We start from the raw sequence: 54,670 nt of genomic DNA, 5'->3' as shown, positions 1-54,670 counted from the left end.
CGGACTACGTCAACGCCCTGTGGAACATCTTCAACTGGGCCGAGATCAGCAAGCGCTTCGACAACGCCGTCGCCGGCGGCAACGGCCTCCTGCTCAGCTGAGGCCAGCGGTGCCCCGGGGCCCGGCCTGGCGGATCAGGCCGGGCCCCGTTTTTCGCTTGACCTGGAGTGCACTGGAGGTGTGAGAGTGGAACCCATGGACGTCGACGCCTACCTCGCTCGCCTGGACCTGCCGGTGCCTTCCGCGGCCGACCTGGCCGCGCTGCGCCTGCTGCAGGAGCGGCACCTGATGCACGTCCCGTTCGAGAACCTCAGCGTGCACCTCGGAGAACCCATCGAACTCACCGAAGAAGCACTCTTCGACAAGCTCGTGCGCCGTCGCCGCGGCGGATTCTGCTACGAGCTGAACGGTCTTTTCGCCGCTCTGCTGCGAGAGCTGGGCTTCACCGCGACGCTGCACGCGGCTCGCGTCTTCAACGACGCCGGAGTGCCCGGACCGCCACTGGACCACGCCGCCATCCTCGTCCAACTCGACCAGGAGCAGTACCTGGTGGACGTCGGCTTCGGCAGGTTCAGCCGGCAGCCGCTCGCACTGTCCGCGGTCGAGCCGCAGAGCGATCCAGAGGGCGAATACCTCCTCCTGGACGCTCCGTACGGCGACGTGGACGTCCTGCGCGACGGCAAGCCCGAGTACCGCCTCGAACGCCGCCCGCGGCAGCTGGCGGACTTCGCGCCGATGGCGTGGTGGCAGTCGACGTCGCCGCAGTCGCACTTCACGCAGACTCTGACCTGCTCCCGCCCGACCGCCCAGGGCCGCGTGACACTGTCCGTCGACCGGCTGATCGAGACGGTCGACGGCGTGCGCCACGAGGTGCTGCTGCCGAACGACGATGCCGTGCGGATGGCGTACCACGTGTATTTCGGCCTGCGGCTGCCGCGGCTGCCCATGCGGCCCGTTCGGCATCCAGGCGATGCACTGACCGCCTCGTGACCCACTCGCTGAGCCCCCTTGCCGAATCCGCTCCGCCCCCCGACCATGAACAGAGCCCCGCATCCCGGGGTTCCCAGGTTGCGGGGCTCTGTCCGTTCCCGAACTGACTGCCGCTCCCACCACGAAGCGGACATGTATGAGGTTAGCCTAACCTCACCAACCGAGGCAAGACTGTCCCAGCGGAGACCTCGGTCTCACCCGCCCGAGTGACAACTTTCGGCGGTCTCCGCTACCCCCGGACAGTCATTTACGCAGGTCAGACCCGTTCCCGGGTCAGGATGCGCAGGCCGTTGCCGAGCCGTCGAGGCACCCGGACGCCGCCGCGCCGGATCAGCACCACCGCGCACACCACCGCCGCGATCGCCGAAACCGCGCCGCCGATGTAGAACGGCGACCGGCCGCCGAACGCGTCGGCCATCCAGCCGGTCATCGGCCCGCCGATCGGGTTGCCGCCGATCAGCACCAGCACGTAGATGCCCATCACGCGGCCGCGCATCTCCGGCGACACCGATGTCTGCACCAGCGCGTTCGCCGTGTTCAGGAAGGTGATCGTGGCGAACCCGAGCGGAATCAGCCCGATCCCGAACGCCAGATACGTCGGCATGAACGCGGTGATGAACTCGAACGCCCCGAGCAGCGCCGCCGACACCAGCATCAGCCGCACCCGCGGGCGGCTCTTCACGCCGCGCCGAGCGGACGCCAGCGCGCCGGTGAAGGTGCCGACCGCGACGAGCGTCGACAGCAGGCCGTATCCGTCGGCCTGGGTGTGGAAGACGTTCGCGGCGACGATCGGCAGCGATGTGAAGTAGGTGATGCCGAACGTGCTGACGAAGAACATCAGCACCATGACGGTCACCAGGTCCGGCCGTCCGCGCACGTAGCGCAGGCCCTCCATCAGCTGGCCCTTGGCCCGCGGGATCGCCGGGCCGCGGAACAGTTTCGCCGGGTTCATCAGCGCGACCCCGGTGATCACCGCGAGCGTGCTCGCCGCGTTCGCGATGAACAGCCAGCCGGTCCCGACCCAGGTGATCGCGAACCCGGCGATGGCCGGTCCGACGATGCGGGCCATGTTGAAGATCGACGAGTTGAGCGCGACCGCGTTCGCCACCTGGTCCCGGCCGACCATCTCGGCGACGAACGACTGCCGCGTCGGCACCTCGATCGCCGAGGTCGTCCCGAGCAGCACGCACAGCAGGTAGACGTGCCACAACTGGGCGACGCCGGCCAGGTCGAGCACGCCGAGCAGCACGGCCTGCAGACAGTTCGCCGCCTGGATGATCATCAGGAGCTTGCGCTTGTCGACGCGGTCGGCGAGCACGCCCGCCCACAGCGACAGCAGCAGCGTCGGGATGAACTGCAGCGCGACCGCGATGCCGAGCGCCACCGGGTCGTTGCCCGACAGCGTGAACACCAGCCAGTCCTGGGCGATGCGCTGCATCCAGGTGCCGATGTTCGAGATGACCTGGCCGCTGAAGAACAGCCGGTAGTTCCGCACACGCAGCGAGGAGAACATCGTGCGCCGGGTCTTGGTTTCCGGGGAGCTGCCAGGCTCCTCGCCGGAAGACGATTTCCCGGCCGACGCGGGAGCGGGGCCGGGTGGAGCGGAACTGGACGGCGGCGGTGCCGTGTCCCGGGTAGCAGTGGATTCGGCCGGACATCCTGTTTCGCTACCCGTGGTGGTCACCTGTGCTAGTTCCCCGCCATCCTGTCGATGATCTCCGCGGCTCGGGAGAGCACTTCGAGCTCTTCCTCGCCGAGTTCGGCCAGTTGCCGGTCCAGCCACGCCTCCCGCACCGAGATGGCCTTGCGCACGAACGTGCGCCCGTCATCGGACAGCTCGACGATGGCCTGGCGGCCGTCGGTCGGGTGCGGCCTGCGCTCGACGAACCCCATCTCCTCGAGCGCGGCGATGACCCTCGTCATCGAGGGCGGCTGGACGCCTTCCTTCGCGGCGAGCTGACCGGGGGTCAGCGGGCCGCACTTGTGCAGGGTGGACAACGCCGCGATCTGTGTGAGCGACACGTCGTCAGCCACCCGCTGTGCCCGGAGACGGCGGTTGAGCCGCACCACCGCGAGACGCAAGCGGCTCGCCAGTGAACGCTCGTGCGGGTCGCCGGACATATAGTTAGCATACCTCACGACCTGTGCCGCCGGTTTACTAGTCCGGCCAAAAGCAGGCCGGCCCCCGCTCGGCAACGTAACCGTTGCCACAAAAGCCATGAGGCCGTGACTGTGGTCGGACCAGTAACGATCGGCACAGTCCGCCGGTCAGCTGAGTGCGGCCTCGATCGGCCCGACGGCGAAGTAGGCGACGAACGCCACCGCGATCACCCACATCAGCGGGTGCACCTTCCTGACCTTGCCGGTGACCGCCTGGATCACGACGTAGCTCACGAATCCGGCGCCGATGCCGTTGGCGATCGAGTAGGTGAACGGCATGACCACAATGGTCAGGAACGCGGGCAGCGCGATCGTGAAATCGGTGAAGTCGATGTCGCGGACCTGCGCCATCATCAGCGCGCCGACCACGACCAGCGCCGGAGCGGCCGCCTCGACCGGCACGACCTGGTACAGCGGGGTCAGGAACATCGCGGCGATGAAGAGCAGACCGGTCACGACGTTCGCCAGACCGGTCCGCGCCCCCTCCGCGATACCGGACGCGGATTCCACGAATACCGTGTTCGAGCTGGCCGAGCCGAACCCGCCCGCCGCGCCCGCGAGGCCCTCGACGAACAGCGCCTTGCCGACGTTCGGCAGCTGCCCGTCCTTGCCGACCAGACCGGCTTCCTTGCCGAGGCCGGTCATCGTGCCCATGGCGTCGAAGAAGTCCGCGAGCACGAGGGTGAAGACGAGCAGCACCACGGTGATGATCGGCAGCCGGGTCCACGCGCCGAACGACACGTCGCCGACCAGCGACAGGTCCGGGAGCCCGACGACCTTGTCCGGCAGCGCCGGGTAGCCGAGGTTCCAGCCCTTCAGGTCGGTGCCGTTCGACTGTCCGGCCTTCACGATCGCCTCGACCACGATCGCGAGCACGGTCGAGCCGAGCACGCCGATCAGGATCGCGCCCTTGACGCGCTTGGCCACGAGAACCGCGGTGAGCAGCAGCCCGACGACGAAGACCGCGGTCGGCCACGAAGCGATGGAACCGTTGATGCCGAGCCCGACCGGCACCGTGGTGTGCGCGTCGTCCGGCAGCCGGCGCACGAACCCGGCGTCGACCAGGCCGATCAGGCAGATGAACAGCCCGATGCCGACCGCGATCGCGGATTTGAGCGCGGGCGGCACGGCGCGGAACACCGCGGTCCGGAAGCCGGTGAGGACGAGCAGGACGATGATCACGCCCTCGATGACCACCAGGCCCATCGCCTCCGGCCAGCTCATCTGCGGCGCGATGGTGACCGCGAGCAGGCTGTTGATGCCGAGCCCGGTGGCGATGCCGAACGGATAGTTCGCGACCAGGCCCATCAGGATCGTCAGCACGCCCGCGACGAGCGCGGTCACCGCCGCGACCTGCGGCACCGGGAGGATGTGGCCGAGCACGTCCTGGTGCGCGGACGGGGTGTCGGCCGCGAAACTGCCGATGATCAGCGGGTTGAGGACCACGATGTAGGCCATCGTCACGAACGTGACCACGCCGCCGCGGATCTCCCGCCCGGTGCTCGACCCGCGTTCGCTGATCCGGAAGAAGCGGTCCAGTGTGGACCCGGCCCGTTCGCGCTGCTCCGCCATTTCCCCGCCTGTCTCGCTGTTCCGTCCCGGGTAAGCTCGGCACCGTGGACGAACCGACCAGTGCACCGGACGCTCCGGCTGGCTTGCGGCACACGCCGGACCTGCCGAAGCGGCTCACCGACCTGACGCCGGTGGTGATCGTAGGTACTGCGCTCTGGCTTGTCGCGCTCGTGGTGCTCTTCTTCACCAGCGGGGGCGTGTGGGTGCAGACGTGTGCGGCGGGGATTGTGCTGGGAGGCATCGGGTTCGGGATTATTTTTTGGCAGCGGGCGGCGGCTCGGCGCGGGTCTAAGTCGGCGCAGCGGCTTTAGGGCTCGTGCGTGTTGATCACGGTTCTCACCGGGATCAACACGCACGAAGTCAGTTCAGCAGGGTCTGCGGCGCCGGGTCTTCCAGCAACGCCGTGATCCGATACCGCTCGCCCCAGCGATCGCTCGCCCAGGCGAACGCGCGCGCCAGCCCCTCGGACGTGTCCGCCGCGTGCAGCCGGTCGTCCGACCACCATGGGACCTCCACCGTTGCGCCCTCGACCGACACGGTGAGCGGATCGTGCAGCAGCACGCCACCGTCCGGCAGCACGATGCCGAGCTGGTCCGCGGCGAGCGCGAGGGCGGGCAGGCCGGCCCACGCGACGTACTCGCCGGTGCTCTCGACCTCGGCTTTCAGGCTGCTCGCGACCGGGACGTCGAGGAGTTCCGCCAGCCGCTCCGGTTCGGTGGGCGCGACGAGGATCTTCGCCGGATCGAGGGCCGCGGCGAGCCACGGGACGTCCAGCACCACGGCTTCCTCGACCACGCTCCCGTCCGCCGCGCGGACTCGTGCGGGCGCGTCGACGTCGGAGATGTCGATCGGCGCGGCCACCAACGCCGCGTGTGCGCGGGCCACCAGGCCCGGCGTCGGGGTGCGGCCTGGGTCGCCGAGCCGTTCGAGCAGATCGGTGACGTCTTCCGCGGTCTCCAGGTCCAGTCCGGTTCGGACGCCCACCGCGCGGAGCAGATCGTCGCTCAGCTCAAGGTCGGGAACCGGGTCGTACAGACCCGCCAGCGCGGTCGCCGAAGCAAGCCGCCACGCGCCGGGTGCTTCGCCGGCCAGCAGGGCGTACCGCGCGAGCCACCAGCCCGCGTGGCCGTCCGGGTTGTGCAGTGCCTGCCACGTTTCCGGACGGGACGCGATCAACCTGAGCGCGTCCGGCCAGGCGTCGTCCGCGACGAGGTCGAGGTCCCGAATGGACCCGACCGTCGTCGGCGGCTGCTCGAACGAATCCCACCACTGCTCCTCGTCCGGGAGGTGGTGGTCGGGTTCGTGCGGATCCTCGTCCAGCACGACCGCGAACCGGTCGAGCACCTTCGCCGCGACGAGGGTTCCGGTCGGCCAGTCCTCCGCGAACTCCTCCTCCAGCACGGAAAGCGCGCCGCCGGGCTCGAACACCTCGGGGTCGATCACGTCCAGCAACGGCGAGGTCGGGAGCACCAGCTCGTCCGCGCGTCGCCAGCCCTCCGCCGCGGGCAGCGCCAGCGCGCCGATCCACTCCGGTGCCTGATCGCCGCAATCGGTGACCAGCCGGAGAACCGCACCGGCGAGGTTCATTCCGTCCAAACCGGACTGAACATCGGCGACGCTGTGCTCGACCGCGTACTGCAGCTGTTCGGATTCGAGCAGCTGGCGCGCGTCGGCGTGCTTGGCTCCCAACAGTTCCAGCAACTGGTGTGCCGCACCCGGGTGCACCAGCCGGAGGCCCGGAACATCCACATCAGACAGCAGTTCGCGGAGTTCACTGCTGCCGTCGACCAGCAGCGCGCCCTTGACGCCCGGCAACGTCCGCCCGTCCGACAACGGGACCGGCAGTCCGTCGAGCTGATTCGCGCTGAGTGCGTGACTCTCGACCGCGACCGCCAGCTCCGCGTACAGCTTCTGCCACCAGTCGGGCTCGCGGTCGATGCCAGTCAGGACTTCGAGGACGTCGCCGATGCCGAGCAGGTGCGCGGAGACCGGTTTGAGCAGCCGCGGATTCGCCTGCACCAAGCCAGGAATGACGTCGGCCAGCAGCGGAGCCAGCCCATCGATGTCGAGTACCCGCGCCTGCTGTCCGGAGACTTCCTGACCGGCTACCGTGGCCAGCCAGGGTTCTTGCGCGAGCGAGGCGTAGACCAGGTCTTTCAGTTGCGCGTCCACAGTGGACTGCGGGAATCCCGCGGCGGGGACCAGGATCGGCCGATGCGCTGCTGGTACCGCCCGAACCAGATCGACGTATTCACTCGCCGCTTTCTCCAGCGCTCGGGTGAGCCCGGCACCGGGAAGCACCCGGCGGCGAGACGGCTCCAGCGGCACCTCGGCAATCAACCGAGCCGGGAGCGAAAGGCCTTCGTCGGTCGGCGTCGGCGCGTGCAGCAAATCGTCTTCGAGTGGCTGCGGCACGCCCTCAGCGTCAACCGGAACCGCCCAGACCCCGTGCTTCAACCAACGCCGTTGCCCGGTCGGCGAAGTGATCTCGACGATCCCTTCGCCGCTTCGCGTCCACTTGCGACCATCCACTTCGGCCTCAGCGAGCCACGGCAGGGCCAGCAGAAGGTCCTCGATCTCGTTCGCCAGGCCGTCGAGCAGACCCTGCCCGGATTCCTTCAGCGGCAACCGCACTTCGGTGGCGAATCCGGCAGTCGGCTGCTCCGTGACGGGAAACGGCAGCCGCAGCACCGGAACGTCACCGTCCCGGCCGGATTCCTCCCGGGTGCGCTGCGCGGAAAACGCGACCCCACCCGAGGTCGAGACCACCCGAGGCTCGTCGGTGACGGTCAGGACGGCCGCGAAGCCGACCCCGAACCGGCCGACGGTCCCTTCCTTGGCCGACGCGCGCAACGACGCCAGCGATTCGACCCCTCGGGTGTCCAGCGGCGCGCCGGTGTTGGCGAACCGCAGCTCACCGCCTGCAACGGACACCCGGATCCGGCCCGGTTCGCCCGCGAGCTGCGCGGCGTCGGCGGCGTTCTGTGCGAGTTCGACGAACAACCGGTCGCGATAAGCGCCGACGCGCAGGTCGCGTTCCGAGTTGGTGTCTTCGGTGAAGCGGGTGGGCGAATCGCGCCAGGCGCTCAGCACCGCTTCCCGCAGCCGGACTGTCCCGAAAGGATCAGCCGCTCCCCCGGCGACCTCGTTCACCGGAGGACATCGCTCCCGTCAGAGTCATCCTGCTGCGTGGAGTCGGCCGAACCCGCGGGGTCCGGAGCAACGGCCTCGATGACCACGTCAGCAGCAGTGCCCGCCTCCGAAGCCTCAGCAACCGGCTCGACAGCATCCGAGGGAACATCCGAAGCCACCTCGACGGCGGCCTCCTCGACCGCCACCTCCGCAGCCGCCTCCGGCTCCGCAGCCGGAACCGCAGCGGTCTCCTCGGCTGCCGCGGCCGCCGCCTCTTCCACCACCGCGGGGTCCGCGACGACGCTCGGTTCCGGAGCCGCCTCCGGAGCGGGCGTGAAGTCGATCAGCGAATCGTCGTAAACCAGTTCCGCGACCGGAACCGAGGACGTCACCTCGACCCGCACCTCCGAATGCGCCCCGCACCCGTAGGCCACGTCCACGACGTGCCCGTCCGCAGGCGCGATGTCGTTCGCGCACGCCCCGAAGGCACCGCGCAGCGACCCCGCCAGCGGCACGAAGAACCCGCAGGTCCCGCAGGTCGCGGGCGCGCTCCGGGCCATGTCCGAACGCGGGCCGAACTCGCCGCCGTGCCAGCGGGCGGCCGCGTCCAGCCTGCCGTAGCGCGAAAGCACCTGAACCCGGCCGAGGCCGACCTCGTGCGCCGCTTCCTCGACGGCCGGGTCGTCCGACTGGAGGTACGCGGGCGAGAGGCGCGGGTCGTCCTTGTCCGCGGGGAACAGGTCGCCGACGCCGAGGTCTCCGGCGCGCACCCGCTGCTCCCACGGCACCCAGACGGGCGCGACCAAGGCAGCCGGGCCCGGCTGCAGCACCAGCTCGCTCACCGTGACCGGCTCGTCCGGCCCGGCCACCGCGACGGTGACCGACCAGCGCCAGCCTCGGTACCCGGGCACCGAGGCTTCGAAGAGGTGGCTCGCGGAGACCGCGTCCTCGCGCTCTACTCCGACGTGCTGGCCGACCTGGTCAGCGGGTGCTTCCGCCAGCACGGCCTCCCGCGCCGCCTCGACGGCGTCCGCGAGCTTCCGGTGGAGAGAGCCGTCGTCCAGGGTCAACAGCAGCGTCATGCCCCCAATTGTGCCGCACGCATCCGCGCCGCCCGTGCCAGGCTGTTCCTCGTGCGAACCCGGATCGTCTGGCCCCTGGTGGCCGCCGCCCTGCTCGGCGGATGCGCGGGCACCCAAGCCACGCCCGCCCAGCCCGAACAGCTCACCGTTCAGGTGCTCGGGACGCTGCCGCACGACTCGACAGCCTTCACCGAAGGACTCGAATACTCCGGCAGCACGCTGTATGAGAGTCGCGGGCTCGAAGGGCAGTCCGCGCTCACCGCGGGACCGGCCGGTGGAACACCAGCCAAACAGGTGACGGTGCCGTCGCCGCTGTTCGCCGAGGGCATCACGGTGCTCGGACCGAAGCTGTGGCAGCTGACCTGGCGCGACGGCATCGCGATCGAGCGCGACTCCCAGACGCTCGCCGAACTTCGGCGCGTTCGCTACGACGGCGAGGGCTGGGGTCTCTGTCACCAGCCCAGTGGACGGCTGGTGATGAGCAACGGGTCGTCGATGCTCACCTTCCGTGATCCGCAAACGTTTGCGGTCACCGGGTCCGTCGAGGTCGGCCAGGACCAGCTGAACGAACTGGAGTGCGTCGGCGACATCGTTTACGCGAACGTCTGGCAGACCGGCACCATTCTGCGCATCGACGCCACCACCGGGCGGATCACCGCGAAGATCGACGCCGGCCGGCTCCGCACGCCGTCCCGGCCCGGCGAGGACGTGCTGAACGGCATCGCCGCGATCCCCGGGACCGATGAATTCCTCCTCACCGGGAAGCTGTGGCCGTCGTCGTTCCGCGTGAAGTTCGTCCCGGAAAATCAGCGAACCGGCACGTGAGCGGGCGGGGCGGGACCTCGATGAGGCAGGATTGAACCGTGGCCCTCTTCAGCTCGCGCTCCGGTTCCGACAGCCCCCTCGGCGGGCAGTCGGGCAAAGGCCGTGGGAAGAAGAAGCGCCGCTGGACTCCCGAGCCCGGCGCGGCGCAGGCCCGCTCGTGGCGCGACACCCCGCCGACCCGGGTCGATCAGGCCGTTGACCAGCGCATTCGCCAGACTCCGCCGGAGTACGCGCCGGAGCCGCCGCGGGCTCGTCCAGAACGCATCCAGCCCGAACCTCCCCGAGGCCGCCCGGCCGAACCGCGGACCGAGCACGTCGATCAGCGCCCTCCGCGCGGTTATCCCGGACGGCCGGAGCCGCGCAGCGCGTTCTACGACGACGCGCCGCCGTCCCCGCCGAACGCCGAGGAAGCACCCACCGGTGCCGTCCCGATGGGACACCGTCCGCCGCCACCCCCGCGCGGTGCCCGGCCGTACCCGCCGCGCGACCACCGCACCGAGCCCGTCCACCCGCGGCCGAACGAGGACCGTCCCGGCAGCGCTGGCTATGAGTACTACGACACCGGCGGCTACGCGGGCGAGCCACGCGTCGAAGACGAGCAGGACGAAGCCTTCAACACCACCGCTGTCCCCGGCGCGGGGTCGGTCCCGAAGCTGCCGAAGAAGCTCACCGTCACGCGAGTCGCCGCGCTGCGCAGCCGTCAGCTGAGCGGACAGGCGATCGGCGCGTTCCAGCGCGCGACCAAGGCAGACGGCGCGGACAAGTCCGGCCTCACCTCGCTGATGTACGCGGTGATGCTGAACTACGCCAGCGACGCCGCGATGGCGATCGCGCTGGCCAACACGCTGTTCTTCGCCGCGACCAGCGGCGAGAGCAAGGGCAAGGTCGCGCTGTACCTGCTGATCACGATCGCGCCGTTCGCGCTCGTCGCGCCGGTGATCGGCCCGGCGCTGGACCGGATCCAGCGCGGCCGCAGGCTCGCGATGTGCGTCGCGTCGATCGGCCAGGGCCTGATGGCCGTGGTGATGGCGCTGCACTTCGACGACTGGCTGCTGTACCCGGCGGCGCTCGGGATGATGGTGCTGTCGAAGTCGTTCACCGTGCTGAAGGCGGCGGTCACGCCGCGCGTGGTGCCGCCGGAGATCACGCTGTCGAAGACCAACGCGCGGATCACCGTGTTCGGCCTGATCGCGGGCGGCGTGTTCGGTGCGCTGGCCAGCGGCGTGAGCAGCCTCACCAACTCCTCCGGCGCGCTGTGGTTCACCGCGGTGATCTGCGTGGCCGCGGCCGTGCAGTCGATGCGGATCCCGTCGTGGGTCGAGGTGACCGAGGGCGAGGTCCCGACGTCGCTGTCCGCGCGGCCGGAGCCGAAGCAGAAGCGGCAGCGCCAGCCGATGGGACGGCACATCGTCGTTGCCTTGTGGGGCAACGGTTCCGTCCGCGTGCTGACCGGCTTCCTGATGATGTTCGCCGCCTTCGCGGTGAAGGCACAGACCGAACACGCCGGGCACAGCCCGTTCGTGCAGCTGCTGTTGCTGGGCATCATCGGCGCGGCGGCAGGCGTCGGCGGATTCGTCGGCAACGCACTGGGTTCGCGGCTGCACTTCGGTTCGGCGGACCAGGTGATCGTGGCCTGCGTGGCGGCATGTGTCGTGACGACGCTGATCGCGACGCTGCTGCCCGGCCTCGCCACGGCGGCGATCGTCGGTCTCATCGGCGCGACGGCCAGCGCGCTGGCGAAGATCAGCCTCGACGCGGTGATCCAGGAGGACCTGCCGGAGCAGTCGCGCGCCTCGGCGTTCGGGCGTTCGGAGACGGTGCTGCAGCTGTCGTGGTGCATGGGCGGCGCGGTCGGGCTGCTGCTGCCGCCGACGTACTGGGTCGGCTTCCTGGTCGTGACGCTCTTGCTGGCGGTCGGCCTGACGCAGACGTTCCTGGTGCAGCGCGGCGGTTCGCTGCTGCCCGGACTCGGCGGCAATCGCCCATTGCGCCCAGAGCCGACCGGCAGCTTCCCCGCTCCGGGGCCCGCGCGAGGCCGCCGGTAATCTCGGGCCATGCGACGTTCCCGGGTGGTGGCCGTGCTCGCGGCCGGTGGTTTCGCGGTGGCCGGCTGTTCCGCGCCGGGCCCGGCCGAGGTGACTTTCTACGCCGACGGGCACACGATCAACGTCGCCCCGATCGGCAACTGCGACATCAAATCCGGCGTCTGCGCGGCCAACCCCGGCGCGACCGGCAAGCTCAAGGTGCGGCCGGGCCGGTCGGTGCAGATCTCGGTGCCGAAGGAGATCGCCGACACGCCGTGGAAGGTCACCGTGCAGTACGTGAACGGCAAGGGCGAGCCCCAGCCGCTCAAGGAGGCCATCATCACCTCCCGCGACCGCTACGCCTACACCGCGACCCCGCCCGCGAAGGAGGACCAGATCGTGGTGGTCGAGATCGCGCAGGCGTCGGTGGTCAGCCGCACCGGCGACCCGAACGACGCGGAAGCGGTCACGACGGCGCTGTGGTCGCTGCAGGTCCAGCCTGCCTGATTCTTCGAAAAGCCGTGAGGGGAACTCTGAGGGACTCTGATTCCCTCAGAGTTCCCCTCACGGACATCAAAGTCGAAGCAGGGGCTGCCGATCAGGGGTCGAGGTCGCGCGCGACCGCCCGCATGATCTCCGCGATCTGCTTGGTGTTCTTGCGATCCGGGTACCGGTTGCGCCGCAGGTCCGGCTGGACCTTCAGCTCCAGCAGCTTGATCATGTCCTCGACGAGGCCGTGCAGCTCCTCCGCGGGACGGCGGCGCGCCTCGGCGACCGATGGCGGCGGGTCCAGCAGCCGGACGGAGAGCGCCTGCGGTCCGCGCCTGCCGTCGGCCACGCCGAACTCGAGCCGCTGCCCGGCTTTCAGGCCCTCCACGCCGTGGGGCAGCGCGGCCTTGCGGATGTAGACGTCCGCACCGCCGTCTTGCGTGACGAAGCCGAACCCCTTCTCCGCGTCGTACCACTTGACCTTGCCGGTCGGCACTTCCCTCACCAGTCCTTCTGCTGTGCAGGTCACGACGAACGCGCCCCGAGCGATCTCGAGGCGCGCGTCCGATAAGCGTATCTCGCCACAGCCGCTGGGGAGAAGCGGATAGTCCCGTTACTCTCACCCCATGGAGAACGCAGCGAAACAGACCGGCAAACCGATCCTCATGCGGCTCGGCATCGGCCTGTTCGCCATCGGCATGCTCGCGGTGGCGACGGTGTTCGTGATGTTCGCCGCCGGACTGGAGAACCTGCCGGTGTGGCTCAGCGCGGCCGCCGGGGTGATCACCCCGCTCGGCCTGCTGCTCGGCCTGATCGCGCTGATCCAGGAGGCCCGCGCCGGAAAGCACGGCTGACCTGCGGTTACACCGCCGTCTCGACAAACGTCCTGGCGAACCACTCCGGGAACTCGACCAGCGAGTCGAACACCACGTCCGCTCCTTCGGCGGCCAGTTCCTCGCGGGTGCACGGCCCGGTCGCGACGGCCACGGACACCGCGTTGGCCGCTCGCGCGCCCCGTACGTCGCCGAGGTGATCGCCGACGTACGCCCGTGCCTCGTGTTCCAGCAGGGCCGCCGCCTTCTGCGTGGACCACAGCTCGCCCACCAGTGCGTCGACCTTCATCCCCAGTGCGTCGAGGTGCAGCTGCGCGTTGGGCCCGTACTTCCCGGTGACCACGACCGTCCGCCCGCCTGCCGCCCGGACCGCCCGCAGCGCCTCGGCCGCGCCGGGCAGCGCGACCGTGCTCGGCACTACCGTCTCCGGGTAGAGCTCGCGGAACTGCCAGATCAGCTCGGGGATCCGGTCCTCGGGCGCGCCGAAATCGCGCAGCGCCTGATCGAGCGGTGGCCCGAGGTTCGAGGCGAACGCCTCTCCGTCGAAGGACAACCCGGACTTCTTGCCGAGCGCGTTCATCGCCGCGACCATGCCCGGCCGCGGGTCGATCAATGTCATGTCGAGGTCGAACCCCACCGTGATGCCCACGTCCCACACGGTAGCTGCCCGGACCGACAGTTCCGGCGGGCCGCTGTACACGTGCACCATCCAGGTAAAGGTTCTTGACACAGATTCAGTCTGTGTCAAGCTGGCGATGTGACCAGCTTCACCGAGCGGACCAAGGCGACGCTTCGCGAGACGCTGCTGGACGCGGCCGCGGACCTGCTCCCCGATCGCGGCCACCAGGGTCTCCGGATGGCCGACGTGGCGGCGAAAGCCGGGGTCAGCAGGCAGACGGTCTACAACGAGTTCGGCAGCAAGGCGGCGCTCACGCAGGCCGTCGCGCTGCGCGTCGCGGCGGAATTCCTCGACGGCATCCGTTGCCGGTTCGAGGACGCCGAGAGTTTGCTCACGGGCATCCGCGGCGCGGTCGTCTACACGATCGAACACGCCAGGGAGAACCGGCTGATCGCGGCGGCGCTCGGCACCGAGGCCGGCGAGGATCTGCTCCCCCTGCTGACCTCGCGCGGCGAACCGATCCTCACCGCGTCGGCCGAACTCGCGACACAGCAGTACCTCGCGCTGGAACCCCGGCTCACCCCGGAAGCCGCCGCGCTGCTCGCCGAAACGGTGGTCCGGCTGTCGCTCAGCCACCTGGTGCTGCCGACGCATTCCGCGGCCGAGGCCGCCGAGTCGGTCCTCGCGGTGCTCGCCCCCGCCATCGACCAATTCGTCCACAATGGAGTGAAACGAGAGGGCCAGTCATGACCGAGACGCTTCCGGAGCTGCGCAGCGGATTCTCGTCCCTGCGCAAGGGCGGGCTGAACTGGGACTCGTTCCCGTTGCGGCTGTTCGTCAAGGGCAACAAGAAGTTCTGGAACCCGGCGGACCTCGATTTCGGCAAGGAACGCGAGGGCTGGGAAAGCCTGACGCCCGAGCAGCAGCGCTCGACCACCTACCTCGTGGCGCAGTTCATCGCGGGCGAGGAGGCGGTGACCGAGGACATCCAGCCGTTCATGCGCGCGATGTCGTCGACCGGCCGGTTCGGCGACGAGATGTACCTGACGCAGTTCTGCTTCGAGGAAGCCAAGCACGTCGAGGTTTTCCGGCGCTGGATGGACGCCGTCGGACTGGACGGCGACCTGCACTCCTACGTCGCGGAAAACCCGCACTATCGCAAGCTTTTCTACGAGGAACTGCCGCAGTCGCTGCGTGCGCTGGAGGACGATCCCAGTCCGCTCAACCAGATCCGCGCGAGCGTGACGTACAACCACGTGATCGAAGGCAGCCTCGCGCTCACCGGGTATTACTCGTGGCAGCTGATCTGCACGCAGAACCAGATCCTGCCGGGAATGCAGGAATTGGTGCGCCGCATCGGCGACGACGAACGCCGCCACATGGCGTGGGGCACGTTTACTTGCCGCAGGCACGTCGCCGCGGACGACGCGATGTGGGACGCCGTGCAGGAACGCATGGGCGAACTGCTGCCGCACGCGCTCGGGATGATCCAGTGGGTGCAGGACCAGTTCGAGGAAGTCCCGTTCGACAACGACCCCGAGGAATTGATCCAGTACGCCGCCGACCGCGCCCAGCGCCGCCTCGGAGCGATCGAATCCGCACGGGGCACGCCGGTCGAGCAGATCGACCTCGACTACTCGCCCGAACAACTGGAGGACACCTTCGGCGAGGAAGACGAAAAAGCCCTCGCCGAAGCCGCCGCGGCAGCGGCTTCCGTGTGACCCGGACCGGCGGCCGTCCGATGTGGACGGCCGCCGGTCCGGCTCACGCGTGCTTCTGCGACGCCGCCTGCTCCAGCCCCAGCAAAGTCACCGACTGCTGGCGCATCTCGACCTTCCGCACCTTCCCGGTCACTGTCATCGGGAATTCCTCGACCACGTGGATATAGCGCGGGACCTTGTAATGCGCCAACTTGCCCTGGCAGAACTCGCGCACCGCTTCCGTGGTCAACGGCTCCGCGCCCTCGCGCATCCGGATCCAGGCCATCAGTTCCTCGCCGTACTTGGCGTCCGGCACGCCGATCACCTGCGCGTCCAGCACGTCCGGATGGGTGTAGAGGAATTCCTCGATCTCGCGCGGGTAGATGTTCTCGCCGCCGCGAATCACCATGTCCTTGATCCGGCCGGTGATGTTGAGATAGCCCTCGTCGTCCATGATCGCGAGGTCGCCGGTGTGCATCCAGCGCGCGGCGTCGATCGCCTCGGCGGTCTTTTCCGGCTCCTGCCAATAGCCGAGCATCACCGAATAGCCGCGAGTGCACAGTTCGCCAGGAGTGCCGCGCGGCACCGTCAGCCCGGTTTCCGGATCGACCACTTTGGACTCCAGATGCGGGCCGACCCGGCCGACCGTGGACACCCGGCGCTCCACCGAATCGTCGGCGCGGGTCTGCGTGGACACCGGCGACGTCTCGGTCATGCCGTAGCAAATGGACACCTCGGTCATCCCCATCCGGTCGATGACCTGCTTCATCACCTCGACCGGACACGGCGATCCGGCCATGATGCCGGTGCGCAGCGAGCCGAGGTCGAACGTCTCGAACTCGGGGTGGTTCAGCTCGGCGATGAACATCGTCGGCACGCCGTAGAGCGACGTACAGCGTTCCGCGGCGACCGCGGCGAGCGTGGCCTTCGGGTCGAACGCCGGGGCCGGGATCACCATGCACGAACCGTGGCTGGTGCACGCGAGGTTGCCCATCACCATGCCGAAGCAGTGGTAGAAGGGCACCGGGATGCAGACCCGGTCCTCCTCGGTGTAATTGCACAGTTCGCCGACGAAATAGCCGTTGTTGAGGATGTTGTGGTGGCTGAGCGTCGCGCCCTTGGGGAAACCGGTGGTGCCGCTCGTGTACTGGATGTTGATCGGATCGTCCGCGGACAGCCCGGCCTGCAACCGCGCGAGCCGCTCCGCGTCGCCGCCGCGGCCGGACTCCATCAGCTCGGTCCACGACGAGGTGCCGAGCAGCACGACCGCTTCCAGGCCGGGACAGAACGGCTGGACCTCCTCGATCATCGCCGCGTAGTCGGAGGTCTTGAACTTGTCCGCGGCCACGAGCAGCCGGATGCCCGCCTGGTTGAGCACGTACTGCAGTTCGTGCGAGCGGTAGGCCGGGTTGATGTTGACCAGGATCGCGCCGATTTTCGCCGTCGCGTACTGGAGGAACGTCCATTCCGCCCGGTTCGGCGACCAGATGCCGACGCGGTCGCCCTTGCCGATGCCCGAGGCCAGCAGCCCGTGCGCGAGGGTGTCGACCTCGGCGGCGAGTTCGCGGTAGGTCCAGCGGGCGCCTGCGCCGCGGTCGACGAGCGCGTCCCGGTCGCCGAACGCGGCCACCGTGCGGTCGAAATTGTCCCCGATCGTGTCGCCGAGCAGGGGGACGCTGGAGGTCCCGGAGGCGTAACTCGGCAGTGCAGGCGCGTCAGGCATCGGTGCCTCCCGTGGCGGTCTTCGTCGACGAGCCCGAGTCTAAGCGCGATTTCGGACCTTTCCGCCACCCTAGTTATGGGGTGCGCTCGCACGAGCGGCTGATCGTCGTGCGCGTTCCGCTACCCTCGGTGCGGGTTGTTTCGTGCACGAGGGGACTGGGACGTTGCCAGAGGAATTCTCCCTGGGCTGGACCGAGACCGACGTGGCGGTGCGGCGCACCGGACTGCCCGCGTCGTGGCATCCGTTCGAGATCCGCAGCGCGGGCGCGACGATGACCGAGCACAACCGGCTGGCCGAAGAAGCGTGGACCGCGCTGCGCGGCCGGGGGCTGGCCGACGCGGAGAAACTCGACCGGGATGTCGAAGCGACCCTGCGCGCCTGGACGAGGCCGGACGTGCTGATCATCGTGCGCGCGGCCGAACTGTCGTCCGGGACCGTGCTGTACCGCGCGTGCATCGGCGAGGGCCTCGGCGTGTTCTCGGAACAGGTCGACGACGGGCTCCGCTTCCGGCAGGTCCGGCCGGAGCGGCTGGTGGATCTGGTGCTGAGCATGTTCCCGCCCTATCCGGCGCTGCCCGTTTCCCCGGTCGCGATCACCCAAGCCCCGCCGCCGAAGCGCAACGCCGAGGCTCCCGCACCGTCACGCCAGGATCGCGACGCGCTGGCCGGGTACTCGCAATGGCCGCTGCACCGGCACGGAACCGTGGAACTTTCGCTGCGGCCAGGGCAAGGCACGCTCCGCCCGGTCTCGACGGCGACGTTCGTCGACACCGACGGCGGACGGTATCTGACGTTCTCGGAACCATTGTCCGACGGCGGTTTCCGGCTGCACTTCACGCCGTCGACGGGCGCGCACCTGCGGAAGTGGCTGCTGGAGACCATCGAAGAGGGCGTGCGCTGAGAATTCAGGGCTAATCCCCGATGTCTGGCCCGCGTGCGGCAGGGCAGGATCGGCTTCATGCGATTCCACCTAGTCGACGCCTTCACCGACCAAGCCTTCGCCGGCAATCCGGCAGGCGTCGTCGTGCTCCAACAGCCCGCGGACGCCGGGTGGATGCAGCAGGTCGCGGCGGAGATGAAGCACTCCGAAACCGCATTCGTGGTCGACGCGGGCGAGGGCGCGAAATCGCTCCGCTGGTTCACCCCGACCGACGAGGTCTCCCTCTGCGGGCACGCCACCGTCGCGGTCACGCATGTTCTTGGCGGACACCAGGTTTACGACACCCTCAGCGGCCGATTGACCTGTACCAAGGCCAACGGCTGGATCGAGATGGACTTCCCCGCCGACCCGCCCGTCGAGACCGGCGAAGACCTCGCGCACATCCTCGACCTGCCAGCGAAGTTCACCGGGCGGGCTCGCGAGAACCTCTTCGCCGTGCTCGACAGCGTCGAAGCGGTCCAGAACGCGGAGCCGGACCTCGACGCCCTCCGCGCCACCTGGACCGGACGGCTCATCGTCACCGCGGCCGGCGACGACTTCGTCAGCCGGTTCTTCGGCCCCGGAGTAGGCGTCGACGAGGACCCGGTCACCGGCTCCGCACACTGCTCGCTGGCCCCGTACTGGGCGCGGCAACTGGGCAAACCCACCCTCGTCGGACAGCAGATCTCCGGCCGAGGCGGAACCGTGCGCACCGAAGTCCGCGACGACCGTGTGCTGCTGCGCGGCCAGGCCGTCACCGTAATGAGCGGGGAGTTGTACGTCTGATGCGACTGATCCTCAACGTGATCTGGCTCGTCCTCGCCGGGTTCTGGATGGCGCTGGGCTATCTGCTGGCCGGCGTCGTCTGCTGCGTCCTGATCGTCACGATCCCGTTCGGCATCGCGTCGTTCCGGATCGCGAACTACGCGCTGTGGCCGTTCGGCCGCACGGTCGTCGACCGGCGCGAGGCCGGGGTCGGCTCGTTCGTCGGCAACGTGATCTGGTTCCTGGTCGCCGGACTGTGGCTCAGCATCGGCCACCTGGTCACCGGCGTGCTGCAGTGCCTCACGATCATCGGCATCCCGCTGGGGCTGGCGAACTTCAAGATGATCCCGATCTCGCTGATGCCGCTTGGCAAGGAGATCGTGAACGCGTGAGGTCCGCTCTCGCTTGATCCGCGACGGCCCAGGGGCTTGGGCTGCCAGCCGGGGTCGTGCGGACGGCATCCGGCCGGGAGTTCAGCGGCGGGTGAATCGCCAGCTCGGCGTTCAGGACGCCCCTTCGCGCGCGGCGGCGCGCACGAGACGGTCGTCGCCGAACAGCCAGAGACTGGGCAGCGCCTGGTTCCAGGCCACCCAATCGGCCCGGCTCCGCCCTCCCGCCGTCGCACGAATGCGCGTCGCTTCTTGGATGGCTTCCTGGCATGTCTTGGTGAGCTTGTCGCGCGCCCAGGCCGCATGACACCTCGGTTTCCAGGTCTCGCTGGACGGCAAGAGCGCCGACAACGGCAGCCGGGACGCGATGATGTCCATCGACGACCCCGAACGGGAGAAGTACTTCGTCGACCAGCTCGGGGAGGCCGGAGCCTTCCTCATGGGCCGCATCGCCTACGAAGCCGTGGCAGGCTTCTGGCCCACCTCAGACCATCCTTCGGCCAAGGCGATGAACGCGATCCCCAAGGTCGTGTTCTCCGGCACCCGCACCACCGCGGACTGGACTGAGAGCCGCATCGCCAGCGGTGAGCTCGCGGAGGAGATCGCCAAGCTCAAGGCCGAGCAGGCGAGGATCTCCTCGCCTCGGGCGGCACCGCATTCCCGCACTCGCTGACCAAGCTCGGCGTGGTCGACGAGCACCGGCTCTGGGTGCTCCCCGCCGTCACCGGCAAGGGCGCGGCGCTGTTCCCGGAACTCGGTGAAGCCCGGCGGCTGCGCCTGATCACCAGCACCGCCTTCCCGTCCGGGATCCTCGAACTGCGGTACGCGGCCAGCTAGTCCTCCGGCTCGAAGGGCAGCTTCACCACGAGGCACGGCCCGCCGACGAACAGGCCGCCGTCGATGCCCAGTGCTTTCCCGCCGGCGTAGAGGTACGGGCCTTCGATCTGCGTCGGGTGGATGCCCAGCTGGTCGGCGATCACGCTGTGCCCGTGCACGATCCGCGAACCGCCCAGTGCGCCGAGGAGCCGATCGGCGTTCTCCTCGCCGTCCGGGCCGCGGAAGGCGTACCGGGTGGTCATCCGCCGCCACACGTCCCACCAGGCCTCGATGTTGCTGCCGGAGAGAATGTCGTGCGCGGTGGCGTTGATCGAGTCGAGGTCCTCGCCCCAGTCGAGGTATTCGAGGGTGTCCGAGTGCAGCAGCAGATGGTCCTCGTCAACCGCGACGAGCGGGCGTTCGGTGAGCCACTCGATGTGCTCGGGGGTGAGCCGGTCCTGGTCCGACAGCAGGCCGCCGTTGATCTCCCAGCTGCGCGCGAAACTGCGCGGCCCGAAGTCGGACGGCACCGGGCGGTCGCCGAAGTGGTACATCCCCAGCAGCAGGACCTCGTGGTTGCCGAGCAGCATCTGCACCGAGCCGCCCGACTCCGCCGCCTGCTCCTGCAGCTCGCGCACGAAGTCGATCACCCCGACGCCGTCCGGGCCGCGGTCGGTGAAGTCGCCGAGGAACCACAACCGGTCGTCGACGCCGGCCCACTTGCCGTCGCTGTCGACAAGGCCCTCGGCGCGCAGTGCGTCAACCAGGGCGTCCCGGTGCCCGTGGACGTCACCCACCACATAGACGCTCATTGTTCGACGATATGCCCTGATCCCGGGCGGTGGGCGGTCAGCCTTCGCCGAACGGGTCGAGCGTTCGCCCGATCAGGTCGGCGACCGAGCCGATCACCTTCGTCGGCCGGTACGGGTAGTTCTCCACCGACTCCTCGTTCGAGATGCCGGTGAGCACCAGGATGGTCTGCAGCCCGGCCTCGATCCCGGAGTGCACGTCGGTGTCCATCCGGTCGCCGATCATGAGCGTCGACTCCGAATGCGCGCCCAGCCGCCGCAGCGCGGACCGCATCATCAGCGGGTTCGGCTTGCCGACGTAGTACGGCGAGCGGCCGGTGGCCCGCTCGATCAGCGCCGCGACGGACCCGGTGGCCGGCATCGAGCCCTCGACGCTCGGGCCGGTCGCGTCCGGGTTCGTCGCGATGAATTTCGCGCCGCCTTCGATCAGCCGGATCGCGCGCGTGATCGCGCTGAAGCTGTACGTGCGGGTCTCGCCGAGCACCACGTAGTCCGGGTCGCGTTCGGTCAGCACGTAGCCGACCTCGTGCAGCGCCGTGGTGAGCCCGGCCTCGCCGATCACGAACGCCGAGCCGTTCGGCCGCTGCGACGCGAGGAACTTCGCGGTCGCCAGCGCCGAGGTCCAGATCGACTCCTCGGGGATGTCCAAACCGGTGCGCAGCAGCCGGGCCCGCAAGTCGCGCGGGGTGTAGATCGAGTTATTGGTGAGCACCAGGAAATCGATATCGTTGCTTCGCAGTTCGTCGAGGAACTCGTCCGCCCCCGGGACGAGGTGTTCCTCCTTGACCAGCACACCGTCCATGTCGGAGAGATACGTCCACCGGCCTTCGCTCATGCGCGAAAACCTATCACGCACGCGAGGCACCTGCGGCATCCGACGAAAATAGCTACCGTGGAAATTGCCGGTAATGTGAGAGGAGTCGCGCGACCGGTTACCGAGGGGGTTCGGTGGAATCTTTTCCGTAAGCTCCGGCGTATTCGCCGTTCCGCAATTCTTCCTGCCCCTTTTATCGAAGGGGGAACAACCTGATGACCGAAATCGTCGGCCACCGCGGGACCGATCGCCGGGCCGAACTGGGGGCTCACCAAGTTCCTTGGCCCGCTGCCGGTTCCGCCGGTGATCACCATTCCGATGGCGGCGAAGCGGCAACGGCTGCGCTCGCAATTACCGCCGAGTACACTGTGGACTTATGCCGGACATTTCCCGGGGCCGACAATCGAAGTGCGCAGCGGAAAACAACTGCGGATTTCCTGGTCGAACGAAATAGCCGGAAAGGTCCCGTTGGTCGCCGTGCGGGGACCTGCACGGCGCCCGCACCAACGCGAGCAACGACGGGTGGGCGCACAACGCCGGCCTGGCCGGTCTGCACCTGATCCGCGACGACGAGGAGGACGAGCTCGACCTGCCCAGCGGCGATCGCGAGCTCCCGCTGATCCTGACCGGCCGCAACCTCGACACCGACCCGGCGACCGGAGCACTCACCGGGCAGCTGCTGTACAAGTTCCCGTACGTGCCGAACGGGCCGATGATCCCGTTCTCCGGTCCGTTCACGCTGGTCAACGGCGTGATCTGGCCGCACCTCGACGGCAGTGCGCGGTGGTACCGCTTCCGGCTGCTCAACGCGGCCAACGAGCGGTTCTTCACGCTGAACCTGGTCGACGAGAACAACGTGCCGCGGAACGACGCCGTCCGCCTGACCGTCGCGCCCGCCGAGCGGTTCGACATGCTGATCGACTTCAGCCGGTTCAAGCTGCGCAACGCCGATCCGCGCCTCGGCGGGGTCGAACCGGACGTCCTGGAGTTCCGGGTGGACAGCCGCGCGCGGCACGATTCGTTCGAGGTGCCCGCAAAGCTCTCGTCCTCGCATGTCCGGATCAAGCACGGTTCGACGCTGCCGGAGGACCACGACCACGTCTGGGTCGCGCTGCTGCTCAACGCCAGCGGCCATCCGGAGATGTGGGACCTCGAACAGGTCGGGCCGAAGACGTTCCGGATGGCGGGCCGGATCTTCGACGACACCACCGGCATCTTCGTCAACCACGGCAAATGGGCCGTGTGGAACATCGTGCACGTCGCGAACGGCGGTCCCGCGCATCCGTTCCACATTCACCTGACCGAATTCCAGGCACTCTTCCGCCGCGGCTTCACCACGCCGTTCGACCCGGCCGCCGAGCGCACGGCCAAGCCGATCGACGGGTTCGCCGATCTCCCGCTGGAGAAGAACGAGCAGGGGTGGAAGGACACGATCATCGTGGACCCGGGACAGTGGGTGAGCGTCACGGGCCAGTTCAGCGGCGGCACTGGCGAGTTCATGTACCACTGCCACATCCTCGACCACGAGGACGAAGGCATGGATGCGGCCGTTCGTCGTGCACCCGCCCGAGGTGGCGAAGTTCCACGTCCATCCGGGCGGCGGCCACCACCACGGCGGCTGACCGGGATCCGGCCCAATGCGGCATGGGGGCGCTGGGTGGCGGGTTCGCTGTCGCATTGCCCGCCAGCGCGATGGGGAGCACCGGCCGGACGACTCCGCTCCCGTAGTTGTCCGTGAAGGGCTCCTTGCCGGAATCGCATTCCCGCAAGGAGCGTTTCACGGACAACCTCGCGCACCAGGTCCCGACGCCTCGCCGGGAAGACGAGGGTCAGGAGGCTGCGGCCGGGTGCACCGCCACGGTCGCGGCCTTCACCGACAGCGCCACCGCCGACCCAGGCTCCAGAGCGAGTTCCGCGACGGCTGCCGGGGTCAGGTCGGCGGTCAGGCCGTGTGCCCAGCCGCTGCCCTCGGTCCGGACGCGGATCACCGGCCCATGCGGTTCCAGGGCCGCGACGACGGCGTCGGTCGTGTTGCGCGGGCTGCCCTGGTGCTCGCCGTCGTGCGGGTAAACCGCGACCGCGTTCGGTGCGAACACCGCGACCGCCGCCTCGCCCACCACGGTGTCCGGCGTCAGCAAACCCCTCACCACATCACCGGACAGGGTGCGCAATCCGTCGTCCACCGCCACTCCGGACACCAGGTTCAACCCGGCGATCCGCGCGGTGAACGGCGTCCGCGGCGCGGCCAGCACCTCCCGCGTCGGGCCGCGTTCGACGATCCGGCCGCCGTTCATCACCGCCACGTGGTCGGCAAGAGCCAACGCGTCCAGCGGGTCATGGGTCACCAGCACCGTCGTCGGGCCGTCGCGCAACACTCGGCGCAGCAAACCGCGGATCGCCGGGGCCGAGTCCACGTCGAGCGCGGCGAACGGTTCGTCCAGCAACAGCAGGTCCGGTGCGGAAGCCAGCGCTCGCGCGATCGCCACCCGCTGCTGCTGCCCGCCGGACAGCTGGCTCGGCCGTCGGTTCGCGAACTCCGCCGCGTCCACTTCGGCCAGCCACCGCGAGGCGATCGTCCGCGCTTCCGTCCGGCCGGTACCGGTCGAGCGCGGCGAGAACGCGACATTGTCCCTTGCGGACAGATGCGGGAACAGCAATGCGTCCTGCGACAGCAGGCCGATCCGCCGGTCGTGCGGCGGCAGGTCGACCCCGTTCCCGGCCAGCCGCCGGTCGGCGAGCGTGACGTCGGCCGAGGTCACCGGTAACAGACCGGCGAGGCTGCCGAGGACAGTGGACTTCCCGGAGCCGTTGGGCCCGAGCAGCGCGAGCACGGTGCCGCCGGGCACGGTGAACTCGACGTCGAGCGAGAACTCGCCGCGGGTCAGCGCCAGCTTCGCCGACAGGGTCACCGCAGCCCGCCTTCCCACGACCGCGGCCGCGCGACCGCGATGACCAGGACCGCGACCACGATGAGCAGCAACGCGAGCGCGACCGCGCTGTCGATGTCCACTTCGGCCTGCGTGTAGACCTCAAGCGGCAGCGTCCGGGTCACACCTTCCAGGCTGCCCGCGAACGTGATGGTCGCGCCGAACTCCCCCAGCGCGCGAGCGAAGCTCAGCACCACGCCGGAGCCCAGCGCGGGCAGCAGCAGCGGCAGCGTCACCCGGCGGAACACCGTCCACGGGCGTGCACCGAGCGTCGAAGCGACCTGTTCGTAGCGGTCGCCGGAGCCGCGCAGTGCGCCTTCCAGGCTGACGACGAGGAACGGCATCGCCACGAACGTCTGCGCGATGACCACCGCGGCCGTCGTGAACGGCACCTGCTCGCCGGTCAGCCAGTTGATCAAGATGCCGAGGAAACCCTTGCGGCCCAGCAGGTACAGCAGGGCCAGGCCGCCGACCACCGGCGGCAGCACGAGCGGAAGCAGCACGATCGAACGCAGCATCCGCACGCCCGGCACCCGGGAGCGGGCCAGCACGATCGCCAGCGGAACGCCGAGCACCACACAGGCCACTGTGGACAGTGCGGCGGTCACCAGCGACAGCCGCAGCGCGTTCAGCGACGAGGACGTGATCAGCAGCGACGGCAGCCGGGTCAGATCGGACCGCACGAGCAGACCGACGACCGGCAGCACCACGAGCGCGAGCGCGGCGACGGCGGGGAACCAGAGGATCAGGGGCACGCGGGCGTGCGGCGGCCGAGTCTCGGCCGCCGCACCCGAACGCGCCCTACTTGCCCGGGCCAAACCCGATCTTGCTCAGCTCGGCCTTGCCCTGCGCGCCAAGGATGAAGTCGGTGAACTCCTTCGCCAGCGCCGCCTGCGGAGCGTTCTTGACAACCGCGATCGGGTACTGGTTCACCGCGCCCGAAGACTCCGGGAAGTCGACCTTGTCCACTTTGCCCGCCGCCGACGTCGCGTCGGTGACGTACACCAGCCCGGCGTCAGCGTCGCCCGACTGGACCTTGGCCAGCACCTGCTTGACGTTCGTCTCCTCGCTCACCGGCTTGAGCGAGGTCTTGGTGGTCTGCTCGACCTTCTGCGTGGCCGAACCGCACGGCACCTGCTGCGCGCACACGACCACGTTCAGACCGGGCTTGGTCAGGTCGGCGAAGGTCTTGATGCCCTTCGGGTTCCCCTTGGCCACGGCGATCGCGAGCTTGTTGGTGGCGAAGACGGTCGGCTGGCCGTCGATCACGCCGTCCTGCACGGCCTTGTCCATGTTCTTCTGGTCGGCCGAGGCGAACACGTCGGCCTTGGCCCCGTTGTCCAGCTTCTGCACGAGCGCGGAGGAACCCTCGTAGTCGAAGGTGACCTTGACGCCCGGGTGCGCGGCCTCGAACTGCTTGCCAAGCACGTTGAACGACTCGGTGAGCGAGGCCGCGGCGAACACGGTCAGCGTGCCGCTCGCGCCGCCCGCCGGGGCGGGAGCGGACGCGGAACCCGCACCCGGATTCGAGCTGGGCTGGTCGCCGGAACTACAGGCACTGGCGAACAGCGCGAGCGCCGCGGTACCGACGAGGGCGAGCTTCTTCATCTGGATCCTTCCGGAGTTTCCACCACGACGGTGGTCGCCTTGACGACGGCGACCGCGAGCACGCCCGGGCGCAGCCCGAGTTCGCGGACCGCCTCGGTGCTCATCAGTGACACCACTCGGTGCGCCCCGCACTGCAACTCGACCTGAGCCATCACCTTGTCGGCGACGACCTCGGTGACAAGCCCGACGAAGCGGTTGCGGGCGGAGCGGCCGACCGCCGACGGGTCGTCCGGCTCATGGGCTTGCGCCCGAGCGAACCCGGCGAGCTGAGCGCCGTCGACGACCTTGCGGCCGGCGGCGTCGTCCGTCGCGGTCAACTGACCCGCGCGGACCCACCGGCGGACGGTGTCGTCGCTTACGCCGAGCAGCCGAGCGGCCTCGGACAACCGAAATTGCGGCATGGCCGGAACATTATCCCCGCAGATGCGGAAAAGCTATGCGGGATGCGCATTTTCGCGTAACGCTTCGAGCATTGCGAACTGATAACGACCGAGAACTTTCCGTTCTGCGGAAGTGAACTCGGCGAGCACCTCGGCGAGGCGCCGCGCGACCCGCGCGGAGATCGCGTCGAGGCGTTCCCGGCCGGTGCCGGTGATCGTCACGAGCACCTTCCGGCGGTCGGTCCGGTCGCGTTCGCGGAGCACCAGACCGGACTTCTCCAGCCGGTCGAGCACACCGGTCACCGCACCCGTCGACAGGCCGGTGAGCTGGCCGATTCGGCCTGGGGTAAGGGAATCCGCGGCCTGCCCGGCGAGTTCGAGAGCCTGCAGTTCGGTCGCCGAGAGCCCTTCGAGGGCGGCGTCGCGGGCGTGCCGGAGGACGAGGTGCGTCCGCAGCTGAGCCGCCAGCGCCGCGAAGTGAGTCAGCTCACCGTTGGTCTCAGCGGTGCTCACCGAGTGCCTCCATATCGGAACCGAGGGTGGTTCGCCGGGTTTTCGCAGGACTGCCTTTTCCGGCAGCGCAAGCTATCCTGAGAGTAATGACGGCAGTAGATCTCGGGTTTCCTCGCGTCCCCGGCAACCGAGGCCCCTCCGGCACGCCCCGGCCCGAGCACCCCGGTCTTGTCGATTCCTTCGGCCGCGTCGCGACCGACCTGCGGGTCTCCCTCACCGATCGGTGCAATCTGCGCTGCACGTACTGCATGCCGGCCGAGGGCCTCGACTGGATGCCGAGCGAGCAGGTGCTCTCCGACGACGAGCTGATCCGGCTCATGCGGATCGCGGTCGAACTGCTCGGCGTCACCGACATCCGGCTGACCGGCGGCGAACCGCTGCTGCGCCCGGGCCTGGAGCACATCGTCGAGCGGGTCACCGCGCTCGAACCCCGCCCCCGGGTGTCCATGACCACCAACGGGATCGGGCTGGCCAAACGCGCCCCCGGCCTCGTCGCGGCCGGGCTCGACCGGATCAACGTGTCGCTGGACACCATCGACCGCGAGCGCTTCGCCGAGCTGACCCGCCGCGACCGGCTGCCGCACGTGCTGGCCGGCCTCGCCGCCGCCCGCGACGCCGGGCTGTCGCCGGTGAAGATCAACTCCGTGCTGATGCGCGGATACAACGAGCACGAGGCGGTTCCGCTGCTGCGGTTCTGCCTCGAAGAGGGCTACCACCTGCGGTTCATCGAGCAGATGCCGCTGGACGCGCAGCACGGCTGGAACCGCCGCGACATGATCACCGCCGAGGAGATCCTCGCGATGCTCGGCGAGTCCTTCACCCTGTCTCCGTTCCCGGCCCCGCGCGGCGGCGCGCCCGCCGAGCGCTGGCTGGTCGACGGCGGACCGGGCGACGTGGGCGTGATCGCGTCGGTGACCAGGCCGTTCTGCTCCGCCTGCGAGCGCACCCGGCTGACCGCCGACGGCGCCGTCCGCTCCTGCCTGTTCTCGAATGACGAGACGGACCTGCGTTCCCTCGTGCGCGCGGGCGCGCGCGATGAGGAGGTGGCGGACGCGTGGCGCGACACGATGTGGCGCAAACTCGCGGGCCACGAGATCAACGAGGCCGGCTTCGCGCAGCCGATCCGGCCGATGAGCGCGATCGGCGGTTGAGCCCATGACCTCTCCTTCTTTGTCCGCTTCCCCGGTGACGGTCGTCGTCCGGTACTTCGCCTCGGCGCGGGCCGCGGCGGGCACCGAGGAGGAGAAGGTGGAGCTGGCGGCCGGCGCGACGGTGACCGACGCCGTCCAGGCGCTGCGCGAGCTGCACCCCGGGCAACTTTCCCGCGTGCTCGACGCGGCGAGCTTCCTGGTCAACGAGGTGGCGGTCCGCGATCGTGGCCGCGCGCTCGGTGACGGATCCCACCTGGACGTCCTCCCGCCGTTCGCCGGCGGATGAGCTCCCGGGAAAGCCCCCGTTCACCCGGCTGAGCGCCGCGTGAGCGGCCGGAGCTGCGACTTCCGGCCGATTGGTCCGGACCACGGCGAATGGCGGCACTGGCGCGCTGAGCGGTCATTGCTCTTTATCCCTACGCTCCGAAGTGTTTCGCTCACGGCGTATTTGGGCAACTCAAAGAACCACTCGGCGGGCAGTGGCCGCCGGTTGACGAGTGGTTTAGGGTGCCCGGCCTTATCTGCTACGAATGGACCCTTGACGCGTTATCGACGTGACCCAAGCCTCACGATCCGTGAAATATCTCGGCAAGAAAACGGCCAGATAACGGCGCTCTGACCTGCTCAAACAGGTGGATCGAGGGAGGTTGCGTGCCGTTACTGTGACGTAGGTCACAGCTCGAATGATTTCCGATCACGCTCGGAATTACGTACCGTCGCTTTTCGGTTGGCCCCGACCGACCAAGCAACACCGGGAATCCGTAGCGCCCAGCTCTGTCCAACGGATCCCCGGACCCATACCCCGAGCGAAAGCATTTCCGGACAGAGACGAGGGGACGAAGACGGCGCGTCGTGCGACGTCCGCGTCAGCCGCCCGGCAACGGGCGGACGGGCTCCCAACCCGACCCGCAGCATTAAGCTCGTAGGCGCAGGAATCGAGAAGTTTTCAGATGTCTTACCGAGGCAAGCACCGCAAGATGTCCGCCGCCACCCGCACCATTGCCCGTGTCGCAGTCGCGGGTATCGCGGTCGGCGCCCCCCTCGCGATCGCCGCGACCCCCGCGTCGGCGACCAACTGGGACGCCATCGCGCAGTGCGAGAGCGGCGGCAACTGGAACACCAACACCGGAAACGGCTACTACGGTGGTCTCCAGTTCACCCAGAGCACCTGGAAGGCCTACGGCGGCACCGGCAGCCCGCAGGGCGCGTCGCGTGACCAGCAGATCGCCGTCGCCGAGCGCGTCATGCAGGGCCAGGGCCCCGGCGCGTGGCCCGTGTGCAGCAAGAAGGCCGGCAGCTCGGCCTCCTCGCACAAGGCGACCCCGAAGAAGAGCACCGCCACCAAGAAGGCGACCCCGAAGAGCGTCGCCCCGAAGAAGCAGAAGGTCACCCAGCCGGTGGCCGCGCTGGTGGCGAACTCCAACCCGAACGGTGACTACACCGTCAAGGCTGGCGACACGCTCTCGAAGATCGCCAAGGAGCACGGCGTCCAGGGCGGCTTCCAGAAGCTGCAGGACCTGAACAAGCAGTACGTGTCGAACGCGAACTTCATCGTGGTCGGCCAGAAGCTCGCCACCAAGTGAACCCTGGCCTCCTCGTGAGGCTGGTTCCGGCGCAGCAGCTGCTGTGACAGAACGCCCGAAGGGCCCCACCGCGTCAAATCCCCTGGCGGTGGGGCCCTTCGTCGTGTCCGGGCTCGTGAGCAGTTCAGGGAGAGTTGACCCACTCGTCAGTTCCGTCGGTGAAGTGCTGGTGCTTCCACACCGGAAGCCGCGCCTTCACCTCGTCCACCAGCTCCGCGCACGCGGTGAACGCCTGGCCGCGGTGCTCGGCGGCGACCGCGCAGGCGAGCGCGACGTCGCCGATCGTCAGCGCGCCGACGCGATGGCTCACCGCCACCGCCCGCACGCCCTTCCAGCGCACCGCCAGGTCGTTGACCACCTCGGCGAGCACGTCTCGGGCTGTCGGGTGGCCTTCGTAGGCCAGATCGCGCACACCCTTGCCGCCGTCGTGGTCGCGGACCACGCCGGAGAACGTGACCACGGCGCCCGCCGCGGCGTCCTCCACCAGTCGCGCGTGTTCCTCGACCGACAGCGGCTGGTCGCTCACGTCCGTCCGCAGAATCCGGACCGCGGGACCCGACGGCGTCGCCTCGCGCGGGTGGTCTCCGCCAGCCAGCTGGTCCACCGCGTGCGCGAGAATGTCCTCCAGCACCCGCAGACCGTCCTTCACGCCGCCGCTCGACCCCGGAAGGTTCACCACGAGGGTCCGGCCCGCGACTCCGGCCACGCCGCGCGAGAGCACCGCCGTGGGCACCTTCGGCAGTCCGGCCGCGCGGATCGCGTCCGCGACGCCAGGCAGCTCGTAATCCAGCACCGCACGGGTGACGTCCGGGGTCCGGTCGGTCGGCGAGATGCCGGTGCCGCCGGTCGTGAGGATCACCTGGACGCCGTCGGACACCGCGGCCCGCAGCGCGACGCCCACCGGGTCGCCGTCCTCGACGACGACCGGCGGCGGCACGTCGTAGCCGCGCTCGGCCAGCCAGGCGACGAGCACTGGGCCGGTCTTGTCCTCGTAGACGCCTCGCGCGGCGCGATTCGACGCGACGATGACGCGCGCGGTCTTGCTCATGGCCGCTCCCAGGTCCCGGTCTTGCCGCCGTCCTTGCGGAGCAGCCGCACGTTGTCGAGCGTCGCGGCCGGGTCGACAGCTTTGATCATGTCGTGCAGGGTCAGCCCGGCGACCGCGACGGCGGTGAGCGCCTCCATCTCGACCCCGGTGACGTCCTTGGTCTTGGCCGTCGCGCTGATGTGCACGGCGGTCCCGGCCAGTTCGAACTCCACCTTGACCCCGGACAGCGCGATCTGATGGCACAGCGGGATCAGCTCGGGCACCCGCTTGGCACCCATGATCCCGGCGATCCGCGCGGTCGCCAGCGCGTCACCCTTGGGCAGGCCGTTGGCCGAAAGCAGGCCGACGACCTCCGCCGTGGTGTGGACGGTCCCGCCGGCCAGCGCGGTGCGCGCGGACGCGGTCTTGCCGGAGACGTCGACCATCCGGGCGGCCCCGGACTCGTCGACGTGGCTGAGTTCACTCACGCCCGCGAGGCTACTGCGCAACTTCGCCCGAAGTCCGTGAAGGGCTCCTTGAAGGAATCTGATTCCCGCAAGGAGCCCTTCCCGGACAGAGCGAGGCTATTGCCCGCGTTCGGCGCGGACCGCGTTGCGCACTGCTTCGGCGACCGCCGGGGCCACCGCGCTGTCGAAGACGCTCGGCACGATGAACGACGCGTTGAGCTTGCCGTTGTCCACCACGTCGGCGATCGCGTCGGAGGCGGCCAGCAGCATGTTGTCGTCGATGTTGTGCGCGGCGGCGTCGAGCAGGCCGCGGAAGACGCCGGGGAAGGCCAGGACGTTGTTGATCTGGTTCGGGAAGTCGCTGCGGCCGGTGGCGACGACCGCGGCGTGCTTCTGCGCCTCCAGCGGGTCGATCTCCGGGTCCGGGTTGGCCAGCGCGAAGACGACGGCGTCGTCGTTCATCGTGGCGACCTGCTCCGCGCCGAAGAGGTTCGGGGCCGAGACGCCGATGAAGACGTCCGCGCCGACCAGCGCGTCGTGCAGGGTGCCGGACTCGCCGCCCTTGTTCGTGTGCTCGGCGATCCAGGTCAGGTTGTCGTCGAGGTTGCCGCGGTCGGGGTAGACGATGCCGTCGATGTCGGCGGCCACGATGTCGCCCGGGTTCTTGCGCAGCAGCAGGCGGATGATCGCGGACCCGGCCGCGCCGACGCCGCTGACCACGATCTTGCAGTCCTCGATGCTCTTCCCGACCACGCGCAAGGCGTTGCGCAGCGCGGCGACCACGACGATCGCGGTGCCGTGCTGGTCGTCGTGGAAGACCGGGATGTCCAGCTGCTCGCGCAGCCGCTTCTCGATCTCGAAGCAGCGCGGCGCGGCGATGTCCTCAAGGTTGATGCCCGCGTACACCGGCGCGAGCGCCTTCGCGATCATGATGATCTCTTCGGTGTCCTGGGTGTCCAGGCAGACCGGCCACGCGTCGACGTCGGCGAACTTCTTGAACAGCGCCGCCTTGCCCTCCATCACCGGCAGCGCGGCCGCCGGGCCGATGTTGCCGAGGCCGAGCACGGCGGAGCCGTCGGTGAGCACCGCGACGGTGTTGCGCTTGATGGTCAGCCGGCGCGCGTCCTCGGGGTTCGCGGCGATCGCCTGGCACACCCGCGCGACGCCCGGCGTGTACGCGCGGGAAAGGTCGTCACGGTTGCGGAGCGCGACCTTGGGGCTGACCTCGATCTTGCCGCCGAGGTGGATCAGGAACGTCCGGTCCGAGACCTTGCGCACGCGCACGCCCGGCAGCGAATCGAGCGCCGCGGTGATGTCCTGCGCGTGGTTTTCCGAGAGCGCGTTGGCGCTGATGTCGATCACGATCGTGTCCGCGTGCGACTCGACGACGTCGAACGCCGTCAGCACGCCGCCGACGCGGCCGACCGCGGTGGTGAGATCACCCGCGGCCGTGGACGAGGCCGGGGCCTCGACCCGGACGGTGATCGAATACCCGGGACCGGGAACCGGCATGACACGTACTCCCCGCAGGTGGTGTGGGTTCGGACGGCTCGAATCTAGTCCGGTGACCCGCGCCACCCCACCCCAACCGGGTGACTGACCGGTAACTTCAGGTTCGGGGGCACCGCTTCGGCGGCGCTCCCGAACCCGGTCCGCAGGTCAGCGGTTGATCTCGGTCTCCGGGTGCACGTACGGCACCTGCTCAAGCGGGAAAGCCAGGTCACCGAACGGCGAAAGCGCTCCCTGCCGGTCCGAGGACAGCTCGGTGACCGGGTGCTCGCCCGGTTCGCCCGGCCACGTCGGATCGATGCCCTTGCTCTGCTTGTCGCCCTTCGCCACTGCTTCCTCCGAGGCCCTCGTCCGGCAAACTCGACCACAGTCTGCCCGAACACGTCTCGTGCGCGCGCACCCGCCCGGTATCCTGGGTGTCTATGCCCGCGACCTCTCTGGCGGACTGGCTGCGTGCGGAGTCCGACGACGCACTCGCCGAATTGCTGCGCACGCGTCGCGATTTGTCCACCCCTCCTCCGTCCGACACCACTGTGCTCGCCACCCGTGCGGGCACGCCGGGATCGGTCGCCCGCGCCTGCGAAGACCTCGATACGTTCACCCTCGCGGTGATCGACGCGCTGCTGGTCGCCGGTGCGGACGTCGAGCCGAAGCCGGTGTCCGCGGTGACGGCGCTGGTCGGCCGTGAGGTGAGCGAACCGCTCGCCCGGCTGCGCGCTCGGGCGCTCGTCTGGGGCACCGACGACGAGTTGCGGGTACCGCCCGCGGCCCGCGACGCGCTCGGTCCGTTCCCAGCCGGGCTCGGCGCGCCGTCTCCCGCATTGGCCGCCACCGACATCGGCGCGCGGCTCGCGGAGGTCGGCGACGACGAGCGAGCCGTGCTCACCGCGCTGGCCGCCGGGCCGCCGATCGGCCGCACCCGCGACGCGAGCTTCGACGTCGGGCTGTCCGACGCGGCCACACCGGTGCAGAAGCTCCTCGCGCGCGGTCTGCTGCTGCGCCGCGACGACCAGACCGTCGAGCTACCCCGGGAGCTCGGCCTCCTGCTGCGCGGCGGGCACGCGTTCGAACCGGACACGCTGGTCGAGCCGCAGCTGCCCGTCCATCCGCATCGCACGGACACGGTGGACGAAACCGCAGCCGGCGAGGCGATGGAGTTGTTGCGGCAGACGGAATCCCTGCTGCGGATGTGGTCGGATTCGCCGCCGCCGGTGCTCAAGGCGGGCGGACTCGGCGTCCGCGAACTGAAGAAGATCGCGAAAGATCTCGAAGTCGACGAGACCCGTGCGACGCTGCTCGCGGAGCTGGTCGTCGGCGCGGGACTCGTTGCGGACAGCGAAAACACCGCACCCGAGTACGTGCCGACCATGCTCACCGACAGCTGGCTCGCGTCGCCTTCGGTGCAGCGGTGGATGACGCTCGCGCAGGCGTGGCTGGAACTTCCGCGGCTGCCTGGTCTCGCCGGTGGTCGCGACGCGAAGGACAAGCCGATCGCGCCGCTGTCCGAAGAGTTGCGACGACCGCTCGCGCCGGTTTCGCGGCACCGCGTGCTTTCCGCGCTGGCTGAGCTGAATCCGGGCGCAGGCGTGAAAAGTGTCGACGAGCTGGTGGCCGTGCTGGCTTGGCGCGCGCCTCGGCGAGGTGGTCGGCTGCGCGACGAAACCGTCCGCTGGACGATGGCCGAGGCGACCGCGCTGGGCCTCGTCGGCCTCGGCGCCCTCACCACCGCCACGCGGCTGCTCCTGGAGGACGACCGCCCCGGTGCGGTCGAGGCAATGCACGACGCGCTCCCCGCACCGGTCGACCACGTGCTGGTGCAAGCCGACCTGACGGTTGTCGCGCCGGGCCCGCTGGAGCCGGAACTGGCGGCGAACATGGCCGCGGTCGCGGACGTCGAATCCGCTGGCCACGCAACGGTTTACCGGGTCACCGAGCCCTCGGTGCGGCGCGCGCTGGACACCGGACGAACCGCGGACGAACTGCACGCGATGTTCCGCGCCAAGTCGGCGACCCCGGTGCCGCAAGGCCTCACGTACCTGATCGACGACGTCGCCCGCCGCCACGGACGGCTTCGCGGCGGTACCGCGGGATCGTTCCTGCGCTGCGACGACGAAGCTCTGCTCGCCGAAGTCCTCGCGAATCCGGTGGCCGCGGAGTACGACCTGCGACTGATCGCGCCGACGGTGCTGATCAGCTCCGCACCGTTGGCCGAAGTACTGGAAGCTTTGCGCGGCGCGGGTTTCGCTCCCGCGGCGGAAGGTCCAGACGGCCGGGTGGTCGACCTGCGCCCCACCGGACGACGGCTCCCCGCCCGCGCCCGCACGGCTCGCGCCCGGCCAGGCGAACAGGCCGTGCTGACCGACGAACAGGCGACGCGGATCGTGTCGAACCTCCGCGCGGGAGACCAAGCTTCGGCCCGCCGCCGGGGTTCGGCAGTGCGCGCGCCGGGTGGCGGCGGTGCGGACACGACGGCGACACTCGACCTGCTGTCCCGCGCGACGCTCGAACAACGCGAGGTGTGGATCGGCTTCGTCGACTCCCGCGGTACGGCGAGCCAGCGCGTGGTGCGCCCGCTGCGGGTCGGCGGCGGAGTACTGGAAGGCGCGAACCATGAGCGGTATCCGTTGCACCGCATCACTTCCGCTGCGCTGGTCGAGGACTGAGGCCGCCCCGACGTGGCAGTGGGGCACTTCCGATCGGGCGAACCGAGCCGGACGGGAAGTCGAGGCTGGCGGTAGCGGCAAAACCGGTTCGGCGGAGCGGAGGCAGTACGTCGTTTCCAGCGGTCAGAGGTTGCGAAGACCCTGCAGCACCCGCTCCATGAACTCCCTCGACGAACGGTCGCCCAGCACCAGATCGGTCTGGTGCAGCATGACCAGTCCGATGTCCGCCATGTCCCCCACCAAGACCTTCACCACGCCGAGCGGCAGGTGCAGGTGCGCGGCGATCTCCGCGACCGACCGGGTGTCCAGGCACAGATCGCAGATCCGCCGGTGCTCGATCGAGCGGACCCCGCGGTAGCGGCGGCCCTCGTCACTGGTGGAGACCAGGGCCTCCAGCGCGAGGTTGTGGTCCGAGTGGGTCCGCCCGCGGGTCCGTGCGTACGGCCGCACACGCGACTTCGTCGGCTGTACCGGCGGCTCGGGCTGCGCAGCCTCCTCCTCGGACCAGAACCGGTCCAGTTCGGACACTCCGGAGGGCGGTCCGGGGTCGGCGTACCGGTCGTCCACCGGGGGCTCTTCGGCCAGCGCGTGCCGGCTGCGGGTGGCCTGCTCGACGTGCTGGCGCTGGTACGCCGAGCCTTCCGGGACCACGCGATCGTCCGGGCCGGGCGAACCGGCGTACTCGTCGAAGGAATACGGGTCGTGCACCGCGGGACGGCCAGGCGGGGGTTCTTCCCAGCGGTGGTGCTGCTGAGGCTCTTCCCAGTAACCGGATTCGCCGTCCTCGACCCATTCGTAGCCCTCATCCCAGCTCTCCTCCGGAACCGGAGCGGGAGCGGGCGGCGGGGCCACCGGACGCGGGGCGACCGTCTGCCGCACCGGACGCGGCGCGGGCGCGGGCACCGGACGCCGCGCAGGCGGCTGCGCATGCCGCGCAGACGGCGGCGGTGGAGGCGTGGCCCGAGGCTGCCGATGCGGCAACCGCAGGCTCAGCGAACTCAGCTCGTACCGGCTCGGCGAGTCGTAGGACTCCCGTTCCGTGCCTTTGTGGAGGGCGTCCCAGGCACCCGTGTCCTGGTCTCCGAAACCCGAGATCTTCATCGGCTACCCCAGCACCCCGCCGCCCTGCAGCTGCGCGCGCAGCTCCGGCGTGATCTGCTCGCCGACCCGCTCGACCAGCAGGGTCATTTCGTACGCGACGGTCCCGATGTCACACGTCGGCGCGGCGAGCACGGCCAGACAGGACCCGTCCGAGACCGACATCAGGAACAAATACCCGCGTTCCATCTCGACCACGGTCTGGTTCACGCCGCCCGCCTCGAAGCACCGCGCCGCGCCCTGGGTCAGGCTGATCAGCCCGGACGCCACCGCCGAGAGCTGCTCGGCGCGTTCCTGCGGCAATCCCTCCGAAGGCGCGAGCATCAGTCCGTCCGCCGACACCAGCACCGCGTGCGCCGCACCCGGGACCCGGCGCACGAAATCCGAGATCAGCCAGCTGAACGTGCCCTGGTCCGCTGGCCGGTCGGAATCGGTCACTGCCCCTCCAAGCTCCTCGAACGCTGCCGGACGCCCGTTCGCCGCCTCGGGCCATCCTTGCCCGGCCGCGGTGAAGTCGTCGTTCCAGCGTATTCACGCACCCGGTCGTGTCGAGCGTGTGCCCGGGCACGGTACGTGTCTGCCGGATGTAACGTCGCGCGAACGCATGCACAACCACGCATTCGCGGGTCACTCGGTGGTGGCGGCGGCCACCGTGCGCAGCGGGATGTCCGTGCAGGTCACCGCCGGTCCGACGCCCCGATCAGGGGCGGCCGGCCTCGGCCGCGAGGGGGCAGGACTACTCAGCCTGCCCCGCTCGGAGGCACCACTCCCCGAAGCGGGTGAAGCCCGTGGAGTTCACTCCAACGGCCGCACCCGAGCCGGGGTGTAGCAGGAATCTCGGAGTCGGCGGACGCCTCCTTCGCAGACGGCGGCGGGGACCGCGAGCGGGACTAGCCCGCCCGCAAAGCCGTGTCGTGCGCGATCGCGTGCTGCACGACCGAGATCAGCACCTGCTTCGCCGAATCCCGCTCCCGCGCGTCGCACGCCATGATCGGCACCGACGGCGAGATGGTGAGCGCGTGCCGCACGTCCTCGATCTGGTGGTGCAGCAGCCGGTCGAAGCAGTTGATCGCCACGACGTAGGGCAGCTTCCGGTTCTCGAAGAAGTCGATCGACGGGAACGCGTCCGCGAGCCGGCGCGTGTCCACCAGCACGACCGCGCCGATCGCGCCGACGGCGAGGTCGTCCCACATGAACCAGAACCGATGCTGGCCCGGCGTGCCGAACACGTACAGCACCAGGTCGGAGTCGAGCGAGATCCGGCCGAAGTCCATGGCCACCGTGGTGGTCGACTTGTTCGGCGTGGCCGACACGTCGTCGTGGCCCACGCTGGCCTCGGTCATCATGGCCTCGGTGGTCAGCGGGTCGATCTCGGAGATCGCCCCGACCATCGTCGTCTTGCCCGAACCGAACCCACCCGCGACCACGATCTTGGCCGACGAGGTCGGACCCGTATGCGGTGTGTTCGCGTCGGAGTCAAATTCTCCGAAGCCCACTGAGCACCCTTTCCATGAACTCGATACTGGGGCGGTCGCCCGAATTCGTGCTGCTGCTCGTGTGCACGAGCACCAGGCCGAGGCCCGCCACGTCACCAATCAGCACCCGCACCACGCCGAGCGGCAGCCGCAGCAGCGCGGCCACCTCGGCGACCGACCGGGTGTCGAGGCACAAGTCGCAGATCGACCGGTGCTCCGGCACCCGGACGCGGTCAAGCACCCGGCCCTGCTCGCTCGTCGACACCAGCGCCTCGATCGCGAGGTCGTAGGTCGGTTTCGTGCGCCCGCGGGTGCGGAAGTAAGGCCGGACCAGCCCGGAGGTCTCGACCTCGGCGGGCTCGTCCGCGTATTCCCTTGCCGCCTGCATCGGCAGCGCCGCGGCCAGGTCGTTCGATGACGGCCCCGGCGACCCGTCGCGTTCGGCGCTGAACGCGGCGAACTCGGCCGAGTCGTACAGCGGTCCGCTCGCCCCGCCGAACAGCTCCGAACCGGGCCCGCCGAGCAGCCGCTCGCGGTACCCGGGCACCGCGGTGATGCCCGGCTGCTGCCCGGCGTTGGAATCGGTCAGCCAGTTCGGCGGTTCGCGCACCGGCTCGGAATCCGCGGCTTGGACGTCCCTCGAACGCCATTCGCGGTCGACCCGGTCCCGGAAGGACTTCCAGTCCTCCCGGCTCTGATCCCGATCGCCCCAGCCCCCGGTGTGCTCGTCACCGAGCCGGCCGTCGCCGCGCAAGCGCCCGTCGTCCACGGTTTACTCCTGTAGTCCTAGGTCCGCCTAGCGACGGACCGCAGCGCCCTGCAGTTGTGCCCGCATCTCCGGTGTCAGCTGCTGGCCGACCCGTTCGACCAGCAGAGTCATCTCGTACACCACCAAGCCGATGTCGCTCTCCGGCGAGCCCAGCACCGCGAGGCACGAGCCGTCGGACACCGACATCAGGAAGAGAAATCCGTTCGCCATCTCGACCACGGTCTGCGCGACCGGGCCGCCCTCGAACACCTTCGCCGCCCCGCGCGCGAGGCTGGTCAGCCCCGAGGCGACTGCCGCCAGCTGGTCCGCCCGGTCCTTCGGCAGCCCGCGCGAAGACGCGAGCAGCAGACCGTCGGCCGAGACGACCACCGCGTGCGCCGCACCGGGCACCCGGTGCACGAAGTCCGTGATCAGCCACGCGAAGCTGCTCGCCGCGCTGCCGCCGGCCTGCCTGCCGTTCGGCTGCACCGAGCCGCCTCCCGGCTGCACTCCCGCCCGTGTCACTCTCGCTCCTCACTGCTGTCGCTCACATACCCGGCCCCGGTGACGCGAACCCCGTCGTCGTCGAGCCGGGCTTCCGGCGGCCGCTCCTTCAGCGCGTGCCTGCCGGACTTGTACCCACGCTGGAAGCTTGCCATCCGGCTGCGGGCAGCCGTCGCCGAGCGGGTCATCGCACCCGTTCCGGGCATTCCGGCGGTCGCGTCGGTGAACGAGTTCTGCGCCTGCGCCGGTTCCGGCGCGTTGCCGATCGAGCCGGGGACCAGGTACGCGTTGGGCACACGCTTGGGCAACCCGGCGGACGTGACCTCCTCGTTCTTGGCTTCGAGCAGCGACTGCGCCGCCTGCCAGCCCTCGTCGGAGACGCTGTGCCAGCTGTCGTCCTCCGGCTCGTCGGAACCGGGGTAGAGCGGCGTCGACTCCAGCCGCTTGCTCGCCTGCCGCACCGGCTCGACCGGAGTCTCGTCCCGCTGCTCCGGCTCGGCGGCCGGAGCAGCGGCGGCTTCCGGCTCCGGTTCCGGAGCGGCCGACTGCGGCGTTCCGGTACCGGCTTCGCCGTCCTCGCCCTCGCTGAACCAGCGCGACAGCACCGACTGGTAGATCGGCAGCCGCCGGGTGGGCACGTCGTCCTCAAGCGCGGCGGAACCGTCCGGCTCGGCGGGCGGCTGCTCCTTCGGCGCTTCCGGCGCGACGTACTTCGGCTCCCGCTTCGGCAGCACCAGCGGCGGGAATTCGGTCTGCGCCAGGCTCGCGCCCTCGCCGTACGACTCGCGAGTGAGCGGCGCGAGGTCCTCCGCGGTCGGCCACGCCGGGGCCTCCGAGGCGGGCGTGGCCGGGCTGAGGAACGGACCGGCCGCGCGGTTGCCCGCGACGAGGTCGTCGAGGCTGATCGGCTGGTCGAGCGGAACCAGGCCGCCGTTCTCGGACGCTGCGCCGGAGCCGGTCGAGCCCATCGCCTCGGTCAGCTCGGCGGCCGCGGGCGGCGGCGCGAGCGGAAGCGGGTTCGACGGTTCCGGATCGCGGTTCAGCGGCGGGAGGCTCGGGTGCGAGACCTCGTTGCGGTTCGGCGGCGGCGGGGTGTTCCGCATCACCGGGGATGCGGTCCGGACCTGGGTGAGCAGTTCGACCGGGACCACGACGCGGGCGATGACGCCGCCTTCGATGTCCTCGTTCTCGCGCAGCCGCACCTCGATGCCGTGCCGCTGGGCCAGCCGGGCGACCACGTACAGACCCATTCGCCGGGTCACCGACACGTCCAGGTCCGGCGGATCGGCGAGCCGTTCGTTGACCTCGGCGAGGCGCTCCTCACTCATCCCGACGCCGTGGTCGGTGACCTGGATCGCCAGCGCCTTCTTGCGCGTGATGACCGCGCGGACGGTGATCTTGGTTTCCGGTTCGGAGAAGTAGGTCGCGTTGTCGAGCAGTTCCGCGAGCACGTGCACGAGGTCGTGGATCGCGAGGCCCTGCACCGCGACCTCGGGCACGATGCCGATCTCGATGCGGGCGTACTGCTCGATCTCCGACACCGCCGCGCCGATCACGTCGGCCGCCGGCACCGGCTTGGGCACCGACTTCGCGAGGCCCGCGCCCGAAAGCACCAGCAGCGATTCGCCGTTCCGGCGCAACCGGGTCGCCAGGTGGTCGAGTTCGAACAGGCTCGCGAGATGGTCCGGGTCCTGCTCGTCGGCCTCGAGCCGGTCGATGACGCCGAGCTGGCGTTCCACCAGCCGCTGCGACCGCCGGGAGAGGTTCACGAAGATGCCGTTGACGTTCTCGCGCAGCAGTGCCTGTTCGGCGGCCATCTTGACCGCCTGCTCGTGCACCACGTCGAACGAGCGCGCCACTTCGCCGATCTCGTCGCGGGTGAGGACCGGAACCGGGTCGACCGCCTTCTTCGAGGCGTTGACCGGGTCCGGGTCGTCCAGGATGGCCTGCACGGTTTCCGGCAGCCGGGTGTAGGCGACGTCCAGCGCGGTCTTCCGCAGCACTCGCAGCGGGCGCAGCATCAGCCGGGCGATGACGAGCATCAGCATCAGCGCGGCAATCAGCGCGGCGAGGACGATGACCCCGCCGACCCAGGCCGAGCGCACCGCGTTGCTGGCCAGTTCGTCGGCCTGGGCACGCAGCTGGGTCAGCAGGTTGACCTCGACCGCGCGCAGCTTGTCGGCGGCGACCGTGGAGTCCTGGCCGAGCTTGGCGCCGTCGAGGTTGAGCGGCTGGCTCTGCTGGGCGAAGGAGAACGCCTGCGTCTGCAACCGCCGGCGCTCGTCGACCTCGGGGCCGGAGTAGGTGTCGTTGTAGAGCTGGACCTGGTCGCCGGTGGCGTTGGCGAGGAACGCGGTGATCGACGCGTCGCCACTGGCCTCGGCGGCCCGGGTCTCGTCGATCAGGTTGCCCGGAAAACCGTCGCGGAACGCGGCGATCTGCAGCGCGGAGTCGCCGCGGAGGATGTACTCCTTCGCCTCGCTGATCGACTGCGTGCTCGTGCCGAGGCGGAGCAGGTCGCGGTTGGTGGTCGCGGTGGAGACCTCGCGGCCGAGCTGGATCAGCGAGTCGAGCACCGAGGAATAGGTGTCGAGCACCGCGCGGTCGGAGTAGGCCGACGTGGTCATCGCCGCGCGCAGCGGGCGCAGCGCGTCGAGACGCTGGAGGCCGTGCGCGTAGCGGTCGCTGGCCGCCTGGTCGTCATTGTCGAGGTTGACCGCGGCGTTGCGCAGGTCGTCGACGTCCCGGTCGACCTTCGCCATCTGCGCGTCGAGGCCGGTCTGGCGCAGCGGGTCGCCGGAAGAGATCCGGACCACGGCCAGCGCGCGCTCGCGCTGCAGGTCGTGCACCACCGCGGTGACCTTCTCGGCGAAGGCGACCTGGTTGGCGGTGTGGTTGAGGTCGACCGCCGACTGCACGTCGTCGACCACGCGCAGGACACCGAGCACCAGCGCGGTGATCGTGGGGATGAGAAGAATGAGCGCGAGCTTGGACCGCAATCGCCAGTTGCCGAGCGCGAGCCAGGATCGCTGCTGCGCGGTCCCCGCGTTCTCCTGAGCGGAGGCCTCCCCTGCCCCCGCGGTGTCTTCGTTCGGCACCGCCGCACCACCGTCCGGGCCCGAGGGGCCCGTTGATTCCGAACCTGCCGTGCTCGTGGCCACTACGCGCACGCTCCCGGCAGGTAATCCGCCACCTGAGTGGTCTGGACCGCGTCCCGGACTGTTACACCCTTTCGAGTGAAAAGATCGACTTCGCGGTGCGGCTGCCCGTCGCCTCGGGCGCGGAATCGGTTCAGGTCTGGCATGACGTTCGGTCCCCGCACGTGGTCGATCTCTTAGTCCGTTCGGCCGAGGCCACCCCGCACCGGCTCGTCGCCGGCGTGCGCGGAGAGCCTTTTCCCAAGTCCCGGCTCTCACTACATCGGTGGTCCACACCTCACATTGCAGGAGCAGAGGGTAGCGAACGCCTGGCCCATTTGTAACCCTCCAGAAGTTGCCCGGAGAGCACCCAGGCAGCGGATCAAGGCCCATCGGGCATCCACGGGTCGTTCACTTACCCCGGCATACCAGCGGATTCGATCACCTGATCGAGTGACGAGTGCCACTTCTGAATCGTATATGAACACCCATTGTGAGTGATCGTCCTGGTTCTCTACAGTAGCCGCGTGACTCCGGACAATGAGCCACCTTCCCCCCGCGTCCATGCCAGACGCGGGCCCATTTGCTAGGAGCGACCTTGTTTGATGAAGCGGTGAGCAGCCGGCGCGATTACGGCAGGCGCGGGTTCCTGTCGCTCGCGATGGCGGGCGGCGTGGCCTTGACTGCCAGCGGATGCGGCCTGCTGGGCGGATCGGACGATTCGGGCAGCTCGAAGGGTGGCTCCGGGGTCGAGAAGGCCAAGATCAAGGTCTCGATCATGCCGACGATCGACGTGGTGCCTTTCCACCTCGCGGTCCAGAACGGCTACTTCAAGAACGAGGGACTCGAGGTCGAGGCCGTCGACGCCGCCAGCGGTGACGCGTCGCTGCAGAAGCTGCAGGCGGGCGAGGTCGACATCGCCTACTCCAGCTACACGCCGTTCTTCATCGCCAAGAGCAAGGGCGCCGCGGACATCAAGCTCGTCGCCGACGCCTCCTCGGCGGGCCCGAAGAGCACCGAGGTCGTGGCGATGCCGAACAGCAACATCAAGAACGTGCACGACCTGGCGGGCAAGCGGATCGGGATCACCGCCACCAACACGATTTGCGACACCCTGACCAAGTCGGTCATGCGCGACAACGGCGTGAGCTTCAACGACGTGCAGTGGGTTTCCCTGCGGTTCCCGGACATCGGCCCCGCGGTCAAGCGCGGCAACATCGACGCGGGCTTCCTGACCGAGCCGTTCATCACGCAGTCGGCGAAGGTCAACGGGACGGTCGAGGTCATCGACACCGCGTCCGGGGGCACCAAGGACTTCCCGACCGCGGGCTACGGCTCGCTCGGCAAGTTCACCGACGCCAACCCGAAGACCGTCGCGGCCTTCCAGCGCGCGATGCTGCGCGCCACCAAGGAATCGGCCGACCGTTCCAAGATCGAGCCGCTGATGATCCAGTTCTCGAAGGTGGACGAGGCGACCGCGAAGATCACGAACCTGCTGACCTTCCAGTCCACTTTGGACGCCCGGCGCATCCAGCGGGTGCCCGACCTGCTGCAGCAGTTCGGTTCCATCCAGTCCAAGATCGACGTCCAGTCGATGATCGTCCCGCAGGCGAACGCGTCCTGACGTGCGCCTCGTCCGGAACCTGACCGGCCTGCTCGGCTTCCTCCTGATCTGGGAGGCCGTCGTGCGGGCCGGTCTGATCGACCAGAACGACCTTCCCCCGCCGACCGTGGTGTTCGCCCGGATCGGCGAACTGTTCGGCGACGTCGAATTCGTCCGCGACGTGGTCGCCTCGGTGCTCGCGTGGCTGATCGCACTGCTCATCTCGATCGCCATCGCGGTCCCGGCCGGTCTGCTGCTCGGCAGCGTCCGCTGGCTGCGCGACGCGACCAAGGCGATCGTCGAATTCCTGCGGCCGATTCCTTCCGTGGCACTGATTCCGCTGGTGCTGATCGTCGTCGGCGGCGGCCCGGAAGCGAAGATCACGCTGGCTGTGTACGCGGCGGTGTGGCCGATTCTCTTCAACACCATTTACGCGCTGGCCGAGATCGACCCGCTGCTGCTGGAAACCGCGCGCACGTACGGAACTCCGCGTTCGCGGGTGCTGACCTCGGTCGCGCTGCCGCACGCCGCGCCGTTCGTGTTCACCGGGATCCGGTTGTCCGCCGCGATTTCGCTGATCCTGGTGATCAGCACGGAATTCCTGGCCGGGGCGAAACTCGGCATCGGGCAGTTCGTGCTCGAAGCCAGTTCCGGGCCGGGCCGGATGGATCTGGTGCTCGCCGGAACGGTGGTCGCCGGGCTGCTCGGCTACCTCGTGAACGAGGGCCTGGAACGACTGGGCAATCGGCTGTTCCGCTGGAGCAGCGCTGTCGAAGGAGCCGCCGCGTGAGTGTGGTCGAGAAGCCCTCCACCGTCACGCGCCGGGTGAGCCGCGGCCTCAGCGGGTTCGCCCGCAAGTGGCTGCTGTTCGCGATTCTGGTGGTGCTGTGGGAGATCGCGACGCAGCTGAGCGAAAGCGTGTTCTTTCCGCCGCCGTCGAAGATCGCCGCCGCGGCCGCGAAACTGTGGTTCTCCGGCCCGGTCTCGCACCTGTTCCTCGGCGACCCGGTGTTCGACCACATCCTGCCAAGTCTCGGCAGGCTGCTCGGCGGCTGGCTGCTGGCGGTGGTGATCGGCGTCGCGCTCGGCACCGCGCTCGGCCGCTCGCGCACCGGGATGGACTACGTGGGGCCGCTGTTCGCGTTCTTCCGTGCCATTCCGCCGCCCGCGCTGGTGCCGGTGTTCATCATCCTGTTCGGCATCGGCCCTGGCATGCAGACCGCGACGATCATCTTCAGTTCGCTGTGGCCGGTGCTGATGAACACAGTGGACGGTGTCCGCTCGGTCGACAAGGTCAAGGTCGAGACGGCCCGCGCGTTCCGGACGCCGAAGCGGTACTGGATCGGGCTGGTCGTGCTGCCCTCGGCGCTGCCGAAGATCTTCGCCGGGCTTCGGGTGTCGCTTTCGATCGCGCTGATCCTGATGGCGATCTCCGAACTGGTGGGGGCGCTCAACGGCATCGGCTACGCGCTGCTCGCCGCCCAGCGTTCGTACGACTTCGACCAGATGTGGGCGTGGATCGTGCTGCTGGGCATCCTCGGGTACGCGTTCAACGCCGCGCTCCTCGGCATCGAACGCCGGGTGCTCGGCTGGCAGCCCGGCCGGAACTAGGAAGGTTTCCCGTTATGTCGACCATGCTCGAGGTCTCCGGCCTCAGCCACCGCTACGGCAGCGGCGAGTCCGCGCACGTCGCGGTCAACGAACTGTCGTTCACGGTGGAGACCGGGCAGCTGGCGTGCATCGTCGGCCCGTCCGGCTGCGGCAAGTCCACCCTGCTGCGCGCGATCGCCGGCCTGATCCCGCCGACCGCGGGCACGGTGAGCCTGCACGGCGACCGCGTCACCTCGGTGCCGGACGATCTCGCCGTGGTGTTCCAGGACTACAGCCGGTCCCTGTTCCCGTGGCTGTCGGTCGCGAAGAACGTGGAATTCCCGCTGCGCTGGAGCAAACTCGACAAGGCGACCCGGCGTGCCCGGGCCGCCGAAGCGCTTGAGGCGGTCGGCCTGTCGGCCGCGGTGCACAAGTACCCGTGGCAGCTTTCCGGCGGCATGCAGCAGCGGGTGTCGATCGCCCGCGCGCTGGCGAGCCGCCCGGCGCTGCTGCTGATGGACGAGCCGTTCGCGTCGGTGGACGCGCAGACGCGGTTCGAGCTGGAAGACCTGCTGCGCCGGGTCCAGGTCGAACAGGGCACGACGGTTTTGCTGGTGACGCACGACATCGACGAGAGCGTGTACCTGGGCGACCGGGTGCTGGTGCTGTCGAAGTCGCCGGCGCGGATCGTGGCGGATCTGAAGGTGGACCTGCCTGCTCAGCGGGACCAGATCACCACGCGGGAATCGACGGAATTCGTTTCGCTGCGCGGTGAAGTGGCCCGGTTGCTGCACGGTCCGGCAGTGCAGGCGGCGGCTGATCTGGCGGAGCAGGAGGCGGCGGAGGCTGCTGCTTCCGAGACTGCCGTCGTTTCGGAGAAGAAGTAGTCACCGCTTCGGGAACTACACCGAGACGTCGGCAAGGGCGTCGAGGGTACCGGAATCGAGTTGCCCGGCAACGGTTTCCGTCTCCGCGACCACCGTCGCCCGACCGTCCACACAGGACTGAAAGTGGTGGCCGGAGAAGTGCGCGCCGTCGAGGCCGAGCAGGGCGGCACCAAGGGGTTTGATGTCCCCGCTGCCCTGCACCTCTTCGACCTTCTCGCCGCCTTCGGCCTCGCTCTTCTTCGGAAACCCCGCGCGGGCAACGGAAATCACCGCAGCGTTGCCGTGCCCGTCACCGACAGCGAAGAGGTTGCGGCCAGTGGAGTTCAGCACGTAGTCGATCTCGTGTTACGCCGCCTGCTTGAGCTGTTTGAGTGTGAAGCGGCTGAAGGTTTCGTCCTCGCTGATTAAACTTCTCGCCCTCGGCCTTGCGCGTATTGAGGCTCCGGCCAGGCAGGGAATCCGCGACGTCGCCAGCAAGGTTTCCGGGCAACGCCGTCGCGGCCGGCCCGGACCCCACACTCGCGGAACCGCCGATCCCGGCCACCGTGCCGCCTCCGACGGCGGCGACCGCCACCCCGGCCACGAAGACCTTCGGTTATCGGGACTACTCGTCGGTCTTCGAGCGTTCGGAAGCGCTCAAGATAACCCCTGAGCAGCGAAAACTCACCCGGTTCCATCCGGGTTCACCCGTTCAGCCCTGAGCGCGGGAATCCGGCCCGGTCTCGTCCGGACCGATCTCCGGCAGCGTCCGCACGCCCAGCACGTTCGCCCCCACCAGTTTCCGGGTCGCCAGGTTGCCCATCGGCATGAACGTGCTCGCCTGCACGTCCCGCCACATGCGCTCGAACGGCAGCGCCTTCGTGTAGGACATGCCGCCCAGCGCGTCGACCAGCCGTTGCATCACCTGGACCGCGTTGTTCGCCGCCGTGTACTTCACCACCGCGCTGCGGGCCACACCGTCCTGGATGTCCCCGGTGAACAGGCGGCGGCTCGTCACCTCGTCGGCCTGGCGGTAGATCAGCGCGCGGGAGCTTTCCAGCAGGATCTGGCATTCGCCGATCACGTCCTGCAGCACCGGGTCCTCGGCCTTGCCGCGCCGGATCAGCGTCTGCACGGTCCAGTCGAGCGCGCCGGCCGCGATTCCCGTGTACACCGCCGAGAACGCGGGCATCGCCCAGGCCCAGACGGTTTCCAGCACCCGCGAGTCGAGGTGTTTCACCGGCAGCGAGTGCACGACCGCGGCGTCCTCGACGAATACCTTGTCCAGTTCGACGTCGTTGCTTTGGGTGCCGCGCATGCCCATGGTGTTCCACGTCTGGTGGATCGTGACGCCCGGCGCGTCCAGCGCGATCTGGCACAGCAGCAGCCGCGGGCCGCCGTCGGCGTCCTCGTAGCGGGCGGTGGTCGAGCAGTGCGTGGCGACCGCCGAGTTGGTCGCGAAGCTCTTGCGACCGGACAGTTCGAAGCCGCCCTCGACGCGGACCGCGCGGGTCTTCGCGTCGGTCATGTCGTTGCGCAGGCCTGTTTCGCTGGTGATCGACGCCCAGACCAGTTCGCCGTCCACCGCTTTGCGCAGCAGTTCCGCCAGCCGGGGCGCCTTCGTGCGCCGCCAGACGCTCGCCCACTGGCCCAGCGGCGACAGGTGCATCGTGAACGCCAGTGCGGTCGCGCCGTCGCCCATCGCCAGCCGTTCCAGCACCGGCAGGATTTCCGGCAGCCCGGCTCCGGAGCCGCCCAGTTCTTCCGGGACAGAGAGCCGGAGGAAGCCTGCTTCGCGCAGGTCGTCGTAGTTCTGGTGCGGAAAGGTGTTGTCCCGGTCGTGCACCGCCGCGCGCTCGGCGAAAATGTCCGCGAGCTTGGCGGCGCGGTCGACGAGGGCCTGCTGCTTCGGCGTCAGGAGAGGCTGCACCCGGCCATCCAAACAGCGTCCCGGATCTTGGTCAATCGGCCGAACGCTCGTGCGTGGCGATCCCGGTTCTCACCGGGATCGCCACGCACGACAACCCGCGCTCAGCCGATCAGTGTGGACAGTCCGGAGCCGTTGAACGACCCCCAGCCCGTCGTCTGGTCATACCCCTTGCCCGCCGAGAAGCCGGTGGTGCCGTTGAAGGTGTTGTTGCCGGTGGTCACATCGTGGAAACCGGAACCGTACGAGGAACCGTTGCCGATGCTGTAGAACTTCGCGTTCAGGTTGCCGAGGCCGCCCTTGTGGACCTCGTTCTGCAGCGCGGCGAAGCCCGCCCACAGCGGCGCGGCGCCCGAGGTGCCCCACACGTTACCGGTCTGTCCGCCGGAGATGATCGTGTACGCCGAACCCTTCGCGGCGTCCCCGGCGACGTCCGGGACCTTGCGCTTGGTCGTGCTCTGCTTGGACTGCCACGACGGCGCGGCGAAGATCGTCGAGATGCCGCCGCCGCCCGCTCCGCCGGAAGCGCCGTCGTTCCACGTCGTCTCGCTGCTGTAGCCGTTCGACGAGTTCACCGTCAGCTGCGTGCCGCCGACGCCGGAGACGTTCGGGCTCGACGCCGGGAAGTCCACGGCCTGGGACTTGCTGCCGGTCTGGCGGGCGCAGTCGGTGGTGCCGTCGTCGCCCGCGGCGGCGAAGTAGCTGATGCCCTCGGCGGTGCCGGTCGCGAGCGCCTTGTCGACGCTGTTGGCCGCGGCCGAGCCTTCCGCCGCCTCGCAGGAGCCCCACGAGATCGAGACCACGCTGACCTTCTTGTCCGACGCGATCTTCTGGTACATCGCCAGCTCGCCCGCGTTGGAGTTCGGGGCCTCGTACACGTAGTCGTTCGCCGGAGCGGCGAGCGCGTGCACGACCTCGATGTCCAGGTCGACTTCGGTCTCGCCGTCGCCGGGGCTGGAGTCGTAGTTGGCTCCGTTGACCGAAACCGTGCTGACCGAACCGGCCTTGAGGCTGTACTTCTTGTCGTAGGCGGTGATGTCGGACTTCTGGTAGCCGTCGAACTCGACGAAGCCGACGTTCACGCCAGCGCCGGTGGCGGACAGGCCGCTGGTGCCGTACGCGGTCTTGAGGATGGCCGGCGTCACCGGCTTGACCGCGCGGGGTGCCTGCGCCGGCTTGGCGTGGTGCTTCACCGCGTGATTGTCGAGGCCGACGACCGAATCGACCACCGCGGACACCGAAGCGGGCAATTCCGGCGCGGAGTCGTTCGCGTAGAACTTCCGGCCGGTGACCGTGTCGGTGTAATTGCCGATACGCGTATGGAAGGCGGATTCCAGCTGTCCGGCAGTTGCCGAGAAGGTGATCGCCTGCCGGTTTCCGGAGACCTCAATGCCCTGCGCACCGCTGCGTTTGAGGAAATTCACCGCCTGATCGGCTTCGGCTTGCGTTGGACCGAATGCAGCAGTGAATTGCTCCGGCGAGAGGAACCGGTGGTATTGCGGCGAGGCCGGGTCCTGCACGTCGGTCAGGAAGCGGGCCAGCGCCTGCTGGTTGTGCAGCTTGAGCGACAAGGCGGCGGGAATCTGCTGCTCAGCGGCGACATCGCCGGACCGCGCGCTGGCGGCGAGCGGTGCGGCGTTGCCGGAAAGGGCGACCAGCGGATCGGCATTCGCGACGCCGGCCACGGACAGGCACAGCAAGGCCGGCAGCGGAACCGCGGCGGCGACGAGCTTGCGCAAGCGCATGAGAATTCCTCTCGGGAGGCGGGGGCCGGGCCGGCTAAATCGCGGTACCAACCCGTATCACCGACCCTAAAAAACCGCTCGAAACAAAGAAACCTACTTTTGGCTGGCCTTAACCCGGTTGGTTTGTTTTCCACTTGCACGATTTATGACTGATTCCCACCGCAATGTCCCGGCAAATCCGGAAACCGTCGGACGTCGGAAGGCGGAAGGCCCGGACATTCCGGACCGCTTGCGCGCACACGCGCACTGTGCTCGTCAAGCAAAGAAGGGAACCTTGCCGGAATTGGAATTCCCGGCGAGGTTCCCTTCCGGAACGGACTGGAGCGTCAGCCTTTGACGAGTTCGGCCCACTCGCGCACGGCCGCCACGTCCACCGGAGCATCCCAACCGGACGGACGCACCGCGCCGCCGACGTGGAACCCGCGCACCCCGCCCGCCCGCAGCAAATGCACCTGCTGCGCCCGCAGACCGCCGCCGACTAGCAGCGCGGGGCCATCGGTCCGCCGAGCCAGCTGCTGCAGCACCGACAGTCCACTCGCGACACCGTTCGCGTGGCCCGCCGCCAGCACGGTGTCGCAGCCGAGTTCGGCCAGCACGTCGTACGCGGCGATCGGGTTGCGCGAGCGGTCGATGGCGCGGTGGAACGTCCACGGCCGCCCGTCGATCTCCTTCAGCAGCGCACGGCACGCTTCGGCATCGACCTCGCCGTCCTCGGTCAGGAAACCGAACACGAACTCCTGCGCACCCGCGGACACCAGCCGGGCCGCCGAAGCGCACAGCTCGTCGATCGCGCGAGCGTCGAAAGTGTTCTCCGCGCGCAGCATCACGCGCACCGGCAGATCAGTGGCCGCGAGCACCTCGCGCACCGTCGCCTCGCTCGGAGTGAGCCCGTCGCTGGCCATGTCGGAGACCAGTTCGAGCCGATCCGCTCCGCCCTCTTGCGCCCGCTCCGCGTCGTGGCGGCCCAGCGCGATCACTTCCAGCAGGGCGGTGTTCGAACTCATGCCTCATCCGTTTCGATCCAGTGGCGGGGTGTCTTCCCCCCTGGCGTGCCTGCCGCGCCGGAAGCCGCCTTGCAGGCTCGTCATCCGGGCGCGCACCGCGTCGGGGGAAAGCGAGAGTATCGGCCGCGGCTCCGGCTCCGCGGCGGGGCCGCCCGCCACGTCGGCGACCCGCAGGAACGGCCAGGTGTCCTCGGCCCCGTCCTCTTGTTCCAGGTGCTCGGGCGACGGCCACTGCGGTTGTTCCGCGTGCGCGGACGTCGGCCACTCCGGGGGCGCCTCGTCCGGGTCGTCGGCCGGGAACTCCGGCGGCGTTTCGCAGGTGTGCTCCGGCTCGAACGCGGGCACCTCGGGCATCGGCGCGACCACGCGCGGCTCCGGTGCCGCCGGCTCCTCTGCCGGCGCCGAGAGGTCGAACCAACGAGACAGCACGTCGCGATAAGCAGGCATCCGGTCCGTCGGCGCGTCGATCTCCAGATGCGACCGCGACGCAGGCCCCGGCCACGGCGGTGCCTCCTCGACCACCGGTGCGCGCCGCAGCGGTCCGGCGTCGTCGAGGGTCGGCGCGACCAGTTCGGCGGGCTCCGCCGGCTCCTCGGCCGGAGCCAGCGGCGCGAGCGGGGCCAGCAGCTCTGGCTCGGGCGCGGGTTCCGGTTCGACCGGAGCGGGCGGCTGCGGCAGCGGCGGGGCCTCGGTGATCAACGCCGCCGGGACGACGACCGTCGCGGTGAGCCCGCGTCCCTCGGCCGGGCTCAGCCGCACCGCGATGGCATGCCGTTCGGCCAGCGTCGCGACCACGAACAGGCCCATCCGGCGCGACACCTCGACGTCGACCTCCGGGGGATGCGCCAGCCGCGCGTTGGTGCGGTCGATCTCCGCCTGCGGCATGCCCGCACCGCGGTCGGTGATCTCGATCCGCCACGCCCCCTCCGGCGTCCGCGCGCTTTCCACGGTGACCGCTGTCTGCGGCCCGGAGTACCGGGTGGCGTTCTCCAGCAGCTCGGACACCACGTGCACCAGGTCGTTGACCGCGTCGCCGCGCACCGCGAGCGCGGGAGCCGGGCCGATCTCGATCCGCTGGTAATCCTCCACTTCAGACAGTGCGGCCCCGATGATCTCGTCGGCCACCACCGGTCCGGTGTCCTCGCGCACCAGGTCGGTGCCGGACAGCACCAGCAGGTTCTCGCTGTTGCGCCGCATCCGGGTGGCGAGGTGGTCGAGTTCGAACAGCCCGCCGAGGGTCTCCGGATCCTGTTCGCCCGCCTCCATCCGGTCGAGCACGGACAGCTGCCGCTCCACCAGGTCCTGGCTGCGCTGCGACAGGTTGACGAACATCGCGTTCACGTTCTCGCGCAGCATCGCCTGCTCGGCGGCCAGCCGGACCGCCTCGCCGTGCACCGCGTCGAATGCCCGCGCGACCTGCCCGACCTCCTCGCGGGTGAAGATCGGCACCGGCGCGACCGCCGCTCGGTGCCGCAGGTTCTCCGGAGCCGGATCTGGCTCGGTGAGCAGCCGCTGCACCGCCTCGGGCAGCCGATGGTCGGCGACCTCCAGCGCGGTGCGGCGCAGGATCCGCAACGGCCGCAGCAGCGAGCGCGCGATCACCACCGACAGGACACCGGCGACCAACAGGACACCGATGACGATTCCGCCGTCCCAGATCGTCGACGCGCGGGCGCTGGCGGCTCGCGCGTCCGTTTTCTCCTGAAGCTGGACGAGCAGCGCCTGCTGCACCTGGTGGGCGAGATTGACCGTGTAGGTCGACGCGGTGTCCCACTGGTCCGCGTCCAGGCCGGAGAGCGGCTGGTTGTTCTCCGTACGCGTGAGCGCCGACTCGACCATGTCGTTGCCGATGTCGACGACGATGCCGATCACCGTGTCCGAGTACATCCGCTGCTCGTCCGGAGTCGCGAAGGTGCGGTAGTCGCTGCGCGCGGCGGCCAGTTCGGCCTCCGCGCCGAGCAACGCGCGCGTCCGGTCCCGGTTGAGCGTGCCCTGCGCGATCGCCGCGGACATGATCGCGCGCTTGACCGACATCTGGTCCTTGATCCGCGCGAGCGCGTTCCCGGCCAGCCGCAGCCGGGCCAGGTCGGGTTCGGTGACGTCGGCCGCGGCGGTGTCGCTGATGTCGAGCAGCCCGGAGATCAGCTCGCTGTAGGAGCGAAGCACCGCGTCAGCCGGATACGCGGAGTGCTCGGCCGAATACCGGAGGCCGCCCAGCACCCGCAGCCGGTCGTCGCTCTGCTGCAGATCGCCCGCCGCGGACTCGTCCAGCCGCGCCTTGCTGTCGGCGAGCGACCGTTCGAACGCGCCGATCGCCAAGTCGACCCGGGTGCGCTGGCCGACGAGCACGTCAGTGGCCCCCTTGCGGTCGCCCGCGACGAACCGCACCGTGACGTCGCGCTCCCGCTGCAACTGGTGCACGACCTCGGCGACCGTCGTGTCGACCCGGCAGCGGGCGGCGAACTCGGCGAGCTGGCGGGCGTCGCGCAGGTCGCTGTTGACCCGGAGCCCGACCAGCACGACCACCGCGAGCGCCGGGATCAGCAGGACGGCGAAGAGCTTGGTGCGCAGCCGCCAGTTCCGCAGCCGCCACCGGCCGCCGACCGGACGCGAGGCAGCCGGATCCGTCGCGTCACCCGAACGGGGACGGTCGTCGCGACGGGTCACCTGTGCTTCCTTTTCCACCGCGGGAACCTCTGCCCACGGACGTCATCGGACTCCGGCCGGAAACTACCGCTTGGTAGTTCCCGGCGAAAAGATCGGGAAGCCACCCTGGCGGGGGCACAGCCCTGCGGGCGATCGTATGGGCAGCGGCCCATACGATCCAGCACGAGGCAGAGATTCTCCCGGCAGGGGATGGCGAGTGAAAGCGACCGGTCTGAGGTTTGCGCTGGTGGCGACGTTGTTCGCACTCAGCGGTTGTTCCGTGTTCGGATCCAGTGACGCCGGACAAGCTCAACCGCCGGAACGCGCGACGCTGCGGGTCGGCGTCGCGAGCCCGATCGAGACCGCCCCACTGCGGATCGCCGTCGCCGCGGGAAAGTTCCGCCAAGCCGGGCTGAACGTCCAGCTGGTGGAACTCGGCGACAGCGACGGCGTGGAAAAACTGAAGTCCGGACAGGTCGATGTGACGTTCGGTAGCGACGTGTCGCTGTTTCGCGCCGCCGGGTCCGGCACCGCACTGCAATTGCAGGGCGAGGCGTACACCTTCGGCCGCACGACTATCGCGCTCGTCACATTGCCCGGTTCCGACTACTCCGAACCGACCGCGAAGAAGTCGCCGAAGATCGCCGTGGACTCGCCCGACGACATCGGCGCGCTCACCGCTCGGGCGGTCCTCGGCACGGCGGGCGTCGACAAATCGAAGATCGAGTTCGTGCCCCGGCCGTTCGGCCAGATGCCCGCCGCGCTGCAGTCCGGCGACGCGGACGCGGCGCTGATGGTCGAGCCGTACATCACCCGCGCGGAGAAAGAACTGGGCGCG

At 69.4% G+C, this 54,670-nt stretch carries 54 protein-coding genes and 2 pseudogenes (1 of these 56 running past the window's edge); 25 read left to right on the top strand and 31 right to left on the bottom strand.

What is annotated here, in order from left to right; all coding sequences use genetic code 11:
- Together BM362_RS46130 and BM362_RS08890 are read left to right on the top strand one after the other, a co-directional pair.
- Positions 1-101 (top strand): annotated as a pseudogene (locus tag BM362_RS46130) (Fe-Mn family superoxide dismutase); the annotation flags it as partial.
- A gap of 94 nt (positions 102-195) precedes the next feature.
- Complete coding sequence (locus BM362_RS08890; protein ID WP_067594697.1) at positions 196-990, top strand: arylamine N-acetyltransferase family protein; 795 nt, start codon at positions 196-198, stop codon at positions 988-990.
- A 256-nt stretch (positions 991-1,246) separates the two neighbouring features.
- Here the strand turns inward: BM362_RS08890 and BM362_RS08885 are convergent, their stop codons facing one another.
- The 3 genes from BM362_RS08885 to BM362_RS08875 all read right to left on the bottom strand — a co-directional run bounded on the left by BM362_RS08885 (position 1,247) and on the right by BM362_RS08875 (position 4,722).
- Complete coding sequence (locus BM362_RS08885) at positions 1,247-2,503, bottom strand: MFS transporter (protein WP_093572670.1); 1,257 nt, start codon at positions 2,501-2,503, stop codon at positions 1,247-1,249.
- 176 nt (positions 2,504-2,679) lie between these two features.
- Positions 2,680-3,111, bottom strand: a complete 432-nt coding sequence (locus tag BM362_RS08880; RefSeq protein WP_067594703.1) for a MarR family winged helix-turn-helix transcriptional regulator — start codon at positions 3,109-3,111, stop codon at positions 2,680-2,682.
- A gap of 147 nt (positions 3,112-3,258) precedes the next feature.
- Complete coding sequence (locus tag BM362_RS08875) at positions 3,259-4,722, bottom strand: NCS2 family permease (protein WP_093572669.1); 1,464 nt, start codon at positions 4,720-4,722, stop codon at positions 3,259-3,261.
- An 83-nt stretch (positions 4,723-4,805) separates the two neighbouring features.
- Between BM362_RS08875 and BM362_RS08870 the strand changes: the two genes are divergently transcribed.
- Positions 4,806-5,033, top strand: coding sequence for a DUF2530 domain-containing protein (locus BM362_RS08870; protein ID WP_067594707.1), 228 nt, complete (start codon positions 4,806-4,808; stop codon positions 5,031-5,033).
- 49 nt (positions 5,034-5,082) lie between these two features.
- Here BM362_RS08870 and BM362_RS08865 read toward each other — a convergent pair whose 3' ends face one another.
- Both BM362_RS08865 and BM362_RS08860 read right to left on the bottom strand, forming a co-directional pair.
- The gene (locus BM362_RS08865; protein WP_093572668.1) at positions 5,083-7,875 is read right to left on the bottom strand and encodes a sacsin N-terminal ATP-binding-like domain-containing protein; all 2,793 of its coding nucleotides are present in this window, start codon (positions 7,873-7,875) and stop codon (positions 5,083-5,085) included.
- The gene (locus BM362_RS08860; protein WP_093572667.1) at positions 7,872-8,936 is read right to left on the bottom strand and encodes a DUF3027 domain-containing protein; all 1,065 of its coding nucleotides are present in this window, start codon (positions 8,934-8,936) and stop codon (positions 7,872-7,874) included. Before BM362_RS08860 ends, BM362_RS08865 begins: the two co-directional genes overlap by 4 nt.
- 51 nt (positions 8,937-8,987) lie before the next feature.
- Here BM362_RS08860 and BM362_RS08855 point away from each other — a divergent pair, with 51 nt between their 5' ends.
- The 3 genes from BM362_RS08855 to BM362_RS08845 are packed head-to-tail and all read left to right on the top strand — an operon-like array spanning position 8,988 to position 12,292.
- Positions 8,988-9,761 (top strand): glutaminyl-peptide cyclotransferase, encoded by a 774-nt coding sequence (locus BM362_RS08855; protein WP_093572666.1) that lies wholly within the window; start codon positions 8,988-8,990, stop codon positions 9,759-9,761.
- A 38-nt stretch (positions 9,762-9,799) separates the two neighbouring features.
- Positions 9,800-11,806: an MFS transporter gene (locus tag BM362_RS08850; RefSeq protein WP_093572665.1), complete on the top strand. Its 2,007-nt coding sequence runs from the start codon at positions 9,800-9,802 to the stop codon at positions 11,804-11,806.
- A 9-nt stretch (positions 11,807-11,815) separates the two neighbouring features.
- On the top strand, positions 11,816-12,292 hold the full coding sequence (locus BM362_RS08845; protein ID WP_167545232.1) for a DUF2771 family protein: 477 nt from the start codon (positions 11,816-11,818) through the stop codon (positions 12,290-12,292).
- A 91-nt stretch (positions 12,293-12,383) separates the two neighbouring features.
- Here the strand turns inward: BM362_RS08845 and BM362_RS08840 are convergent, their stop codons facing one another.
- Positions 12,384-12,770 (bottom strand): cold-shock protein, encoded by a 387-nt coding sequence (locus BM362_RS08840; protein WP_037718500.1) that lies wholly within the window; start codon positions 12,768-12,770, stop codon positions 12,384-12,386.
- Positions 12,771-12,900: 130 nt separating this feature from the next.
- Between BM362_RS08840 and BM362_RS08835 the strand changes: the two genes are divergently transcribed.
- Positions 12,901-13,128, top strand: a complete 228-nt coding sequence (locus tag BM362_RS08835) for a hypothetical protein (protein ID WP_067594726.1) — start codon at positions 12,901-12,903, stop codon at positions 13,126-13,128.
- A 7-nt stretch (positions 13,129-13,135) separates the two neighbouring features.
- Here BM362_RS08835 and BM362_RS08830 read toward each other — a convergent pair whose 3' ends face one another.
- Positions 13,136-13,756, bottom strand: a complete 621-nt coding sequence (locus BM362_RS08830) for an HAD family hydrolase (protein ID WP_067594820.1) — start codon at positions 13,754-13,756, stop codon at positions 13,136-13,138.
- Positions 13,757-13,864: 108 nt separating this feature from the next.
- Between BM362_RS08830 and BM362_RS08825 the strand changes: the two genes are divergently transcribed.
- Both BM362_RS08825 and BM362_RS08820 read left to right on the top strand, forming a co-directional pair.
- Positions 13,865-14,476 (top strand): TetR/AcrR family transcriptional regulator, encoded by a 612-nt coding sequence (locus tag BM362_RS08825; RefSeq protein ID WP_093572664.1) that lies wholly within the window; start codon positions 13,865-13,867, stop codon positions 14,474-14,476.
- Positions 14,473-15,447, top strand: a complete 975-nt coding sequence (locus BM362_RS08820) for a R2-like ligand-binding oxidase (protein ID WP_093572663.1) — start codon at positions 14,473-14,475, stop codon at positions 15,445-15,447. The genes BM362_RS08825 and BM362_RS08820 overlap by 4 nt, the downstream gene beginning before the upstream one ends.
- A 43-nt stretch (positions 15,448-15,490) precedes the next feature.
- On the opposite strand, the gene BM362_RS08815 is transcribed toward BM362_RS08820, so the two are convergent.
- The gene (locus tag BM362_RS08815) at positions 15,491-17,149 is read right to left on the bottom strand and encodes an AMP-binding protein (RefSeq protein WP_067594735.1); all 1,659 of its coding nucleotides are present in this window, start codon (positions 17,147-17,149) and stop codon (positions 15,491-15,493) included.
- 142 nt (positions 17,150-17,291) lie between these two features.
- Between BM362_RS08815 and BM362_RS08810 the strand changes: the two genes are divergently transcribed.
- Genes BM362_RS08810 through BM362_RS08800 form a run of 3 tightly spaced genes read left to right on the top strand, consistent with a single transcriptional unit; the run spans position 17,292 to position 19,225 of the window.
- The gene (locus BM362_RS08810; RefSeq protein ID WP_093572662.1) at positions 17,292-18,050 is read left to right on the top strand and encodes an ESX secretion-associated protein EspG; all 759 of its coding nucleotides are present in this window, start codon (positions 17,292-17,294) and stop codon (positions 18,048-18,050) included.
- 57 nt (positions 18,051-18,107) lie between these two features.
- A complete protein-coding gene (locus BM362_RS08805; RefSeq protein WP_093572661.1) occupies positions 18,108-18,854 on the top strand; it encodes a PhzF family phenazine biosynthesis protein in 747 nt (248 codons plus the stop codon).
- Positions 18,854-19,225 carry a YccF domain-containing protein gene (locus tag BM362_RS08800; RefSeq protein WP_067594745.1) on the top strand — a complete coding sequence of 124 codons (372 nt, stop codon included), beginning with the start codon at positions 18,854-18,856 and terminating at the stop codon, positions 19,223-19,225. Before BM362_RS08805 ends, BM362_RS08800 begins: the two co-directional genes overlap by 1 nt.
- A gap of 111 nt (positions 19,226-19,336) precedes the next feature.
- Here BM362_RS08800 and BM362_RS08795 read toward each other — a convergent pair whose 3' ends face one another.
- Positions 19,337-19,600, bottom strand: coding sequence for a hypothetical protein (locus BM362_RS08795; RefSeq protein WP_093572660.1), 264 nt, complete (start codon positions 19,598-19,600; stop codon positions 19,337-19,339).
- Between BM362_RS08795 and BM362_RS49885 the strand changes: the two genes are divergently transcribed.
- Entirely contained in the window at positions 19,593-19,895 is a 303-nt protein-coding gene (locus BM362_RS49885) for a dihydrofolate reductase family protein (RefSeq protein ID WP_280142715.1), read from the top strand. The two genes, BM362_RS08795 and BM362_RS49885, sit on opposite strands and share 8 nt — an antisense overlap.
- A complete protein-coding gene (locus BM362_RS49880; RefSeq protein WP_342029793.1) occupies positions 19,892-20,059 on the top strand; it encodes a dihydrofolate reductase family protein in 168 nt (55 codons plus the stop codon). Before BM362_RS49885 ends, BM362_RS49880 begins: the two co-directional genes overlap by 4 nt.
- Here the strand turns inward: BM362_RS49880 and BM362_RS08785 are convergent.
- Together BM362_RS08785 and BM362_RS08780 are read right to left on the bottom strand one after the other, a co-directional pair.
- The gene (locus tag BM362_RS08785; protein WP_067594749.1) at positions 20,056-20,850 is read right to left on the bottom strand and encodes a metallophosphoesterase; all 795 of its coding nucleotides are present in this window, start codon (positions 20,848-20,850) and stop codon (positions 20,056-20,058) included. The two genes, BM362_RS49880 and BM362_RS08785, sit on opposite strands and share 4 nt — an antisense overlap.
- 37 nt (positions 20,851-20,887) lie before the next feature.
- Positions 20,888-21,682 (bottom strand): HAD-IIA family hydrolase, encoded by a 795-nt coding sequence (locus BM362_RS08780; RefSeq protein WP_067594752.1) that lies wholly within the window; start codon positions 21,680-21,682, stop codon positions 20,888-20,890.
- Between the two features lie 297 nt (positions 21,683-21,979).
- Here BM362_RS08780 and BM362_RS50460 point away from each other — a divergent pair.
- Positions 21,980-22,072, top strand: a pseudogene (locus BM362_RS50460) (multicopper oxidase domain-containing protein); the annotation flags it as partial.
- Between the two features lie 286 nt (positions 22,073-22,358).
- Entirely contained in the window at positions 22,359-23,399 is a 1,041-nt protein-coding gene (locus BM362_RS08775; protein WP_244287069.1) for a multicopper oxidase family protein, read from the top strand.
- 91 nt (positions 23,400-23,490) lie between these two features.
- On the opposite strand, the gene BM362_RS08770 is transcribed toward BM362_RS08775, so the two are convergent.
- Genes BM362_RS08770 through BM362_RS08750 form a run of 5 tightly spaced genes read right to left on the bottom strand, consistent with a single transcriptional unit; the run spans position 23,491 to position 27,089 of the window.
- Positions 23,491-24,570, bottom strand: a complete 1,080-nt coding sequence (locus BM362_RS08770; protein WP_067594755.1) for a sulfate/molybdate ABC transporter ATP-binding protein — start codon at positions 24,568-24,570, stop codon at positions 23,491-23,493.
- Positions 24,567-25,334 carry an ABC transporter permease gene (locus tag BM362_RS08765; RefSeq protein WP_067594823.1) on the bottom strand — a complete coding sequence of 256 codons (768 nt, stop codon included), beginning with the start codon at positions 25,332-25,334 and terminating at the stop codon, positions 24,567-24,569. Before BM362_RS08765 ends, BM362_RS08770 begins: the two co-directional genes overlap by 4 nt.
- Before the next feature lie 55 nt (positions 25,335-25,389).
- Positions 25,390-26,196, bottom strand: coding sequence for a molybdate ABC transporter substrate-binding protein (gene modA, locus BM362_RS08760; RefSeq protein ID WP_067594758.1), 807 nt, complete (start codon positions 26,194-26,196; stop codon positions 25,390-25,392).
- Positions 26,193-26,597: a TOBE domain-containing protein gene (locus tag BM362_RS08755; protein WP_067594761.1), complete on the bottom strand. Its 405-nt coding sequence runs from the start codon at positions 26,595-26,597 to the stop codon at positions 26,193-26,195. The genes modA and BM362_RS08755 overlap by 4 nt, the downstream gene beginning before the upstream one ends.
- A gap of 33 nt (positions 26,598-26,630) precedes the next feature.
- On the bottom strand, positions 26,631-27,089 hold the full coding sequence (locus BM362_RS08750; protein ID WP_067594764.1) for a MarR family transcriptional regulator: 459 nt from the start codon (positions 27,087-27,089) through the stop codon (positions 26,631-26,633).
- An 86-nt stretch (positions 27,090-27,175) separates the two neighbouring features.
- On the opposite strand from BM362_RS08750, the gene moaA reads away from it, so the two are divergent.
- The 3 genes from moaA (at position 27,176) to BM362_RS08735 (ending at position 29,823) form a co-directional block, all read left to right on the top strand.
- Complete coding sequence (moaA, locus tag BM362_RS08745) at positions 27,176-28,240, top strand: GTP 3',8-cyclase MoaA (protein ID WP_067594767.1); 1,065 nt, start codon at positions 27,176-27,178, stop codon at positions 28,238-28,240.
- 4 nt (positions 28,241-28,244) lie between these two features.
- The gene (locus BM362_RS08740) at positions 28,245-28,526 is read left to right on the top strand and encodes a MoaD/ThiS family protein (protein ID WP_067594770.1); all 282 of its coding nucleotides are present in this window, start codon (positions 28,245-28,247) and stop codon (positions 28,524-28,526) included.
- 664 nt (positions 28,527-29,190) lie between these two features.
- Positions 29,191-29,823 (top strand): LysM peptidoglycan-binding domain-containing protein, encoded by a 633-nt coding sequence (locus BM362_RS08735; protein WP_067594773.1) that lies wholly within the window; start codon positions 29,191-29,193, stop codon positions 29,821-29,823.
- Positions 29,824-29,947: 124 nt separating this feature from the next.
- Here the strand turns inward: BM362_RS08735 and BM362_RS08730 are convergent, their stop codons facing one another.
- The 4 genes from BM362_RS08730 to BM362_RS08715 form a co-directional block, all read right to left on the bottom strand.
- Entirely contained in the window at positions 29,948-30,871 is a 924-nt protein-coding gene (locus tag BM362_RS08730; RefSeq protein ID WP_093572658.1) for a molybdenum cofactor biosynthesis protein MoaE, read from the bottom strand.
- Positions 30,868-31,338, bottom strand: a complete 471-nt coding sequence (moaC, locus tag BM362_RS08725) for a cyclic pyranopterin monophosphate synthase MoaC (protein ID WP_093572657.1) — start codon at positions 31,336-31,338, stop codon at positions 30,868-30,870. The genes BM362_RS08730 and moaC overlap by 4 nt, the downstream gene beginning before the upstream one ends.
- Before the next feature lie 96 nt (positions 31,339-31,434).
- A complete protein-coding gene (locus BM362_RS08720; protein WP_067594779.1) occupies positions 31,435-32,829 on the bottom strand; it encodes an NAD-dependent malic enzyme in 1,395 nt (464 codons plus the stop codon).
- 147 nt (positions 32,830-32,976) lie between these two features.
- Complete coding sequence (locus BM362_RS08715) at positions 32,977-33,156, bottom strand: hypothetical protein (RefSeq protein ID WP_037807827.1); 180 nt, start codon at positions 33,154-33,156, stop codon at positions 32,977-32,979.
- A 92-nt stretch (positions 33,157-33,248) separates the two neighbouring features.
- On the opposite strand from BM362_RS08715, the gene BM362_RS08710 reads away from it, so the two are divergent.
- Positions 33,249-35,489 carry a helicase-associated domain-containing protein gene (locus BM362_RS08710; RefSeq protein ID WP_093572656.1) on the top strand — a complete coding sequence of 747 codons (2,241 nt, stop codon included), beginning with the start codon at positions 33,249-33,251 and terminating at the stop codon, positions 35,487-35,489.
- Between the two features lie 123 nt (positions 35,490-35,612).
- On the opposite strand, the gene BM362_RS08705 is transcribed toward BM362_RS08710, so the two are convergent.
- The 6 genes from BM362_RS08705 to BM362_RS08680 all read right to left on the bottom strand — a co-directional run bounded on the left by BM362_RS08705 (position 35,613) and on the right by BM362_RS08680 (position 42,412).
- Positions 35,613-36,590, bottom strand: a complete 978-nt coding sequence (locus BM362_RS08705; protein ID WP_067594785.1) for a DUF742 domain-containing protein — start codon at positions 36,588-36,590, stop codon at positions 35,613-35,615.
- Between the two features lie 3 nt (positions 36,591-36,593).
- The gene (locus tag BM362_RS08700) at positions 36,594-37,025 is read right to left on the bottom strand and encodes a roadblock/LC7 domain-containing protein (protein ID WP_009083953.1); all 432 of its coding nucleotides are present in this window, start codon (positions 37,023-37,025) and stop codon (positions 36,594-36,596) included.
- Positions 37,026-37,477: 452 nt separating this feature from the next.
- Positions 37,478-38,083, bottom strand: a complete 606-nt coding sequence (locus BM362_RS08695; RefSeq protein ID WP_067594789.1) for a GTP-binding protein — start codon at positions 38,081-38,083, stop codon at positions 37,478-37,480.
- Positions 38,064-38,831, bottom strand: coding sequence for a DUF742 domain-containing protein (locus BM362_RS08690; RefSeq protein ID WP_067594792.1), 768 nt, complete (start codon positions 38,829-38,831; stop codon positions 38,064-38,066). The genes BM362_RS08695 and BM362_RS08690 overlap by 20 nt, the downstream gene beginning before the upstream one ends.
- Positions 38,832-38,858: 27 nt before the next feature.
- The gene (locus BM362_RS08685) at positions 38,859-39,335 is read right to left on the bottom strand and encodes a roadblock/LC7 domain-containing protein (RefSeq protein ID WP_369871052.1); all 477 of its coding nucleotides are present in this window, start codon (positions 39,333-39,335) and stop codon (positions 38,859-38,861) included.
- Positions 39,332-42,412: a sensor histidine kinase gene (locus tag BM362_RS08680; protein WP_208865117.1), complete on the bottom strand. Its 3,081-nt coding sequence runs from the start codon at positions 42,410-42,412 to the stop codon at positions 39,332-39,334. The genes BM362_RS08685 and BM362_RS08680 overlap by 4 nt, the downstream gene beginning before the upstream one ends.
- Before the next feature lie 700 nt (positions 42,413-43,112).
- On the opposite strand from BM362_RS08680, the gene BM362_RS08675 reads away from it, so the two are divergent.
- Genes BM362_RS08675 through BM362_RS08660 form a run of 4 tightly spaced genes read left to right on the top strand, consistent with a single transcriptional unit; the run spans position 43,113 to position 46,531 of the window.
- Positions 43,113-44,075, top strand: coding sequence for an ABC transporter substrate-binding protein (locus tag BM362_RS08675; protein ID WP_067594829.1), 963 nt, complete (start codon positions 43,113-43,115; stop codon positions 44,073-44,075).
- Position 44,076: 1 nt separating this feature from the next.
- Positions 44,077-44,844 carry an ABC transporter permease gene (locus BM362_RS08670; RefSeq protein WP_067594799.1) on the top strand — a complete coding sequence of 256 codons (768 nt, stop codon included), beginning with the start codon at positions 44,077-44,079 and terminating at the stop codon, positions 44,842-44,844.
- A complete protein-coding gene (locus tag BM362_RS08665; RefSeq protein ID WP_067594802.1) occupies positions 44,841-45,665 on the top strand; it encodes an ABC transporter permease in 825 nt (274 codons plus the stop codon). Before BM362_RS08670 ends, BM362_RS08665 begins: the two co-directional genes overlap by 4 nt.
- A gap of 14 nt (positions 45,666-45,679) precedes the next feature.
- Positions 45,680-46,531, top strand: a complete 852-nt coding sequence (locus BM362_RS08660) for an ABC transporter ATP-binding protein (protein ID WP_067594805.1) — start codon at positions 45,680-45,682, stop codon at positions 46,529-46,531.
- Between the two features lie 15 nt (positions 46,532-46,546).
- Here the strand turns inward: BM362_RS08660 and BM362_RS08655 are convergent, their stop codons facing one another.
- The 5 genes from BM362_RS08655 to BM362_RS08635 form a co-directional block, all read right to left on the bottom strand.
- Positions 46,547-46,861, bottom strand: a complete 315-nt coding sequence (locus BM362_RS08655; protein WP_093572653.1) for a hypothetical protein — start codon at positions 46,859-46,861, stop codon at positions 46,547-46,549.
- Positions 46,862-47,222: 361 nt separating this feature from the next.
- Positions 47,223-48,440 carry an acyl-CoA dehydrogenase family protein gene (locus BM362_RS08650; protein WP_208865116.1) on the bottom strand — a complete coding sequence of 406 codons (1,218 nt, stop codon included), beginning with the start codon at positions 48,438-48,440 and terminating at the stop codon, positions 47,223-47,225.
- 101 nt (positions 48,441-48,541) lie between these two features.
- Positions 48,542-50,182 (bottom strand): S53 family peptidase, encoded by a 1,641-nt coding sequence (locus BM362_RS08645; protein ID WP_067594814.1) that lies wholly within the window; start codon positions 50,180-50,182, stop codon positions 48,542-48,544.
- A gap of 326 nt (positions 50,183-50,508) precedes the next feature.
- On the bottom strand, positions 50,509-51,186 hold the full coding sequence (locus BM362_RS08640) for a copper homeostasis protein CutC (RefSeq protein ID WP_067594816.1): 678 nt from the start codon (positions 51,184-51,186) through the stop codon (positions 50,509-50,511).
- Between the two features lie 3 nt (positions 51,187-51,189).
- Positions 51,190-53,853 carry a sensor histidine kinase gene (locus tag BM362_RS08635; RefSeq protein WP_093572651.1) on the bottom strand — a complete coding sequence of 888 codons (2,664 nt, stop codon included), beginning with the start codon at positions 53,851-53,853 and terminating at the stop codon, positions 51,190-51,192.
- A gap of 136 nt (positions 53,854-53,989) precedes the next feature.
- On the opposite strand from BM362_RS08635, the gene BM362_RS08630 reads away from it, so the two are divergent.
- Positions 53,990-54,670: the 5' portion of an ABC transporter substrate-binding protein gene (locus BM362_RS08630; protein WP_093572650.1), read on the top strand. 339 nt of this gene lie beyond the right edge of the window; only the first 681 of its 1,020 coding nucleotides appear in the window; the start codon lies at positions 53,990-53,992; its stop codon lies off the right edge, out of view.

The sequence above is a fragment of the Amycolatopsis rubida genome, from assembly GCF_900115345.1.
Lineage (GTDB): Bacteria > Actinomycetota > Actinomycetes > Mycobacteriales > Pseudonocardiaceae > Amycolatopsis > Amycolatopsis rubida.
This window is presented reverse-complemented; position numbering and strand designations above follow the sequence as displayed.

Bases quoted from the DNA above. Each gene is read 5' to 3' on its own strand.
- BM362_RS08890 (WP_067594697.1), top strand. From the start codon at position 196: ATGGACGTCGACGCCTACCTCGCTCGCCTGGACCTGCCGGTGCCTTCC.
- BM362_RS08885 (WP_093572670.1), bottom strand. From the start codon at position 2,503: ATGTTCTCCTCGCTGCGTGTGCGGAACTACCGGCTGTTCTTCAGCGGC.
- BM362_RS08880 (WP_067594703.1), bottom strand. From the start codon at position 3,111: ATGTCCGGCGACCCGCACGAGCGTTCACTGGCGAGCCGCTTGCGTCTC.
- BM362_RS08875 (WP_093572669.1), bottom strand. From the start codon at position 4,722: ATGGCGGAGCAGCGCGAACGGGCCGGGTCCACACTGGACCGCTTCTTC.
- BM362_RS08860 (WP_093572667.1), bottom strand. From the start codon at position 8,936: ATGACGCTGCTGTTGACCCTGGACGACGGCTCTCTCCACCGGAAGCTC.
- BM362_RS08845 (WP_167545232.1), top strand. From the start codon at position 11,816: ATGCGACGTTCCCGGGTGGTGGCCGTGCTCGCGGCCGGTGGTTTCGCG.
- BM362_RS08835 (WP_067594726.1), top strand. From the start codon at position 12,901: ATGGAGAACGCAGCGAAACAGACCGGCAAACCGATCCTCATGCGGCTC.
- BM362_RS08820 (WP_093572663.1), top strand. From the start codon at position 14,473: ATGACCGAGACGCTTCCGGAGCTGCGCAGCGGATTCTCGTCCCTGCGC.
- BM362_RS08815 (WP_067594735.1), bottom strand. From the start codon at position 17,149: ATGCCTGACGCGCCTGCACTGCCGAGTTACGCCTCCGGGACCTCCAGC.
- BM362_RS08805 (WP_093572661.1), top strand. From the start codon at position 18,108: ATGCGATTCCACCTAGTCGACGCCTTCACCGACCAAGCCTTCGCCGGC.
- BM362_RS08800 (WP_067594745.1), top strand. From the start codon at position 18,854: ATGCGACTGATCCTCAACGTGATCTGGCTCGTCCTCGCCGGGTTCTGG.
- BM362_RS49885 (WP_280142715.1), top strand. From the start codon at position 19,593: ATGTCCATCGACGACCCCGAACGGGAGAAGTACTTCGTCGACCAGCTC.
- BM362_RS08795 (WP_093572660.1), bottom strand. From the start codon at position 19,600: ATGGACATCATCGCGTCCCGGCTGCCGTTGTCGGCGCTCTTGCCGTCC.
- BM362_RS08785 (WP_067594749.1), bottom strand. From the start codon at position 20,850: ATGAGCGTCTATGTGGTGGGTGACGTCCACGGGCACCGGGACGCCCTG.
- BM362_RS08780 (WP_067594752.1), bottom strand. From the start codon at position 21,682: ATGAGCGAAGGCCGGTGGACGTATCTCTCCGACATGGACGGTGTGCTG.
- modA (WP_067594758.1), bottom strand. From the start codon at position 26,196: ATGAAGAAGCTCGCCCTCGTCGGTACCGCGGCGCTCGCGCTGTTCGCC.
- BM362_RS08755 (WP_067594761.1), bottom strand. From the start codon at position 26,597: ATGCCGCAATTTCGGTTGTCCGAGGCCGCTCGGCTGCTCGGCGTAAGC.
- moaA (WP_067594767.1), top strand. From the start codon at position 27,176: ATGACGGCAGTAGATCTCGGGTTTCCTCGCGTCCCCGGCAACCGAGGC.
- BM362_RS08740 (WP_067594770.1), top strand. From the start codon at position 28,245: ATGACCTCTCCTTCTTTGTCCGCTTCCCCGGTGACGGTCGTCGTCCGG.
- BM362_RS08735 (WP_067594773.1), top strand. From the start codon at position 29,191: ATGTCTTACCGAGGCAAGCACCGCAAGATGTCCGCCGCCACCCGCACC.
- BM362_RS08730 (WP_093572658.1), bottom strand. From the start codon at position 30,871: ATGAGCAAGACCGCGCGCGTCATCGTCGCGTCGAATCGCGCCGCGCGA.
- BM362_RS08720 (WP_067594779.1), bottom strand. From the start codon at position 32,829: ATGCCGGTTCCCGGTCCCGGGTATTCGATCACCGTCCGGGTCGAGGCC.
- BM362_RS08710 (WP_093572656.1), top strand. From the start codon at position 33,249: ATGCCCGCGACCTCTCTGGCGGACTGGCTGCGTGCGGAGTCCGACGAC.
- BM362_RS08705 (WP_067594785.1), bottom strand. From the start codon at position 36,590: ATGAAGATCTCGGGTTTCGGAGACCAGGACACGGGTGCCTGGGACGCC.
- BM362_RS08675 (WP_067594829.1), top strand. From the start codon at position 43,113: ATGGCGGGCGGCGTGGCCTTGACTGCCAGCGGATGCGGCCTGCTGGGC.
- BM362_RS08660 (WP_067594805.1), top strand. From the start codon at position 45,680: ATGTCGACCATGCTCGAGGTCTCCGGCCTCAGCCACCGCTACGGCAGC.
- BM362_RS08645 (WP_067594814.1), bottom strand. From the start codon at position 50,182: ATGCGCTTGCGCAAGCTCGTCGCCGCCGCGGTTCCGCTGCCGGCCTTG.
- BM362_RS08640 (WP_067594816.1), bottom strand. From the start codon at position 51,186: ATGAGTTCGAACACCGCCCTGCTGGAAGTGATCGCGCTGGGCCGCCAC.